Below are 57,671 nucleotides of genomic sequence, written 5' to 3' on the forward strand. Positions count from 1 at the left end.
CGATGCCGGGGATAAATAATTGGCATATGACAATCAAGTGCACACTATTGAGTTCTCAAAGACCAGACACCACCCGTACCAGCCAAAGCCTTCCGAACAGCAACCTGTCTAACTTACCACTTGAACTTGCTCTTCGCAAATTCAACTCGTTTTGATGAACGAGCATCAGAATCTCCTCCTGTTTCAGGATGGATCTCGGTGGTGAGATCGAGAGTCCCACTTTACACTCTCAGGCAGACTTTATTCAAGTCCTTCTCGGAGTGATCTTCGTGAGATCCGATTCGCAACCTGTCCGGGCCGCTCTCGCTGCCCGCCCTGTCGCGCTGACAAGGGAATACATTACGCAGATCTCGGAGCCGCTGCAATTGCCACCCAAATCCCGGGCGTGTCTCCGCATGATTCCGCGGTTTTTGCTCTCGACGCCTCTTTCGCTCACGAGGCCCGAAACCCCCGAAAACAGCCCCAAACTGCCCCAACTGCACGGTTGGGCCCTGTTTCCCGGGCGTGTCCCACCCTCACAAGCTCCATCAACGCCAGAAGCCGCCCGCCACCGTCCCACCGAGGTGGGACGACAGCGAGCGGCTTCTGCTCGTGTGATGTGCGGGCCAACGTTGCGCCGGGCCGCAGCGCTCAGCTCTCCAGACGCAGCGCGGCGGTCTCGTCGGCACCGTCGAGCAGGTGTCCGGCGGGATCGGCGTCGCGCCGATCCCGCAGACCGAACGCTCCCCCGCGACCGATGACCACCATAAGCCCGAGGTACAGCAGGAAGCTCACCGCGAAGGCGGGGATGTTCGCGCCGATGGGGCTGGGGGCCACATAGGCGAGCACGTATGAGAGCACGGCGCCGATCACCCACACGATCACGGCCACCCAGTTCACGCCGCCCGTGTACCAGTAGCGGCTCTCGGGGCGCTCGTGCAGAATCTGCCGCGAGTAGCCGCGGTGCTTCAGCAGGTAGTAGTCGGCGATCATGATCGCGAACACCGGCACGAAGGACGCACTGATCACGAAGAGGAAGTCGGTGAACTGGTTCAGCAGCCCGAGGAAGGTCGAGCCGATCACCGAGATCGCGCCGAGCACGAGCGCCGTCGGCAGGAACTTCAGGTGCCACTTCGACTGTGCGTTCACCACCGAGGTCACCATGCCGAACACCACCATCGTGTTCGTCGCCATCACCGACAGGAAGATCGCGATGCCGAGCGGCCAGCCGAACTCGGACACGATGGTCGCCGGGTCGAAGGGGATCGGCTCGCGGTCGCCGCGCAGCAAAACTGCGCTGAATGCGACGAGACCGAGGAACATCGAGATGGTGGTCGAGAGCGTGTAGCCGATGCCCGAGCCCACGATGCCCGCGGTGCTGCTCTTCGCGTGGCGGTTCATGTCGGCCGAGAGCACTGTCCACGAGATCGCGGTTGCGATGACCATGTCGAGTGTGATGAACGGGGTGCCGCCGAGTGAGGAGTCGACGGGGATCGCCGCGAACTCCTCGGGGCTGAACGCCCCGAAGGCGGCGGCGAACACGAAGCCCATGACCACCAGGATCGCCAGGGCGAGCCAGGGCTCCACGCGCGAAATGCCCGTGTGGCCGAAGATCGCCAGCACCACTACGACGGCTTGGCAGATCGCCGAGAAGAGCATCGGGTTCGAGAAACCCGTCGCCTGGTGCACGAGGTAGTTGACGGTGACGCCGGCGAGCATGGCCTGCACCCAACTCCACCCCATGAGGATGATGAGGTTCGCCGCGGCCGGCAGGATGCTGCCGCGAATGCCGAAGGATCCGCGGGTGAGCGCCATCGTGGGCAGGCCGGTGCGCGTGCCCATGTTGCCGATCAGCACGAGCACGACCACGCCGATGAGTGTGCCGACCACGATCATCGCCGACGCTGTGCCGAACGAGACCGCCGGGGTGAAGAGGGTGCCGGTGAGCAGCGTGGTGACCACGAGGTTGGCGGCGAGCCAGATCATCGCGATGCGCAGCAGCGACTGCGTACCTCGCACGGGGCCGGCCGAGTCGTCATGCCCGTCGAGGTTGACGGCCATCGTCTGCGGAGAGGTCACGACACGCTCCCCTCGCCCGGCACGGTCGACAGGTGCTCGTGGATCGCGACAAGGCCACCGGTCTCGGCGACTCGGAAGATGATGCTCTCGCGCTCGATGTAGGAGTCGGGCCCGTCTGCGGAGTCGATGCTCGTGGCGACGGTGTGGCTGAACACTGCGCCGCCGGGGAAGGTCTGCACGAGGCGGTCGGTGGAGCTGCAGGCGGTGACCCGCCAGCCGGAGGCGACCCAGCCGGCCCAGAGCGCTTCGTATGCGGCGCGCGAGTCGAGCCGCGCGGGCTCGGGGTGGAAAATGAAGCTCGCGTCTTCGGAGAAGCCCGAGAAGTAGGCTCCGGTGTCGGTCGCCGCGAACGCCTCGATGATGGCGTCGGCCGCGGCAAGCACCTCGGCCTCAGTGGGGGTGGTGGTCATGCTGGTGCTCCTATGAACCTCAGTGGGGTGCAGCTTCGGGTGGGCGGGCGAGCGGATCGGGGCCGAGCGATCCCGATCCGCCCCGCTCACCCACAGGGGGGTGGATCAGTCGCGACCGGCCATGGCGCTCACGAGCTCGTACACGACGTGGCTCGCGGAGACCGCGGTGATCTGGGCGTGGTCGTAGGCGGGGGCGACCTCGACGACATCGGCGCCGACGATGTGCAGGTCGGCGAGACCGCGGATGAGGCGGAGCATCTCACGGCTCGTGAGCCCACCGGCTTCGGGGGTGCCGGTGCCGGGGGCGTGCGCGGGGTCGAGCACGTCGATGTCAATGGAGATGTAGAGGGGCTTGTCGCCAACGCGCTCGCGGATCTTCTCGAGGGCGGCGGGGATGCCGTGTTCCTCGATGAACTCGCTCGTGACGATCTGGAAGCCGAGCTTCACATCGTCTTCAAGGTCGCTCTTGCCGTAGAGGGGGCCGCGAGTGCCGCCGTGCATGGAGGCGGTGAGGTCGATGAGGCCTTCTTCGGAGGCCCGGCGGAAGGGGGTGCCGTGCGTAGTGGGCGCACCGAAGTAGGTGTCCCAGGTGTCGAGGTGCGCATCGAAGTGCAGCACGGCGACGGGCCCGTGCTTCTTGTTGATGGCGCGCAGCAGCGGCAGGGCAATCGTGTGGTCGCCGCCGATAGTGACGATCTTGTCGACCTTTTCGCCGAGTTCGGTGGCGGCTTCTTCGACCTGGCGCACGGCTTCGTCAAGGCTGAAGGGGTTGGCAACGATGTCACCGGCGTCGACGACCTGCTTGCGGGCGAAGGGCGAGATGTCCTGCGCGGGGTTGTAGGGGCGCAGCAGGCGCGAGGCTTCGCGCACGTGGCTGGGGCCGAAGCGGGCACCGGGGCGGAAGCTCACGCCGGTGTCGAAGGGCACACCCACGACGGCGATGTCGGCGGCCGGCACGTCCTCGATGCGGGGCAGCTTGGCGAAGGTCGCGATCCCTGCGTAGCGCGGGGTGAGGCTGGCGTCGACAGGGCCCTGAGGCGTGTGTTCGGTCACGGTGCCACTTCCTTTCGAAGTTGTCTTATAGTAAACATGTGAGTTCTGTTGGTGAACTTGCATTCACTATAGGCCGGTTCTTCCCGCGCCGTCAACGAAGCCGCGCACCGCATCGGCACGCGCGGAGAAGGGCAGACACTATGCGCCCCGTGCACCCCACTGCCGACGATGCACCGGTGCGGATCGGAGCCCAGCTGCGATCCTCACGGCTCTCCCAGGCGATGACCCTTGAACACCTCGCCACGGCGACCGGGCTCACCAAAGGGTTTCTCAGCCGCATCGAACGCAACGAGACCATGCCGAGCGTGCCCACACTCGTGCAAATCTGCCAGGCGTTGTCACTGCCGGTGGGCAATCTGTTCGAGGCCCCCGACCTGCAGCGGGTTGCGCTCGCAGATGCCCCGCGCATCAATATGGGCGGATCCGGCGCCGACGAGCGCCTGGTCACGCCCCGCACCGAGGAGCGCGTGCAGCTGCTGCGCTCCCACTTGGAGCCGCACGCGAACGGCGGCGATCAGCTGTACACCGTCAACTGCGCCGTCGAGTCGCTGCATGTCATCTCAGGCTCGGTCACCGTGGAGTTCGCCGGCCGTGAAGAGGCCCTCGACCCGGGCGACACCCTCACCTTCCCAGGTCGCACGCCCCACACTTGGCGCACGGCCGAGGCCGGTGCCGAGGTGGTGTGGGTGCTGGTGCCCGCCGCGTGGAGCGGATCCGCGTAGCGGCTACGCGATCCGCCACCCGCTGGCCACCGGCCACCGGCCACCATCGAGTCGGCCCACAACGTTCGAGCCGGCCTGCAATTCACGTGAATTGCAGGCCGGCTCGAAAAGGTGGGCTGGGTCAGTGCAACCGCCGGGTCCGGGCGGGTCAGCCAGCGACGACGCCGGCGAGGGTCTTCTTGCCTCGGCGCAGCACGGCGAAGCGGCCGTGCAGCAGATCCGCCGCCTCGAGGGCGCGATCCTCGCTCTCGACAGCCACGTTGTTCACGTAGACGCCGCCCTGCGCGACCGCGCGACGCGCCTCGCCCAGGCTCTTCACGAGCCCGGCCTCGACCATCAACTGCGTCACCGGCGCGCCAACCGCACCGACCGCCTGCGACAGCTCCGACACCGCACCCCGCAGCGTCGCCTCGTCAAGCGCGGTCAGATCACCACGACCAAACAGCGCTTCCGACGCGTCGATCGCGCCCTGCGCGGCGGCGGCGCCGTGCACCAGCGTGGTGACCTCAAGCGCGAGACGCTTCTGCGCGGCGCGCTTGAAGGGTTCCTCGGCGACCTGGCGCTCGTACTCCTCGATCTCGGCGCGCGACATGAAGGTGAACACCTTGAGGCGATCGATCACGTCGGCGTCGGCCTGGTTGAGCCAGAACTGGTAGAAGGTGTAGGGCGAGCACATCTCCGGGTCGAGCCAGATGGCGTTGCCCTCGCTCTTTCCGAACTTCGTGCCGTCGGCGTTCGTGATGAGCGGGGTGCCCACGGCGTGCGCCGAACCACCTTCGACCTTGCGGATCAGATCGGTGCCGCTCGTGAGGTTGCCCCACTGATCGCTGCCGCCCGACTGCAGCACGCAGTCGTACTGACGGAACAGCTCGAGAAAGTCGAAGCCCTGCAGCACCTGGTAGCTGAACTCGGTGTAGCTGATGCCCTCATCCGAGTTGAGGCGTGCCGCAACGGCATCCTTCTTCAGCATGGTGCCCACGCGGAAGTGCTTACCCACCTCGCGCAGGAAATCGATCGCCGACAGCGGTGCCGTCCAGTCGAGGTTGTTGACCAGACGCACCGCGTTCTCACCATCGCTCGACAGGAAGCGCGACACCTGACCCTGCAGGCGCGTCACCCACTCCGCCACGGTCTCGCGACTGTTCAAGGTGCGCTCAGCAGTGGGGCGCGGATCGCCAATCAGGCCCGTGGATCCGCCCACCAAACCGAGCGGCTTGTGCCCCTTGAGCTGCAGACGACGCAGCAGTAGCAGCTGCACCAGATTGCCCAGGTGCAGGCTCGGTGCCGTCGGATCGAAGCCGCAGTAATACGTGAACGGCTCACCCTCGAACAGCGCGGAAAGCGCCTCGGGGTCGGTCGACACGTGCACCAGCCCGCGCCACTGCAGTTCGTCCCACAGGGTGGCGAAGCTGTCGTCGTTGCGCTGGGCGGCCAGGATCTCGGCTCGTTCTTCTGCTACTGACACGCCTGCCATCGTACCGCGACCCAGCCCGGGCGTGCGGCCCCGCAGCAGTAGAAAACACCCACCACAGTGGATCAACAGACAAAGGATAGCTACATTTATGAGGTTGAGCATTCATTCCAAGGAGGATCATGCCGAAGACCCATATCCGCCCGGCGCGCCGTTCGGCCGCTCTCGTCACCGCACTCGCAGCGGTGGCGGCGTCGTTCACCTGGGCCGGTGCCGCACCAGCGCTCGCTACCCCCGATCCGGGGTCCCAGGCCGGTTGGCAGTGGACCAGCACCTCAACCGCAGCGCACGCCGCACCGCGCGGCATCACAGTATCGCCAGACGGGGCAAGACTCTTCGTCAACTACGAGGCAGGCAACCTGCTCAGCGTTTTGAACTCCGACACCATGGGCGTCTCCGCCGAGGCACCCATCGAAGGCTGGGGCGAGCCCACGATCACCACTCCCGCCATCGACGGCTACCGCGTGCTCACCGCAGGCACGAACAACGTCTACTCGTTGACACCCGGTATCTGGTCTGGGATCGCTACGCACGGTCCCGGCATCGACGCTATGACCTACTCGAAGCACACGACGACCGTGTTCAGCACCGACGCTGGCCAACTCTCCGAGCGCGACCCGCACTCCGGTGAGCTCATCCGGTACGCCGGCCTGGAAGATTCGCCCACCGCCATCGCCGCGCACCCCGGCAAGCTCGTCGTCTACACGGCCGACGAGAACCAGCAGTCGATCACCGCGATCGACCTCACACAGGTCGATTGGAATACCGCGCACGGCACCGAGGACGCTTCGACGGTGCTCGCCCTGCCCGGCACGACACCCTCCGACCTGGCCATTTCGGCCGACGGGTCGACGCTCTACGTGCTCGATTACTTCGCCGCGATCCACGCGATCGACACCGCCACGTTTACCGTAAAGAAGTCGCGAAACATCAGCGGTGCCGACTTCGCCTCGGCGTCGCTCTCCGTGAACCCCGTGACCGGCGAGCTCGTCGCTTCCGACCTCAACGGCAACGTGTTCTTCATCGACCCCGCCAGCCTCAAGGTCACCCGCGCACTCCCCCTCGAAGAAGGCCTCTGGGACACCGCGATCTCCCCGGACGGCACGAAGGTCTACGTGACCAACACCTTTGAAAGCTCGATCTCGGTGCTCGAATACGTCACCCCCGCCCCAAACCCCGCCACCGACGTACAGGCAATCCCAGGCGCCCGCCAGGCCGCCGTGACCTGGACGGCATCCACCACCGGATCCGCCACTTACACCGTCAGCGCAGTCGGCAGCAGTGACGTGCTCTGCACCACCACGTCAACTTCCTGCGTCATCCCGAACCTGCCGCTCGGCTCAGTGCAGTTCGTGGTGACCACCACCACCGAGGCCGGCTCCACGCCGTCGCAGCCGTCAGCACCCGCAATCATCACCGCCCCCGAAGCGCCCAACTCGGTGCCCACACCCACCGGCGACGCCACCATCGGCTTCGCAGGCGCTCAGCCGACCACCGCGCTGTTCGGCCAGAAGGTCGACGTCGTCGCGACCGGCTTCGCTCCCTCCTCATTCGTCGACGTCTCGCTGCACTCCAGCCCTATGCTGCTCGGCTCGGGAGTGGTCGGCAATGACGGCACCGCTACCTTCCAGGTGACGATCCCCGCGAGCGGTGTCGAACCCGGCGCCCACCACCTCGTCGCCACAGGTTTCACCGCCCAGGGCGCCCCGGCGGCGGCCGTGCGCGAGATCACGCTCGCGGCACCCCCGGGGCCGAAGCCGCCGACGCCGCCCACGCCCACCCCGGGCGGCGGTTCGAAGACCCCAGGCGGCGACGCGCTCGCCCGCACCGGCGCCGAGACCGAGCCGCCCATCTGGGCAGCGGCGCTCCTGCTCACTGCCGGAGCAGCAGCCGTCACCGCAGCGCGCCTGCGCCGCCGCACGGTCTAATACCGACGGCACCCCGCACACGACGATGCCCCCGCAGGCCAGGCCTGCGGGGGCATCGTCGTACAGCGGGAGCAGCGCGTGTCAGCCGCGGAACTCCGCGATCCGCTCACCCAGGCGGGCCAGCTGCTCCTCGACGCGCACCTTGGCGGTGCCGCCGGCACCGGTGCGTGAGTTCACCGAACCCTCAATGGTGAGCACCTCGCGCACAGCCGGGCTGAGATGCTCCGACACGCTCAGCAGCTCTTCATCGCTCGGCTCGTGCAGCTCCAGGCCGCGCTCCTCGCAGTAGCGCACCAGCTCGCCCGAGATCTCGTGAGCATCGCGGAAAATCACGCCCTGCTTCACCAGCCACTCAGCAACATCGGTGGCGAGCGAGAAACCCTGCGGGGCGAGCTCGGCCATGCGGTCAGTGTCGAAGCTCATCGTCGCAACCATGCCTGTGAAGGCCGGCAGCAGCACCTCAAGCTGCTGCACCGAATCGAAGACGGGCTCCTTGTCTTCCTGCAGATCACGGTTGTACGCGAGCGGCAGCCCCTTGAGCGTGGCGAGCAGCCCCGTCAGGTTGCCGATCAGACGCCCCGACTTGCCGCGCGCGAGCTCAGCAATATCGGGGTTCTTCTTCTGCGGCATGATGCTGGAACCCGTGGAGTAGCCGTCGTGCAGGCGCACGAAGCCGAACTCCTTGGTGTTCCAGATGATGATCTCCTCGCTGAGACGCGACAGGTCGATGCCGATCTGAGCACAGATGAACGCGAACTCGGCAACAACATCGCGAGCCGCGGTGCCATCAATCGAGTTCTCGAGCGGATCGCCGAGACCGAGCTCGCTGGCCACCAGGCGCGGATCAAGGCCGAGTGAGCTGCCGGCCAGCGCCCCGCCGCCGTAGGGCGAGGCGCTGGCGCGCTGCGCCCAATCGCGCAGACGCTCCAGATCGCGCACGATCGGCCACGCATGAGCGGCAAGCTGATGCGCGAGCAGCACCGGCTGCGCGTGCTGCAGGTGGGTACGGCCAGGCAGGATCGCGTCGGGGTGCTTGGCAGCCTGCTCGGCGATCGCATCGAGCAGGTCGAGCAGGTGGCCCTTGATGATCGCCGCATGATCGAGCAGGTACAGCCGCACGAGCGTGGCGATCTGATCGTTGCGGCTGCGGCCGGCACGGAGCTTGCCGCCCAGCTGCACGCCGGTGATCTCGATCAGCAAACGCTCCAGCGCGGAGTGCACATCTTCATCGTCATCGGCGGGCAGTGCGCGGCCATCGGCGACGCGGGCAGAGAGCTCGTCGAGCGCGGCACGCATGTCGAGCAGCTCATCCTCGCTGAGATAACCGGCCGCAGCGAGCGCGGTGGCGTGCGCCTTCGAACCGCGAATGTCGTACTGCGCGAGCACCCAGTCGAACTGCGTCGACTTGCTCAGCGCCGCAAGCGACGGCGACGGGCCGCTCGCGAAACGGCCGCCCCACAGGGCGCCGGCCTCAGCGGCACGATTGCCGGTCTCCGCAGTGGTGTTCTCGATGCTCTCAGTCACCAGACCAGCCTACCGTTTGCGGGGCGGTGGGCTCCGCTCGCGAGCCTACCCCTGTTCGAGGAGCCAGGCCATGAGCGCCTTTTGCGCGTGCACGCGGTTCTCTGCCTCATCCCAGACCACGCTCTGCGGGCCGTCGATCACCTCGGGGGCGACCTCAAACTCACGGTAGGCGGGGAGGCAGTGCAGGAAGATCGCGTCGTCGGCGGCGTGCGCCATCAGCTCAGGGGTGACCCGGTATGCACCGAAGGTAGCGATACGCTCGGCCTTCTCTTCCTCCTGCCCCATCGACACCCAGGTATCGGTGATGACTGCGTCGGCCCCGCGCACCGCCTCAACAGGGTCGGTGAGAATCGTCACGCTGCCGCCGGTCTCGGCGGCGATCCGCTTCGCATCGGCCACGATGTCTTCACGCGGGTGGTAGCCGGCGGGGCCCGCAACCCGGATGTGCATTCCGGCTGTCGCGAAGCCGAGCAGGTAAGAGTGCCCCATATTGTTGGCAGCATCGCCGACGTACGTTGCGGTGAGACCCGTGAGCTCGCCGCCGTTGCTGGCCGCGCGATGCTCACGAATGGTCTGCAGATCGGCGAGGATCTGGCAGGGGTGGAAGTCGTCGGAGAGCGAGTTGATCACGGGCACCGTCGCGTGCGCGGCCATCTCTTCGAGGCCGGCGTGCGCGTAGGTGCGCCACACGATCAGCTCGACCATGCGCGACAGCACCTTGGCCGTGTCTGAGATCGACTCCTTGCCACCCATCTGGGAATTCTTCGAATCCATGATGAGCGGGTTGCCGCCGAGATCGGCGACGCCCACCGAGAAACTCACCTGGGTGCGGGTGGAGGTCTTGTCGAAGATGACCGCGGCGGTCTTCTGCCCGTCGAGCGGACGTCGCGCGAAGCGATCCTTCTTGAGCGCTGCGGCGAGGTCGAGCACCTCGCGCTGCTCGGCGGGGCTCAGATCGTCGTCTCGAAGGAAGTGTCTGGTCACACGACCAGCCTACCCGGAGCGCACACCCCGGGCAGGCCGCCTCTGCTCAGTAGGTCGTGGCGTATGAGTCGTACTTCTGCGCCGCGTCGAGACCGGCCACCCGCGCGATCTCGGCCCGCTTCACCGCGGTGAAGGTGTCAGCGAAGTCGCGCGAGAACCATCCCCGCACAGTCTCCGACTCGGTGAAGGCGTCGAGGGCCTCCTCAAGCGTCGTGGGGATGCTGCGAATCCCGAGGCTGTCGCGCTCCCCCTCGGACAGCTCCCCCGTCTCGCCGTGCACGATGTTCGGCGCCGGCAAGCCGCGGCGAATCCCATCGAGGCCAGCCCGAATCAGGCAGCCGAGCACGAGCCACGGGTTCGCAGTGGCATCGGCGGCCCGGTATTCGAGGTTGTACTGCTTCTGATGGTTGGCGCCCGGGGTATCGAAGAGCGGGCAGATCCGCAGCAGCGCCTCACGGTTGTTCTCCCCGAGGAAGACACCGCCGGCGCTCCAACGGTTGGGGGCCAGACGCTCATACGAGATCGGCGCGGAGGCGGCAATGGCCTGGATCGCTTCGGCGTGCTCCAGGATGCCCGCGGCGAAGGAGCCAGCGACCTCAGAGAGCTTGCCCGGTCGGCTCGAATCGTAGGTGACGAAACGCCCCTCGCCGTCTTGCAGGCTCAGATGCACGTGCACGCCGTTGCCGCCACCGTTCTCCTCGATGATCGGCGAGAAGGTGATGCGCTTGCCCAGCAAGCTGGCGACGTGCCTCGTGATCTCGCGCAGATAGATAGCGCGATCGGCGGCAACCAGGGCCGGTGCCGGCCGAATGGTCACCTCGAACTGGTTGCGGCCGAACTCGGGCAGCCACATCTCCGGTTCGAGGCCGGCATCCTGTAGCGCGGCGACGAGCAGACCGCCCAGCTCTTCCTCCTCGAGGAACGATTCGAGCGAGAACGGCGTGTTCACGGGGCTGCCGTCGTCGTCGCGCAGCATGAACTCGTGCTCGAACGACGACACCACGCTGAGCCCTGTCTCGCTTTCGAGATCATGCACCGCGTTCTTCAGGAAGGTGCGGGGGTCGTTCTCCCACGGCTCACCGGAGGGTGTGTGAATATCGGCGAGCACCATCGTCGTTTGTTCGCCAGCATCGTTCAACGTCACCGTGGCAATGCTCGACACATCGGGCATGAGGCGCAGATCGCCCACCGAGCCGAAGGGGTTGGGGGTGACGATCGAACCGAAGGCGTCGATCGCGAGATTCGCGGGCACCCAGCCGCAGCCGGAGCTCAGGTACTTCTGGAAGTCCTGCTGCGGGAAAGCTCGGCCTCGTGCCTTCGCTGCGAGGTCGGAGGTGAGGATGATGCCGAGGGGTTCTTTTCTCATGATGCGTCCTTACATATTGCAGAGTGAAATGAGTGGGGTGGGAGTGCGGCAGCGGATCGCGGCCAACTACTCCCAGGCGTCGAAGGCCTGGATTCGCCCGAGGGGTTCGTCACCAAGCTCGGCGACCACCCCGGCGATGACGCTCTCGACGAGCGCAAGCGCGGGCACGAATGAGTCGAACGGGCTGGGGGCGTCGACCACGCTCGATAGCAGGCAGTCGGCGTGCTTCGCAGCCGGCGACAACCAGGGGTCGGTGAACAGCACCGTGCTCACCCGGTTCGCCTTCGCCCGGGCCGTGAACGACACTGTTGCGTCCTGATAGCGGCGGTAGTCGAACGCCACCAGCACGTCTCGGGGCCCGAAATCGAGCAGCGCGAGCGACTTGTCTGACTCGCTGTGGCCGACGAAGCGCACCTCGGGTCTGAGCATGCGCAGGTGGATCGTGAGGTACTCGGCAAGCAGCCCGCTGTATCGGCCGCCCACCGTCCAGATGCGACGCTTCGGATCGGCGAGCAAGCGCACCACCCTGTCGAACTCCGAACCCGGCGCGGCGTCGAGACTGGCCGCAATGCCGTCACTGAAGACGCGCTTCGCCTCCCCCAGCAGACCGTGCACATCGCTGCGATCACTGCCGCGGGAGGCATACTGGTCGATCGGCGAGGTGGTGCGATGCGCGATCTCCTGACGCAGCAACTCCTGCATTCGCGGGTAGGAGGGGATGCCGATCTTCGCGAGCATGCGGAACACCGTCGGGGTGCTCACACTCGCCCGTTCGGCAAGCTTCGTCACCGATTCGAGCCCCGCGACAGGGTAGTCGGCGATCAGCACCCGTGCGACCTTTTTCTCGGACGGGCTCATCGCATCGAACGAGATCTTCAGCGCCTCGGCGAGTGTGCGTGACTCCTGCATGTCCTGCCCCTCCCCTACCAGCCCCGGAACGGGGCGATATCAGCGTCGGAGACAACCCCCGAACGCACATCGGCGATCGCCGCGTCAAGCAACTCCACGGCCCGCACCGCCTGCTCGGCCGTCAGCGTCAACGGCGGGGTCAATTCGATCACATTGTCGCGCACGAGATAGCAGATCGCGCCGAGCTGCCACATGCGGAAGATCACCCGCTTCGTAAAGTCGGCGTCGGCCCCCGCCCCAGCGCCCGGCTCGGCGCGTAGCTCGATGCCGAGGCTGAGACCGCGGCCACGCACCGCGTGCACCTCGGGCGCGCGTTCGGCGAGCTCCGCGAGAAGCGCGCGCAGCTGGAGGCCTCGCTCCTCGGCAGCTTCCACCAGGCCCTCCGAGGCTATGGTCTCCAGCACGGCCCGTCCGCTCGCGGCGGCGATCGCGTTGCCCGCTGTGGTGAGCAGGGCACTCGCGGGGGCAGCATCGAGCACCTGCGCCGGGCCGACTACGGCCGACAGGGGCAGTCCCCCGCCGAGCGCTTTCCCGAAGGTCACCAGGTCAGGCACCACCCCGTCATGCTCAAACCCGTGCATGCGCGCCGTGCGCGCAAGACCCACCTTCACCTCGTCGCAGATAAGCAGCGCCCCGGCAGCGCGTGCGCGATCCGCAAGCCCACGAAGAAAACCAGGTGGCGGCACGAGCAGCCCGCCATCTGACTGGTGCGACTCCACGATGATCGCCGCAACGTCACCTCCCGAGGGGCCGACGAGTTCGGCATCGAGCGCAGCGAACACCCGCGCGAGCGTCGCGGCGTCTGCTGCAGGATCGCCAGTCTCGACAGGATATTCGAGCAGCGTGCTCGACGGATCAGCAGCCACACCGCCGTCGACGAACACCCCGCTCACCCCCTGCGCCACACCAGAACCGCCGTGGTAGCCGCCGCGGAACGCAATGATTCGGGCTCGCCCCGTCGCCGCCCGGGCTGCGGCGAGCGCCGAATTGTTCGCGTCGGTGCCCGCATGGCCCAGCAGCACGCGCCGCTCCCCAATGCCAGGAGTGACCTCGAGCAACACTTCGCCCAGCGCGACCGCGAAAGGGTTGGTGGCAGAGAGCACACTCGCCCCTGCCCCCGTCTCGGCCGCAGCCGTGATCGCGGCAACCACGCGGGGATGAGCGTGACCTACGCTGTTCGCACCCCACGCCCCCGACAGGTCGAGCAGGCGACGGCCCGAGTGGTCAACCACTTCGCAGCCCCGCCCCGAGACCATACTCGCGGGAAAGAACCGCAGCTTCTGATTGCCTGCGATCACCCGCGCGTCACGGTCGAGCAGGGTGGGCGAGGCGGTCACGATCCGGCTCCGGCGACAGCGGGCGCGGCCGCAGCCTGCGCGGTGCGCGCATCGAGCAGATCGCAGGCGCCGAGATACCCCGAGACGAGCGCGAGCGTGACGCGGCGCACAGCATCCTCATCGGGCAGAAAGTTCGCACTGTGCAGACTCGGCTGCGTCGCAGCCCCCGAAGTCTCCACCCCCACGAACGCCATCAGCCCAGGCAGCTCCTCGGAGAAGAACGAGAAATCGTCAGCACCGCACGACCGCATCGGCTCGCTCGTCTCAAGGCCCAGGCTGCGCAGCCGCTCATCGACGAAATCGACAAGCTCGGCGTTGTTCTCCAGCACGGGCTCACCGAGTGTGATCGCAACCTCTGCGGTCACGCCGTGCGCGGCAGCAATCCCGGCAGCATAGCTGCGGATCGCGGCATGTGCGTTCTCACGGTCGGCCCGATCCATGGTGCGCAGTGTGCCGGCGAACGAACCGGAATGCGGGATCACATTCGCGATCCGCCCCGCCGAAAAACGACCAACAGTGAACACGGCCGGCCGCATCGGAGAAATGGTGCGACGCAGCACCTCTGTGATGCCCACCACCATCTGAGAGAGCACCGGGATCGGGTTCTGCGCCTCATGCGGGTACGCGCCGTGACCGCCGTGCCCGTGCACCGTCACCGTGATCTCGTCGGCCGCGGCGTTCGTGGGGCCCTTGCCCGTCGCAACTGCGCCGACAGGGATGCGCGGGTGCACATGCGCGGCCAGCACCGCCTCTACCCGGTGCCGGGAGAGCACCCCCGAACGCACAATGTCGAGCGCGCCCGAGGGGTACGCCTCCTCGCGCGGCTGCAAGAACGGCACCAGTGCGTAGGGCAGGCCCAGCTCGGCCTCCACCTCGGCGGCAGCCCCGGCAAGCGCGAGCAACGCCGCCTGGTGCACGTCGTGCCCGCAGGCATGCATCACGCCGGTTGTGGATGCGAACGGCGCGCCCGTCGCCTCTGCCACCGGCAGCGCGTCGAGTTCGGCGCGGACGGCGACGGACGGCCCGTCGTGCGGGCCGATCCGCCCGATACGGCCGGTTTCGGCTACGGTCTCCATCGCCGTGGGCATGCGTTCCGCGATCCACGCCGCCGTGCCGTGCTCGGCACCGGACAGCTCGGCCATGCCGTGCAGCACCTCGCGGTCGCGCACCGCCGCGGGGATGCGGGCCAGCGCGGCCTCCGTGAGCCGCGCCGCAAGCGCCTCGTGATTCACGCGGACACTCCCGTCGCCCCGCGCCAGGTGGGCTCTTCGGCAAGGCCATACGCCCGGATCGCGTTGTCACCAGTGATCTTGCGGATCAAACGCTCGCCATCGGCGGCACTCCACTCGTCATTGCGAATCCAGTCATTGATCGTCGCCAGCAGGCCACGGCGGAACAGATGCGCGCCGAGGTGGTAGAGCTCGGGGAGCCCCCACGCATCCGACGAGAACAGCGCCTTGTCGAAGGGAGTGAGTTCGAGCGACTCCGCGATCACCTGCGGCGAGCGCGCGCCCACATAGTTGATGGCGAGGCCGACGTCGCAGAACACGTGGGGGAAGACGTGAGCGAGGTAGCCAGCCTGCCGGTGGAAGGGGTAGCAGTGCAGCAGCAGCACCCGGGCACCGGACTCGCGGGTGCGCCGCAGCCACTCCGTCAGCAGCAGCGGATCGCAGCGGTGCAGGTCGACGTCCGGGTCGCCGAAGCCGATGTGGAACTGGATCGCCTGGCGCTCTTCGACCGCGCACCAAATCCCGAAGCGGATGAGCACGGGATCAGTGATCCGCACCGCCGCACCCGCCTCGATCTCAGCCAGCCAGCGCTCCGCAGCACGCACCACCTCGGCGTCATCGGGACGATCCGGGTCGAAGTCGAGGCCGATCCGGTATGCCGCGATCGACTTCACGCCGACCGCGAGACGGAGCTGATCGCGCAACTCGGCACGGAAACGATCGGGGTACGTCGCAGCCGCCGGGCCGGTCTCGATGACCTGCTCGGCCACCCGCTCCAAGCGCACCACAGCGTCGGAGGTCGCACCCGAGCGGATCGCCATACCGGCGGGGTCGAGAATGTCATCCCCGCGATGCCCAGTCTCGATGAGGTAGCGGTCGATGCCAGCGGCGCGCAGCAGCCGCTCGTTGACGAGCTCGGGCGCAAGCTCCGCGCGGCGCTCGATGTAGCGGTCGGCGCTCACACGCGGTTCGAGATCGAGCACGGGGGCGCACCAACGGCGGATCGCGACACCCAACTGCGAATCGAACACCGAAGTGCCGCTGGGCGCCGCCCAGTTGGACTCGGTGATCATGTCTTCGAACGCCGGCCGATCAAGCGTCTGCTCGACGACCCCGTGGCAGTGGTGGTCGATGAGTGGTGCGCTGTCGAATGCCGATGCATCGAGCAGGGTGTGCGTCATTCCAGTTCCTTCCGGCTACGGGGTTCGAATCAGTCGAGGTCTTCGGCCGAGAGCCTGCCACCAATGCGTTCGGCCAGCTTCGGCATGGTGACGATGATGATGAGACCGACCACGCACCAGGCACCCGCGATCCACGGGAAGTAGGTGTAGGGGGCCTGCTGACCGATCACCTGCACCGCATACACGAAGGCGAGGTAGATGAGGCCGAGCACCGGCATGATGACCTCCCACTTCGGAATGCGGCTGCGGCGGCGGAACACATAGACGATCACACCGATGGAGGTCATGCCGTAGGCGACCACCATGCAGAGTGTGGCGATCGTGGCATACCAGTAGTAGGCGTCGAAGGCGGTGCCGCCGAAGATCGAGATGCCGCCTGCCAGCAGCAATGCCAGCACAATCGTGGTGAGCACGGCGGCGGTAGGCACGCCCGTGCGGGGGTTCGCCACGCCCAGACGCTTCGGGCCGAAGCCGTCGCGGGCAAGCGCGTAGATGAGTCGTGCCGCGGCAGCGGTGGAGCTCAGCACCGAGGCGAATGCCACGACGAAGGCGATGAACGCGATGAGCAGGGCGTACTCGCGACCGATGTAGAGCGTGGAGAGCTCGGTGAGAGTGGAGTTCGATCCGGCGAACGCGGCGACGCCGGCCTCGCCGGTGCCGTAGCCAACGGTCTGGGCGAACATCATCACCAGGTAGAGGAGGCCGGCCACGACGATCGCACCGAGCAGGGCCCGCGGGATGACGCGCCGCGGGTTCTCGGTCTCCTCACCGAGCGAGGTGCCCGACTCGAACCCGGCCCACGACAGGAACGCGAACACCGACGCGGTGAGGATTGCGGTCCCGCTGGCCTCGCCGGGAAGGAATGCACTCCAGTCGATCGTGGCACCCTCGACCGGTGCGTCACCGGTGCCAACGCGCCAGAAGATTACGGCGGCGAGCACGAGCATTGCGAGCACGCCCAGTGAGCCGATCACGAACAGCACCCGAGTGACGATCCGCGATTCCCTGACGTTGAGCACCACGACCAGCACTGACACGACGAGCGCGATGATGATCCACGGCACACTGCGCAGGCCACCGCCGAACTGCTCGGCCCACGCTTCGAAGAAGACGCCAGTGGCGCCGAGGATGCAGGCTGCGAAGAAGAGGTAGGTGCCCAGCAGTGCGAAACCGCCGAAGAAGCCTGCGCGCGGCCCGATGGTGGCACCGGCCAGAGCGTAGACGGACCCTGCGTGGGTGAAGTACCCGGTGAGCCTGATGAAGCCGTAGCCGACGAGTAGCGTGCCGATAAAGGCGAGGGCGAAGGTGAACGGCACGGATTTGCCGACGAGCCCGGCCACGCCGATCCCGTTGAGCGCCATGGCCATCACCGGGCCCATGAAGCCGACCGAGAGGGCGGTGACCTCCCAGATGCGCAGTTTGCGCTTGCCTCCGCCTGCGGTCTCCCGTGCTACCGGGATAGTGGTCTCAGTCATCTGTGCGGACTCCTTCGTCTCTGATGAATGGCGGTGTTGCGTCGTTCGGGGCCGAGATCGTGAGAGATCGGTGCCGAAATGGGTGTTCTCCGCCGAACTGAAATGTACACGAGGATACGCAATTTGCAAAGTGTGACTACTTTGTACAATTTGAGACGGATCGTGTTGCGCACACCGCAGGCCCCATCGCCGAGGCGAATGCAGCGATCCCGACATCCGCCCAGCCCGCCATGCCAGAGTGGAGCCACGATCCGAGGAGGACACATGCGAGTGGCAGCGGCATTCCTGGCCGACGCGGCCAACGTGCGCGAAGGCACGCTGAGCGTACTGTCAGGATTCATCAACACCATCAACCGCGAAAGCTACCCCGCCCCGCTCGGCGCGGCACTCGTGGTGGTCGTCGAATACGACGAAAGCGAATCCCGCCGCGGCGACCCCGAGCGCTCCTTCCGCGCCCGCTGCGAACCCGCCATCGGAGGTGCCGAAATCTTCAGCCTCGAAGGCACCTTCAGCCTCGGCGGCGGCAACGACGCCTCCGGCTACATTCCCATGGTGTTCCCACTGCACGACGCGCAGGTGCCCATGCCCGGCAGCTACCGCATCGTCTTCGAAGGCACCGGCCTCGAACGCGTCGACGTGCGCTTCTACGCCAACGCAACCGAGATGCCGTCACTCGACGAGACAGAGGTGTGATCCACTGCAGCTAATGCCGGCACCATGCGACAGTTGCGGCCGCAAGCTTCGCAGGCGGGTGCGGATCGGCGTCACCCCCGCCGCATGGAAGGATTGAAGCATGACCGAGCTGCCCCGCCTCATCGCCTTCGACCTCGACGACACCCTGGCCCCCTCGAAGTCGCCCGTCGACCCGCGCATGCTCGCGGTATTCGCCCGGCTGCTCGACCGCACCACCGTCGCCGTGATCTCGGGCGGCAACTTCGAACAGTTCGAAGCCCAACTCGTCGACCGCCTCGACACCTTCGCCGGCGTCAACGAAGCAGCACTCGAACGGCTGCACCTGCTGCCCACCTGCGGCACCCGCTACGAGCGGCGCGAGGGCGGCCGCTGGCAGACCATCTACCGCGAAAACCTCTCGCCAGAAGAGCGCGACGCCGCACTCGCAGTGCTGCGCGAAGAAGCCGAACGCCTCGGGCTGTGGGAGGCCGAACCGTGGGGCGAGATCCTTGAGGATCGCGGATCCCAGGTCACCTTCTCGGCCCTCGGCCAGCGCGCCCCCGTCGAAGCGAAGCAGGCGTGGGATGCAGACGGCACGAAGAAGAACACCCTGCGCGCCGCCGTCGCCGACCGCCTGCCAGGCCTCGAAGTGCGCAGTGGCGGCTCCACCTCGGTCGACATCACCCGGCGCGGCATCGACAAGGCCTACGGTATGCGTAAGCTCGAAGCCCACACCGGCATCCCGCTCGACGCCATGCTGTTCGTGGGCGACAGGCTCGACCCTGACGGCAACGACTACCCCGTGAAGGCACTCGGTGTGGCGTGCCGGGAGGTCGAGAGCTGGGAGGACACCGCCGACTTCCTCGAAGCGCTGCTCGCTGACTGAGCGCCCGGCTTCTGCCCGAAATGCCAGAGGGCGCCCTCTCGGACGCCCTCTGGCATTTGCGGAGCTGAGCCGCGGGCCCGCGGCTCAGCTCTCGGAATCGGCGATCAGGCCTCGACGGCCGGCTGCGCAGCCGGAACGAGCCCGAGCACCTCGGCGGTCTCGGCAAGCGTCGCTGCGGCCACAGCCGCATCGCCGTTGACGCCCTCGCCGAGCGCGGGAATCTGCTGCTTGAACGTAGCCTTCCAGCCACCCTCGTACTGCTCGGGGAAGCAGCGCTGCAGCACGTCGATCATGGCGTGCACCGCGGTCGAGGCTCCGGGCGAGGCGCCCAACAGGCCGGCGATCGAACCCTCGGCGCCGGTGATGACCTCGGTGCCGAACTGCAGGATGCCGCCCTTCTGGGGATCCTTCTTCATCACCTGCACGCGCTGACCGGCGGTGATCATCTGCCAATCCTCGGTGCGGGCAGTGGGCATGTACTCGCGCAGCGTAGCCATCTGCTTCTCACGGCTGGCGAGCACCTCGCCGACGAGGTACTTCTCAAGCCCGAACTCGGTGAGGCCGACCTTGAGCATCGGGCCGAGGTTGTGGGCGCGCACCGAACCGGGCAGATCCCACCAGGAGCCCTTCTTCAGGAAGTTGGGGCTGAAGCCCGCGTAGGGGCCGAAGAGCAGGCTCTCCTTGCCGTCGACGATGCGGGTGTCGAGGTGCGGCACCGACATGGGCGGAGCGCCCACAGCGGCCTTACCGTACACCTTGGCACGGTGCTGCTTCACGATCTCGGGGTTGTCGCACTTGAGGAACTTGCCGCTAATGGGGAAGCCGCCGAAGCCCTTGATCTCGGGAATGCCAGAGGTCTGCAGCAGCGGCAACGCGCCACCGCCGGCACCGACGAACACGAACTTGGCGTTCACGATGGTGCGGGCGTGGCCCGAGAGGTTTTCAACGTGCACATTCCAGGTGCCGTCGGCCTGTCGCCGCAGCTTCGTGACGCGCTGCTCCAGGTGCAGCTTCGCGCCCTGAGATACGAGGTGATCGAGGAGCTGGTGCGTGACCGCACCGAAGTCAACGTCGGTGCCGCTCTCTGAGCGGGTCGCCGCGAAGACTTCGTCCTTGGCGCGGCGGTCAACGAGGAGGGGCGTCCACTCCGCGATCTTCTCGGGATCGTCGCTGAACTCCATATCGGCGAACAGGGGCTCATTCTTCAGCAGCTCGTAGCGGCGACGCAGGTAATCGACGTTCGCCTCGCCACGCACGAAGGTCATGTGCGGGGTCGCGTTGATGAACGAGGAGGGCTCGCCGAGCACGCCCTGCTTGACGAGCGACGACCACCACTGGCGGGAGAGCTGGAACTGCTCGTTGATGTCGATCGCCTTCGCAGCCGACAGGGAGCCGTCTTTGCCCTCAGGCATGTAGTTCAGCTCGCACAGGGCTGCGTGCCCCGTGCCCGCGTTATTCCAGGCGTTGCTGCTCTCAGTAGCTACCTGGGAGCGGGACTCGAAGATCTCGATCGACCAGTCAGGCTGCACCTGCTTGATGAGGGTGCCCAGGGTGGCGCTCATGACACCACCGCCGACGAGGACGACGTCTACCGTGTTCTTACTCACGATCGTTCATTCTACCCCTCACTTCAGTGGCTACAGCCCCGCCTGCGATCGGGCACCCTGCAGGGTCTCAGCGGCCGCGTCGACCACTCGGGTGTACCCCAGACGCGCTGCCTCGCCGGCCCGCTGCGCCCCGCCCACGACAGGGCGCACCTCTCCTGCGAGGCTGATCTCGCCGAAGGCTGCGAGATCGTGCGGCAGCGGGCGGTCGGTGATCGCCGACAGCACGGCGAGCGCGATGGCGAGATCGGCAGCGGGCTCGGCCAGCTTCACCCCGCCCACCGTTGAGACATAGACGTCTTGATCGTGCAGGCGCGCACCGATGCGCCGCTCAAGCACCGCAAGGATCATCGCCACCCGCGACGGGTCGACACCGCCGGTGACCCGACGCGGATTGGGGGTGGCACTCTTCGCAACAAGCGCCTGCACCTCGACAGGCAGGGCCCGGCGCCCCTCCAGGGCAACGGTCGCGCAGGTGCCACTGACGGGCGACGCCGACCGGCTGAGAAACAACCCACTGGGATCGGGAACTTCGACGATGCCGCGATCCTGCATTTCAAAGCACCCCACTTCATCGGTGGGACCGAAGCGGTTCTTGAGCGTGCGCAAGAACCGCAGTGACGTCTGCCGGTCTCCCTCGAAGTGGCAAACCACGTCGACGAGGTGTTCGAGCAGGCGCGGGCCGGCCACCGAGCCGTCTTTGGTGACGTGCCCCACCAGGATCACCGGCGTGCCCCGCCCCTTCGCGGCACGGATCAGCGCGCCGGCAACCTCGCGCACCTGCGCCGGGCCGCCCGCCGCGCCATCGACCTCGCCGCTCGCGAGCGTCTGCACAGAGTCGACGATCACCAGTGCCGGGTCGACCTGCTCGATGTGCCCGAGCACCGTGGCGAGATCAGTCTCGCTCGCGAGGAAGAGGGTGTCGTGCATCGCGCCTGTGCGTTCGGCGCGCATGCGGATCTGCCCGGCTGATTCTTCTCCGCTCGCGTAGAGCACGCGCGCCCCCGCCGAGGCCGCGCGCGCAGCGGCATCGAGCAGCAGCGTCGACTTGCCCACGCCGGGCTCGCCTGAAAACAGGATCGCCGCGCCGGGCACCACCCCGCCTCCGAGCACGCGATCCAACTCACCAATGCCGGTCTGCCGGTGCCGCACCGCCTCCCCCGTGAGCTGGGTGATGGGGCGGGCCTCGCGCCCCGCCCCCGGAGCCACCGCGCGCGTGGTGCGGGCGAGCGATGCGCCCGCCGCCGCACGCTCTTCGACGGTGCCCCACTGCTGGCACTCGCCGCAGCGACCGACCCACTTCGAGGTCTGCCACCCGCACTCGGTGCACACATACGCACTACTCGTTCTCGCCATGCGGCGAGCCTAACGCCAGCCTCCGACATTCACGGATCGACAGCGGTCCGGGTGCTCGAGAGTACGCCCCCCCCTACTTCTTGAAGAGGTTGCGCAGCACCTGGTTCACGACGGTGCGCACGCCAGAGGTGACAACCGAGCCGACCCTGTCGACGGTCTTCTTCGTCGCCGCGGCCCGCTCGCGTTCGCGGCGCGCCTCCTCCTGCTCGGCTTTCCGAGCTGCGGCTGCGGCCGCGCGCTCGGCTTCCCGCACTGCCGCACGCTCGGCCGCGGCCGCGGCCTTCTCCTCAGCTTTCGCCTGCGCGGCGGCCTCTTTCTCGGCTGCGGCCCTCGCTTCCGCCTCGGCGCGGGCGGCTGCGGTTTCCTCGGCGCGCTCGGCGAGCACCTCGGTCGCCGAGCGCTCGTTCACGGCTTCGCCGTACTTCGCCTGCAGCGGCGACACCAGCACCGCGGCCTGCACGGTCGCGGCGGGGGCCGGGTTCATCGCCCCCTGCGGCGCGCGCAGCCGCGTCCACGCGACCGGCGTGGGCGCCCCCTTCTCACCCATCACGGTGACGATCGCCTCGCCGGTGCCGAGCGACTGCAGCACCTCTGCGAGCTCGTACCCCGAGTTCGGGTAGGTCGCCACTGTGGCCTTGAGCGCTTTTGCATCGTCGGGGGTGTGGGCGCGGAGGGCGTGCTGCACGCGCGAGCCGAGCTGGGCGAGCACATCGCCGGGAACGTCTTTCGGGGTCTGCGTCACGAAGAACACGCCCACGCCTTTCGAGCGGATCAGCCGCACCGTCTGGGTGATCTGCTGCAGAAACGCCTTCGATGCGTCGGCGAAGAGCAGATGCGCCTCGTCGAAGAAGAACACCAGTTCCGGCTTATCGCGGTCGCCCACCTCGGGCAGCGTCTCGAAGAGCTCTGACAGCAGGAACATGAGGAACGTCGAAAAGAGCACGGGGCGGTCTTGCACGCCGGGCACCTCGAGCAGGTTCACGACACCGCGCTCGATGCCATCGGCGTCGGTGACGGTGCGCAGGAGGTCGGCGGCGTCGAAGGCCGGCTCTCCGAAGAACACGTCGGCCCCCTCGGCGGCGAACGCGATGACGTTGCGCTGGATCACGCCCACGGTCTGCCGCGAGAGCCCGCCGATCTGCGCGATCTGCGCTTTGCCGTCGTCGCTGGTGAGGTACGCGAGCAGCGATTGCAGGTCGTCGAGCCCGATGAGCGGCAGGCCCTGTTCGCGGGCGTAGTAGAAGATGAGGCCGAGGCTCGATTCCTGAGTCTGGTTGAGCCCCAGCACTTTCGCGAGCAGCACCGGGCCGAATGTTTCGATGGTGGTGCGGATCGGCACGCCGACCCCCAGCCCGCCGAGCGTGAAGAACTCCGTTGCAGAGGCCCGCGGCTGCCATTCCTGCCCGATGCCCGCGGTGCGGGCGAGCAGTTTCTCGTTCGCTTCGCCTGCGACGGCGATACCGGAGAGGTCACCTTTGATATCGGCAGCGAAGACGGGCACGCCGTGCGCGGCGATCTGCTCGGCAAGCACTTGCAGGGTGCGGGTCTTGCCGGTGCCGGTGGCCCCGGCGATGAGGCCGTGCCGGTTCAGCATGCCGAGCGGGATGGTGATCTGGGTGTCGGGTCGGGGCTCGCCGTTGACGAGCGCTCCGAGGTCGAGCATCGTGGGGCCGCCGCCGCCCGGGGCCGAGGCGGGGTATCCGCTCCGCACGGCTTCGACCTGTTCTTCGGTCAGTGGTTCGCTCATGCGTTCGCTCCCTCGCGGTGTGTCACTCCCGTCATTTCACAGGGTAGCCGAGGGGCTCGGTTCGCGGTTGGTCGATGCGGCGGATCGCGGCTCACGGGCGGCCCACGAGCGGAATCGCGGATCCCGCTGTCTCACCCAGGTGAGCGCGTGCCGCCAGGTGTCGTCTCTGATGAAGATCATGTCGCCAAGGATCATGACGAGGGAGAACCAGGGCAGGGCGAGCAGCACCGCGATGGATGCGTGCATGCCTGTGACGAGGATCAGCCCGATGATGCGGGTGGGCCTGGTAAGGAGCATCAGCGGGAAAAGGAGTTGGCCGTAAACGCTGACCCAGGTTGTGATGAACACGAGCGGGGTGATTTGCCAGGCGAGATGGCTGAGTGCTGGGAAGATCGTAAGTTCGTCGATCTGCAGCGGGTAGTAGGAGGCAACGCCTGAGGCCCAGGTGTGGCCCTGCAATTTCCAGAGCGCGCTGCTCACGTAGATCACGCACAGCTGGTAGCCGATGAGGATCACCGCGGCATTGTTCGCCAGCACGGGCACCCACCGTGGCAGGTGCCACGACCCCCATCCGAGGGGCGGATCCTCACCCTGCCTGCTGCGTCGTCGCGCATCGAGCGACCACCTGCGCGAGGTGTCGGCGAGCAGCAGGAACAGCAGGAAGACACGGAAGGTCTGGTAGTGCCCGGTGTTGAACACCACAGGGTTGAGGCCGGTGAAGCCGAGCCACATGGCCGTGAACACGGGTGCGGTGATCCGCATGCGCCAGCCGAGCAGGTAGACGACGGCAATGGCCATCAGCAGCAGCGTCTTGGCGAGGCGCACGCCGTCGGGTTCGTCACGCGAGAATAGCGCCGAGATCGGCCAGATGAAGTCGTTCACCGATGAGCTGCGGTAGAACGCCTCCCCCCATCGTGCGCCTTCGCCGAAGGTGTAGGAGAAGTTGGGCAGGTACATTGCGAGGATCACCACGGTCATGCCGCCCATGCCGATGCGCATCAGTGCGAGCCCGTAGCTCGATCGTCGTTCGTCGAGCAGCCAGTGCAAGAAGCCGTCGATCACGAGGGAGGCGAGCCCCCGCCTATGCGGGGTGTTCCGCAGCTGGGTGCTCATTGTGAGGCCTCCTTCGTGCCGGTCTGCGATGCGGCCTCGCCGGTGTCGGCGCTGCCGCCGGTCACGGAGAGCTCAGTTGCTGTTCCGGCTGCCGCGGCCCAAGAACGGAAGGTGCGCGCGAAGGCCTCGCGATCCTGCCCCTGCCATTCGAGAGTGGGGGTCCACCCGAGGTCCGTGTACGAGGAGGCTGGCTGCTCGGCATCGGGGTTGTGGCGGTCGTTCCAGCGAATCACGGGGTCGAACACTGCTCGGGTTTGCACGGCGATGATGGTGCCGGTTTCACCCCACAGCGCTTGCGCGACCTGGGTGGCGTACGAGGTGGTGAAGTTGTCTGCCCTGATGAAGTCTGTGGCTGCGGCTGATTTCGTGGGATCGGCGGCGAGTATGGCGTCGCGCAGCGGGTAGAGCCCTGTTCCATCGAGGTGATTCTCGGCTGCTGCGGCCCGTTGGGCCTCGCTGAGGCCGCGGTAGGCGGCCATCAAGCGTTCGGAGCCGACGATGGAGAGCTGCTTGCGCAGCAGTTTGCGGTAGGGGGCGGCGAGTTCGATTTCGGTGGCGTTGATCCACTGCGAGGTCACCCGCTCACCCTCCGAGGTTTCCACCCAAGCGCGCAGCCACAGCTGCCTGTCCGAGTCGATGGGTTCGGGCGCGAAAATCTTGTAGTCCTGCACGAGATAGGGCTGGATGTAGTTGTTGGCGAGCTGCCAGGCGCTGCTGCTGCGGATCTCGGGTGCCGGTGCGTTGAAGATGGCGGTCAGGGTCATGTGCACCGCGAGCAACAGCACGGTTGCGCCCGCGGCAAGCTTGGCTGCCGGGGATATGGCGGATCTGCGCCCTTCGAAGCGGGGGGTTCGCCCGCCGTCAGCGGTGCCGCGCTCCCCGGTGCTTGCCGCACCGACCTTCTCGATGTGCATGACCATGCTCTTCCCCTCATCGCTCTGCTGCTCTGCGACTGGAATGGTGGTGCGGTGGCCCCGGAGTCTGCTCCGGGACCACCGCGAACCGCCTCAGATCAGATCCGAGTGGTGTGCGGTCGTCGGCGCCGCGAGGCGAGGAAGACCCCGGCGCCTGCGAGCAGCAGCAGCGCACTCACCGGAGCGAGGGCTCCGAGTTCGGCGCCCGTGGTTGCGAGCTTCACGCCTGAGCCGCCGGTCCTTCCTGGCGTTCCCCCGCCTGGCACCCCCTTCGCCACGACGATGACGCTCGCGTTCGCGGTGCGGCCGCTCGTGTCGCCTCGTGCTCCGAAGGCAGCGTTGCCCGGGGCGAAACCCGTCGGCACAACCCAGGCCGTAGTGAAGGTGCCAGAACCGTTTGTCGCGACGGTGCGCTTGCTGCCGTCGGGCAGTGTCACGATCACGTTCTCGCCGGGCTGGAAACCCGTTCCAGTGAGGGTGACGGTGTCGCCGACTCGCACGGTGCCGGGATTCGCCGTCAATGTGGCGGTTCCGTCGGGGTCGGAGCCGGGATCGGCACCAGGGTCAGCGCCGGGATCCGCGCCCGGGTCAGCACCGGGGTCAGTGCCCGGGTCTGTCCTGGGGTCAGTACCCGGATCAGCACCAGGATCTGCACCGGGATCCGTACCCGGATCCGCACCGGGATCCGCCCCCGGATCAGCACCGGGATCCGCACCCGGGTCAGCCCCAGGATCAGCACCGGGATCAGCACCCGGATCCGTGCCAGGATCAGCACCGGGATCCGCACCCGGATCAGCACCGGGATCAGCACCAGGATCCGTGCCAGGATCCGTGCCAGGATCCGTGCCAGGATCAGCACCGGGATCCACACCCGGGTCAGCACCCGGATCCGCACCCGGATCCGCACCAGGATCGGCACCGGGGTCAGTGCCAGGATCAGCACCAGGATCAGCACCCGGGTCAGCACCCGGATCCGTGCCAGGCTCACTCATCGTGGCCACCGACACCGTGATCGCCACCGTGTCGGTGCTGCCACCGGCCTGCAGCGCCGTGATGGTGTGCGAACCGACAGGCACCGTCGGGAACGTCACCGTCCACGTGCCACCGGAGGAGACCGTCGTGGTCTGAGCGGTCTGACCTGGCAGCGACACCGTGATCCCCAAACCCGCCTGGCCTGTGCCCGACACCACCACCGGAGTGGTCGCTCCTGCAGTGGGCACCGGGTAGGAGGCCCCATTCGCCGGTGAGGTGATGTCGACATTGGCGACGGCGAGCGCGTTCGGCCCCACCGTCGCGTTAGCGAGATCCAGGGTCACCGCGGCCATGCCGGGCAACACCGTCAGTCGCAATGCCGTCTCTGAGAACACGCCCGCCGCCGGCGTTTCCTGCACATTGGCGTGCAGCGTGGAGACGAGCGGCAGCAGTTCGGTCAGCGCCGGGCTGAGCACCGCGTTGACGGGTGCGAGCACCGCGGCAGTCAGCCCCGTGATCTTCGTCACCGTGCTCTGCAACGGCGACGCCAGCGCACTGACCACCGCGGCGACACCGCCAGGCAGCCCGAGGCCAAGGCCGAGCAGGCTGACGCCGCTCGTGCTTCCGTCGAGAAGGTTGCCCACCGTCGTGTTGACCGTGAGCACCGGGATCGCCGGGGTCACCTCAGTGCCACCCACGACCACAGCTGGAACCTCTACATTGCCCGTCACTGCGAGGGAACGCAGCGCCGTCGTAGCGCTCTGGGTGACATCGGCGAGCAGGCCGTCGATCAGCGCCAGCGTCGCTGTCTGCACGTACTCGAGCGTGGTGCCCGAGAGCAGGTTCGTGCCAGGGGTGAGATTGTTGAGGTCGAGAATCCCCTCCAGATCAACAATGATCTGGCCGGTGCCGAGATTGATCGTCACTCCCGGATAGGCAGGGTCGGTGAGTTCACCCGTGACCAGACCCGCAGCCGCGTTGAACACGCCTGAGGTGTTGATCGTGAGATTCGCATTGAGCGCCCCGAGACCCGACACTGTGCCGAGCAGCCCCAGCACCCCGGAGTTCAACTGAGCCTGCACCCCGTTCAGCAGGGTCTGCGCACCCGACAGTTCACTCGCCACCGCAGCGGAGAGACCGCTTACGGTCTCACTGCCGATGACAAGCCGCGTTCCCGCGATCTCGTAGTCGCCCACCGCGGCTGCGGGAGCCGCCTGCGAGGCATTCGCACTCACCGCCCCGACGGTCAGATCGAGGGAAGCGATCTCATCGACGAGAGCGGCAGTGGTGTCGCCCGCGAGGGCGTTCACCGCGTTGCCAAGGTTCACGTGCAGCGGGCCGGGAGCCACACCGTCGGCCGGTTCGATGCCCGTGCCGATCGTGCCGGATTCGCTGATCAGCCCCGAGGCGCCCACAGAAGACCCGTTCGGCAGCGCGCTCGCATACTGACCGACAACGCCGGCGCTCGCGAAGTCCAAGGGCAGCTGCACGCCACCCGGAATGGTGACGTTCAACAGCGAAAGCGCCGTGAGGTCAAGGGTGTTCGCGTCCGTGTCGGCGGGAGTGACACTCCCGTTATTCACGGCCGCGGCCCCGGCGAGGGCCGCCACGACATCGGCGTCGAGGTAGCCCAGAATTGATCCGCTCAGAAAGGTGCCCGTCGCGCGAGAGGTGTCGCCCGGGGCCGCCAGAGCAGCCGGGGCCGCAAAGCCCGCGAACGCGAGACCCACAGCCGCAGTTGTTCCGATGGCCAGGGGGCGAAGGCGCGCTCTGCGACGCCTCTCCCTTCCTGCTGGTGCTGTTGTTTTCAAGAGAACTCCCCCATCATCTCGATGCGAATGTCACGTGCGCCTCCCAGCTCGCGCAACACTGCGCACATGCGGGAGACACCCGTGCTTGAGGTTTTCAGCAAACGAAGCGGCGGGTCCACGGAAGTCAGCGGTTCGCACAGCCGCAGCTCCAGCTACGCATCTGGAATCTCAGCACTACTGAGATCCGCACCCCCGCATCCCGAGAGAATCGCGCTGCGCTTCGTAACGGAACAGCTACGCCCTGTCATCGCGTTCCCACCCACGCAGAATCCGTCTATGGTGGTGCCAACAGTCCTGGGATGCTCCCATGAGGCACCCCCGGGGCAAGCAGAAGGGGGACGCTATGCAGCGGGGAACTGCATCGCACAGAGACGAGCTACCTCAGGCTCTCGCGAATCATCTCAGCGACACCGACGAACCTGTTCTTCTCACAGGACCGCATGGCAGCGGAAAAACCCACACCCTGCGGGCGCTCTCGGCACTGCTCACCAGCACCGGCACACCGCACCTCGTCGCAAGAGGTGCCTCGAACGACTCAGCGCCGCGGCTCGCACAGCTGCCCGCCGGCACCCTCGTACTCTTCGACGACTACGAACTCGCCTCTTACGAAACACTGCAGGCGATCGCCCGCCACATCACCGACGGTGGCAAAGTGGTCGCCACAGTCACCGAGGCCCACGTCGACACCGGATACGGCGAACGCATGCGGCGCCTCTACGAACTCTTTCCCGAGGCGCAACAGACACTCGAACGCACCCGCTCGATCCGCCTCGCCCCCTTCACCGATAGCGAAATCGCCAACATCGTGCACCGCGCGAACCCCGAGCCGCTCACCTCGGTGACCGTCGCAGCGATCCAGCAACTCTCGTGGGGGCTCCCCGGCGCCGCCCTCACCCTGCTGCAACTGCACCGCAGTGGCTCGCTCTCGAGCACCCCGCGGCCCCGCATCACCCGCACCCACACCGTCGACATGCACCTCGCCGCCCTGCACCAGCCCGTGCGCGTCGCAGAGGCGCAGCTCTCCTCTGAACAGGTCGCAGCGGCCGTGGTGCTGTCGGAAATCGGCCCGCGCAGCCGTAGCGGCATCGCCGACGTCTTCGGGGCGACGACCCAGGCGAACCTCTTCGATAGCGGCTTCCTGCTCCCCCACCCCGGCTCCGTCGAGGTGTTCGGCGTTCCCGAGCTCTACGCCGCAGCCGTGCGCAACCTCACCAGCGCCGAAGTGCTCAAAGGTATCAGGCAGTCCACCGCCATGCACCTGCTCTCGCAAGAAACCCTTGGCATCCCCATGCCCGACCGCGAGGCCATCTTCTGCGCGCGCGTGCTCAGCCGCCACGACTCCTCGCTCACCGCAGACCCGCTGCTCGACGAGCACCACGCGCGCTTCCTGCAGCGCATCATCGACGATCTCCTCTGCTTCGGCGAGGGCGAACGGGCGCGCGACCTGCTGCTGCGGCTCGGCAACCGCGGGCCGGCACTCTGCCCCGTCAGACGAGCCCGCCTTACCACGATGTTGCGAGACGCCCATACCGGCCTGCAAACGCTGCTCGTCTCCCGAACCCCGCAAGGCAACTGCGAGCTCCCACCCGTCGACCCAGAAGAGCGCATCTCCCAGCTCGCACTACGCGCCAGACTTTCGGCGGAGGCGGGGCTGCCCTTCGAAGCCGACCCCGACCTCGATGAGGGATGGGACGACGCACTGCTGGTGATCCGCCGCTGGAATGACTCGCAACCGCTCGCCTCAGACGCACCCGAGTTACTGCGCATCGCGCGCTCGCATCCACGCCCCGAAATCGCGCTGCTGGCCGAACAACTACTCACCAGCGAGGCCGCGATCAACGGGGTCAGCTACCGCTCACTCGGCCAAGACAATGTGGAGCAGCGGATCGGGCGCATCGCCATGCAATCATCCGAGCTGTTGCGCGACCTGCTCGTGACCTCGCTCGTCGCCGGCGCCCTCGTGCGGTTCTTCGCCCCCGGCAAGCGCGACGACGACGGCCGCATCCACGATCTCGTCGACCATCTCCCCGGCGCATCCCGCCACCGCATCTGGCTGACCCACCTGACCGCCGCCCGCACCGCGCTGCTGTGCAGCGATCTCGCACGAGCCGCCTCGGAGTGGGAGGGCTTCGCCACTCACGCGCCCCGCTTCATCGCGTACCGACTGCAAACGCTCATTGCGCAAACCACTGCAACGCTGTCGGAAGAGCTTGCCACTCAGGCGCCGAACCGCTCGTACAGCGCGCAGCTGTTCCGATACTTCTCGGGATCGTTCGATGCGCTGCGGCCCGAAACCTTCGCAGAGCTGTCGCCGCTCAGCGGCAGAACCCGGCCAAGCGCCGCAATCGATCGCAGCGAAGCAGCACAGATCGAAGAGCTGCCGTATCGCAGGATAATTCGCGCGCACCTCGAAGCGCTACGCACCCAGAACCCCGCCGCCCTCATGCGAGCGGCCGAGGCACTCGACACGGGAGGTATGCCGGGCCCCGCGGCCCACGCGCTGCGGGAGGCCCGCCGCATTTTTCTGCGTCGACGCGCGAGCGGCAGCGTCGCAGCAGCCGACGCACGCCTCGCAGCACTCGCCGCAGCCATCGAGCAGCAGGTGCCCTGGTACGACGCAGGCACCGTCGAGGATGCGCCACGCGAACGCCTCACCCCACGCGAGGCCGTCACCGCCCAGCTCGCAGCGGAGGGCCTGAGCAACCGTCAGATCGCCGAGCGCATGCGGTGCAGCGTGCGCACCGTCGAATCCCACCTCGCGCAGGCGCGCGCCAAACTCGGTGTCGCGAATCGGGACGCGATGCGTGCGAAGCTTCACGGCATTGACGGCGGGGTTGGAGGCGCTGGGAGTGCTGGGGGCGGAAGCGGGGCCGGTGGTGCCGGCGGTGCCGTCGGTGCCGAATTGCGCGCTGTGCAGCGAGGGCCGAAGCGGCCACCGAAACCACAGCAATCGCCGTACATGCGCATCGCATAAGGGCGTCGCGGCCCCAACACGCCCGATGATTCGCCCTCGATTCGCGTTGCGCAAGCGGATGCCGTATTCTTTTTCGCGGTGACGTGTCCGAGCGGCCGAAGGTGCGACTCTCGAAAAGTCGTGTGCGGTAACCCCGCACCGTGGGTTCAAATCCCACCGTCACCGCCAGCGCGAAGGCCCCGAGATTCCTGAGAAATCAGCGGATCCGGGGCCTTTGTCATATCCGGGCCGGCTGGCCGCGCGGGCGGTGCGGGATGGCCTCACGCACCGCCCGCGCGCGCCAGCTCAGCCGAGGCGGTTCCAGAACTCGCGCAGCTGCTCACTCTTGCGGAACACGATCGTGTCCCACTCCTCATCGGTGGTCGAGCTGTCGGCGAAGTCAGAGGGCACCTTGAACATCTGCAGCGGCACCCCGAAGCGCTCGCAGACGCTCGCGAAAGCATAGGCCTCCATATCGACGAGCGAGGCTCCAAGGCTCGCGATGTGACCGCGCTGCGCGTCATCCTTTACGAAAACGTCGCCGGTGGCAATCACCGCGGTTCGCTCGGGCGGCAGCATCGTGTCCCCTGCAGGGCGAAGCTCAGGTGAGGGCAGCGAGAAATCGTGCTGCACCACGCCAGTGATCTGATACACCTCTTCGAGGCTCGGGCGCTCGGGCCCGTCGCTCACCACTCCCGCCGTGCCGAGCACAACAACACGCTCCACGCCTCCCTCTGCGAGGGCACTCGCCAACGACACAGCCGCGTTCACCTTGCCCACCCCTGTCACCAGGTGAGGCACGTCGGCGAAGGCGGAGGCCTCATCGCGGTGCGCGAATACGAGCAGCGTGGCGGGCTGGGGCATGGCTGATCTCCTCATGGCGACGGGCGCCTGTCGATGCGAACGCACCCCACACTAGCGTTTTTCGAAGACTTGTTCTAAACTTGTGAGTTGAGCTTCCGAGAGGCACGCGTTTCCGCCCGAGGAATCGGAGAGATTCACGGCGTCGAGAGATCAACTCCGCGGGTCCCGCGAAGCTCAGCAGCACGGCCCGGCCTGCATGGCCGCCTTGGCATGCGTCGTGCGCATTTCAGAGAACAACCGCACCACGGTGGTGCGGTTCGAAAGGACTCATCATGGAAACACAGAACATCATCGACCTGCAGCAGCGTCGTCGGCGCCCGCTGCGCACCCCCTACCATTCCCTCGGCGACGACACCGAGATGCGCGTGCCCGAGTGGGCGCAGCACCGCTCCGTGTACCGCACCGGCGGCCACACCATGTACCTCGTCGAAACCGACAATCTCGACGAAGCCCGCGGCGATCTGAACCGGCTCGACCACGCAGGGTGGGAGGTGCGGGTATCCGAAGACCCCGAAGCACCCGGATCCCGCGCCCGCATCGCGCTCACCCGTCGCGACCTCGCCCGCGCCGCGTAGGCGCGCTCCGGTGACCCGGCGCTCCGGTGCTCCGGTGCTCCGGGGCCGCAGCGGGCACGTCGGTTCAGGTCTCACCGAAGGCGGATCCGCACCCCCAATACCCCGCGCCGCAAGCCGCTGTCACACTCGCACCGCCCCCGGCAGCCGTCGCTACACTGGCGGCATGAGCGATGTCGAACTTGCCGAGGTTGAAAGCTTCTCCCTGGACCACACGAAGGTGTTGGCCCCCTATGTGCGCCTGATCGGGGTGGAGCACGGGCCCAAGGGCGACGCGATCTCCAACTACGACATCAGGCTCGTGCAGCCAAACCAGGGCGAGATTCCCACGGCAGGCCTGCACACCATCGAGCACACCATCGCCGCTCTGCTGCGCACCCGCTTCGACGGACTGATCGACATCTCGCCGTTCGGCTGCCGCACCGGCTTCCACATGATCGCCTGGGGCGAGCCCACTCCCGAACAGGTGGGCGCGGCGATCAAGAGCTCTCTCGAAGACCTCGTTGAGCGGGTCACCTGGGACGACGTGCCCGGCACGGAGGCAGTGAGCTGCGGCAACTACCGCGACCACAGCCTGCACTCGGCGAAGGAGTGGGCGAAGCAGGTGCTGGATCAGGGCATCAGCCTCGACGCCTTTGACCGCTCGCGCCTCGCCTGAGCAACCGGTCGCACCGCGAACGGGAGCCTCGCTCTGCAGCATTCCCATCGGACTGCTGCAGAGCGAGGCTCCCGTTATGTGCGAAGCGTGTAGCCGCTACGCCACGAGCACGTCGAGCGCGGCGTCGAGCGCACCATCGACAGCGCGGGTGACGATCTCCCGGTAAGGGTCGTAGCCGTCCATCGACTCGTCCTGCGCGGCAAGTGGGTTGCCATCGATTGCGAATACCGCACCCGACTCGATGCCGTGCAGCGCGGCGATCACGAACAGCGCCGCGGCCTCCATCTCAACGGCGACGGCACCGGCGCGCTGCCACATGCGCAGGTCGACGCCGGTAATCACGTTGCTCGGGTAGAACATGTCACCGGTGACGACGACACCGCTGTGCACGTCGAGGCCCGTCTGCGCCGCGGCAGCCTTGAGCGCGATTGTCAGCTCGGGAGTCGCGAGCGCGGGAAACTCGGTGGGCACCAACTGGTGGCTCACCCCGTCGGCGCGCACGGCGCCGGTGGCGACCACGATGGCGCCGTCGACAACGTTGGGCTGCATGCCGCCGGCGGTGCCTAAGCGGATGATGCGGGTCACTCCCCCGCGCGCGAGCTCTTCGAAGCAGACGGCTGCGCCGGCCGCGCCAACTCCGTGGGAGGCGACGGTGACGGGCACGCCGCGGTGGGTGCCCGCATAGACGTGGTATTCGCGGTTGTCGGCGAGCTGGCGGGCATCGTCAAGGCGCTCGGCTACACGCGCCGCGCGGGCGGGGTCGCCGACCACGAGCGCGCGGTCGGCGAGGTCGGAGACCCTGGCGCGCAGCAGCGGAAGTTCGGCGTCGGCAGGAAGTCGGACGGGTGCCATGTCGGAGGCCTTTCAGTCGGGGAGTCGGGAATCTTGGGGGTTCTGAGTGAGTTCGGGTGCAGCTCGCCGTCGGCCGTAGATACGGGATCTGCCAACTATCTGGCCTGCGACCGAAGATCCACCATATATTCGGCAGATTCCATATCTACGGAACGGCTCCGGGTTTAGCCCGCAAGCAGGCGGGATCGTGCTTGAGCGGCCCGCTCTCGGATTGCCGGGGCATCGAGGGTGAGGTGCTCACCATCTGCATAGACGTGACGGCCACCGATGAACACGTGGCGCACATCGGCTCCGGTCGCCGCAAAGCCGAGGTGCGAGACGAGAGCGGCCGGCTGAGCTGCCAGGTCAAGCGGTGTCGCGGCGGCTCCTGAGATATCGAGCGCGATGACATCGGCGAAGCCGCCAACTTCGAGCGCGCCTGAGTCGGGGAAGCCGATCGCCTCGGCGCCGCCCCTGGTGGCGATGTCGAGCAGGTCGGCGGCCCGCACGATCGCGGCGTCCTGGTGCACGCCGCGATGCAGAATGGTGCCGGTCTTGATCTCCTCGAACAAGTCGAGCGTGTTGTTGCTCGCGACGGAGTCGGTGCCGAGAGAGATGCGCAACCCCGCACGCTGCCAGGCGGGGAGCGGCGCGATGCCGTTGCCGAGCTTAAGGTTGGATACCGGGTTGTGGCTCACTGCCGTGCCCGTGCGGGCGAATAGTTCGATCTCGCCCTCGGTGAGGTGCACGCAGTGTGCCGCAAGCACCTCGGCGTCGAAGAGACCGAGTGAGGCGAGGTGGTCGCCCGGGGTCGCACCGTACTGTTCGAGGATCTGCGCGACCTCGGCCGCCGATTCGGAGATGTGGGTGTGGATCGGGATGCCACGTTCGAGTGCGCGGGCGGTGATGTCGCGCAGGAAGTCAGGCGGGCAGGTGTAGGGCGCGTGAGGGCCGTAGGCGATGCGGATCTGCGGATCGCCTGCGTACTGGGCGGCGAGCGCCTCTGTGCGCGCGGTCACCTCGGCCCCGTTCCAGGGCGACACCCCGGGGAATCCAACGGCATCGGGAGCGAACGAGGCCAGTGCGACCATGGCCCGCATACCGGCCGACCGCACCAGCTCGACGAGGGATTCGTCCCAGTGGTACATATCGGCGAAGGCGACCGTGCCGGTCTCGATCATCTCGACCATCGCGAGCTGCAGGCCGAGTGCGACATCTTCGTGCGTGAGGTGCTGCTCGAGCGCCTGCACGGCGGCGAGCCAGGGCATGAAGCCCTCGTCGTCTGAGACGCCGCGCAGCAGGGTCATGGCCGAGTGGGTGTGGCCGTTCACGAGCCCCGGCATGAGCACGTGGCCCGTGAGATCGTGTGTCACCCGACCCGAGTGGGCGGGCACGCCGGTCTCATGAACTGCGGGGCTGACGCCCGCGCTGCCCTGCGGCTCGCCGAGATCGAGATTGGCGATGCTCTCGGAGCGCACCGCTCCCGCGTAGGTGATGCGCCCATCGGCGTCGAATGCGAGCTCGGCGTCGACCACAACCCCGCCAGGGGTGAGCATCGCGTCGGCCCTCAGAATCGTCTCGCTCATGCGTGGCTCCTCTCGTCCACGCCCACTGTATCGTCAGCCACTGACACTCTCGTGCCTTCGGCGACGCAGCCGCGCGGCGACTGCCGCAGCTACCAGCCGGGGGTGGCGAGCATGCCGCCGTCGACGGCGAGATCCTGCCCGGTAATAAACGCCGCAGCAGGCGACGCCAGCAGCACGCAGGCGTTGCCAATGTCGTCGGCGGTCGCAAGACGGCCGAGCGGGGCGCGCGCGATCCAGCTCTCCACACCCTCCGGCCAAGCTTCGGCAAGCCCGGGGCGATCCACAAGTCCGGGCGACACCGTGTTCACGCGGATCCCCGCGGGACCCAGTTCGAGCGCCGCCGCACGGGCGTGCATCACAAGCCCCGCTTTCGCCACTGCGTAGTGCGCATGCGCCGGAGCAGGGCGACTCGCCTCGATCGACGCGATATGCGTGATCCACCGGTTGCCATCGGCGTCGCCCATGGCCGCCGCAGCAGCCTGCGACAGCTCGAATACGGCCCCCAGGTTCGTGGCAAGCACCTCGTCCCATTCTTCGCGCGAGGTCTCGGCGAGGGTGGCGAGCGGCTGAATACCGGCGTTGTTGACGAGCCCGTCAAGACCGCCGAGTGCCCGCACCGCCTCGTCGACCAGGCGTGCCGCCGAGCCTGGCTCTCCGAGATCCGCTCGCACCGCCACAGCGACTCCACCGCGTTCCCGCAGCTCCTCGACCAGCGTGAATGCCGTATCGATCGACGCCGCCGACGCACCCCGGTAGTGCACGGCGACGTGCGCACCGGCAGCAACGAAACGCCTGGCGATCCCGCTGCCGACACCGCCGGAGGCACCCGTCACCAGCACTCGCTGTGCGCTCAGATCAGGCAGTTGCACATCACGCACCGCGTTCACTTTCCCATCCTTCGTTGCCGTGAAGAGTAGTCGCGCAGCGCCCGCAAGAAGTCGACCTCGCGTAGATCAGGGTAGAGCGCCTCGACGAAGTAGAACTCGGAGTGCGCCGACTGCCAGATCATGAAGTCGCTGAGCCGCTGCTCGCCGGAAGTGCGGATCACGAGGTCGGGGTCTGCCTGGCCCCGCGTCCACAGGTGCTCGCCGATGTTCTCCGGGGTGAGGTGCTCGGCGAGGGTGTCGATCGTGCCACCGGCGGCCTGGTGCTCGGCGATGATGTCGCGCACCGCCGAGGTGATCTCGCTGCGCCCGCCATACCCGACCGCGAGGTTGATGTGCAGCCCCTCGTGATCGGCGGTGCGCTGCTCGGCATCGCGCAGGGCGGCGACGAGCTCTGGGGAAAGCCCTTCGCAGGAGCCCACGTGTTTGACCCGCCAGCGCGGATTCTCGGCGAGTTGCGCAGCGAGCGCCGCGATGATGCCAAAGAGGTCTTCAAGTTCTTGGCGGTCGCGCGCCCCAAGGTTGTCTGCCGAAAGCAGGTAGAGAGTGGCAGTGTGCACGCCGGCCTCTTCGCACCACCCCAGAAACTCGGGTACCTTCTGCGCGCCGGCACGGTGCCCGAAGGAGGCGCGTTCTTGCAGGCGCTGCTTGGCCCAGCGACGATTGCCGTCGACGATCACAGCGATGTGCTGGGGCACCCGACGCGGGTCGATCTCCCGGCGCAGGCGCCGCTGGTAGAGCCGGTAGAGCAGTCCGGCGCGCGGCGTCGTGGGCGGGGCATTCACCCTCAGAGTGTATCGCCTGCCCCGGCCGCGCCCCCGACCACCCCAGCTGGGGATCTCCACATATATGCCCCCTCAGAACTGTGCCGACCCTACACTCGAAGCATGAGCACGAACGGCTCCACCGACGATCTTCGCCCGCACTCCGAGCAGACCGAGAGGCACCGGTTCCCCGAGCCTGACACGTTCTCGCTTCCGCTACTCGCAGACGCGCTCGACCACGCCCACGACCAGCCAGGCGGCGAGCCTGCCTCGGCAGCGGGGTCAGAGGCGAAGCCCCGTTGGCGGGGCTGGATCCACGCCGGCATGTTCCCCGTGGCCGTCGCCGCCGGCATCGTGCTCATCTCGCTCGCGCACGGCCCCGTCGCGAAGTGGGCCTCGCTCGTCTACATGCTGTCGAGCATGCTGCTTTTTGGCATTTCGGCGCTGTACCACCGTTTCAACTGGAGGCCCAGCACGAAGCAGGTGTTCCGCCGCCTCGACCACGCCAATATCTTCCTGCTGATCGCTGGCACGTACACCCCCATCGCACTGCTCGCACTGCCACTCGACAAGGGCGTGCTGCCGCTGGTGCTCGTGTGGGCAGGCGCGCTGCTGGGCATCGGATTCAGAGTGTTCTGGATCGGCGCTCCGCGCTGGCTCTATGTGCCGCTGTACGTGCTCCTCGGCTGGGCCGCCGTGATGTTCCTCGTCGACATCTATCATGCGAGCCCGGCCGCGATGGTGCTCGTGATCGTGGGCGGCCTGCTCTACACACTCGGCTCGGTAGTCTACGGCCTCAAGCGGCCAAATCCAGTGCCCGGGGTGTTCGGGTTCCACGAAATCTTCCACGCACTGACGGTGCTCGCGTTCCTGTGCCACTGGACCGCGGCGCTGCTCGTCGCGCTCGACCCTGTCTACCTGCGGTAGGGCGTGTCTCGCAGATCCTCGCCTACTGCGCGCGCCTGTTCGGGGCGGATCAGAACCTCCTGCGCCGTTCACGAGTGTTTCATGTGAAACACCTCGCGTCTCGGCAGCGAGCGCAGCAGCGCACCCGCCTTTGCCCCGTCACGCGGCGGCGAGCACTTCGAGCACCGCGGCCCCGTATCGCTCGAGCTTGACCTGACCGATGCCCGAGATCGCGAGCATTTCGTCGTCGCTTGCCGGCCGGTGCACCGCGAGCGCTGCGAGGGTCGCATCGCCGAAGACCACGTAGCCCGGCACACCCTGCTTGCGTGCTTCGCCTGCCCGCCACTCGCGCAACCGTTCGAAGCATTCGGCCTGCTCGGGGCTGAGATCAGCGGCAGCAGCGGATCGCTTCGAGCCTGCCGCCGATCCGCTCGCACGCACACCGCGCGCGCCCCGGGCCGCGCCGGCCTTCACCACCACCTCCTCGCGCATCATGACCTGCTCCTCGCCACGCAGCACAGGCTTCGCCGCCTCCGTGGGAGCGAGCACACCCCACTCGCCGCGGGCTTCGAGCATCCCTACCGCCAGCAGATGCCGCACCAGCCCGCGCCACTGCGCCACCGACCACTCCGAGCCGATGTTCCAGGTCGACAACTCATCGAGACGCATCTGCGAGACCCGCTCAGATGCGACCCCGCGCAACACATCGATGTGCTGGCCCGCCGCATAGCTGCGGCCGCGCTCGCGCTGCGTACGGATAATCGTCGACAGCAGCATCTGCGCGGGAATCGTCGCATCCCACAACTTCGGCGGGTCGAGACACACATCGCAGTTGCCACACGTCTCGGCAGCCTCCTGCCCGAAATAGCGGATCAGGAAGCGGCGCCTACACGCCACGCCCTCGCACAAGGCGAGCATCTGATTGAGATGCCTGGTCTGGCTGGCCTTCGTCACCGCATCGCCATCACCCGACTCGATCATCTGGCGCTGCTGCACCACATCTTGCAGCCCATACGCGAGCCAGCCCTCGGAGGGCAGCCCGTCACGGCCCGCGCGCCCTGTCTCCTGGTAATACCCCTCGATCGACTTCGGCAGATCGATGTGCGCCACGAACCGCACATCGGGCTTGTCGATGCCCATACCGAAGGCGATCGTGGCAACCACCACCACACTATCCTCACGCAAGAAACGCTTCTGCGCTTCAAGACGCTCGTGCGCGGGCAGACCGGCGTGATAGGCCACGGCATCGACACCGGCGTCGCGCAGCGCGGCAGCGGTCTGCTCGACGCGCTTACGACTCAGCGCATAGACGATGCCGGCCTCACCCGCGTGCTCGCCGCGAATGAAGGAGATGAGCTGCGCACGCACGTTCTGCTTCGACACGATGCGGTAGCGAATATTCGGGCGGTCAAAGCTCGACACGAAGTGCTTCGCCTGCTCCAGGTGCAGGCGCTCGGTGATCTCGCGATGCGTTTCGGGCGTTGCCGTCGCCGTGAGTGCGATGCGCGGCACATCGGGCCAGCGCTCTGCGAGCGCTCCCAGGCGCAGATAGTCGGGGCGAAAATCATGGCCCCACTGCGACACGCAGTGCGCCTCGTCAATCGCGAACAGCGCGATACGCCCCTGCTCCAGCAACTGCACCGTGCCGGGGGCCGAAAGTCGCTCGGGAGCGAGATAGAGCACATCGAGCTCGCCCGCACGGAAGGCGCGCTCGACCTCACGGCGATCCTCGATCGACATCGCCGAGTTGAGTGCCGCGGCCCGCACCCCCACCAGCTGCAGCGCCGCCACCTGATCGTGCATCAGCGCTACGAGCGGCGACAGCACCACCCCCGTGCCCTCACGCACCAGCGCGGGAATCTGGTAGCAGATCGACTTGCCGCCACCCGTGGGCATCAGCACCACCGCGTCACCGCCGCCGATCACCTGGCGAACAATCTCCTCTTGGTCGCCGCGGAACGCGTCATAGCCGAAGACCTCGGCGAGCACCGCCAGCGGATCCTGCCCCACATGCGGGCCACCAGCCGGCACAGCGGGTGGAGACGACGGCGACGCCAGGCCAGGCGACGCAGCGCCAGGCACCGATGCGGCGCGAGAACTCACGACGGGCGGCGCCCCGCGATCCGCCCAGCCCACCGGAGCCGGCGCGCCCCAGGCCTCCCCCGGCCACCGCTCCTCGGAATCGAAATCAGGGCCATCGAAATCAGCTCCGGCGAAATCACCGAACGCCCCCGGCTCGACACCGAACACGGAATCGCCGCCGTCAATCACCCGCCCTCAGCCCCGCTGATCGGACTCAGGATCGCGATCCGGCTCCCCGCCGTTCTCCTCTGCACCGAGCTCGCGCTCGATATCCTCACGCACCTGATGCCGGTACGCATTGCGACGCAAACGCCCCACCAGCAAGAAGCCCAGCACAATAATGCCCGCCGCCATCAGACCCGTGAACACGAAGCCCTCGAAGCCCGGTGTCACCTTATTCGGGTCGAACTCCGTGCTCTCCTCGGCGACTCGCGCCACCACACTCCACACGCTCACGCGCCCTCCTCGATTCCTTGAAACAGATCGGCCTCGAACTCGCTCGTCGCCACACGCGACGCCGCAAGCCGGTAATCCTCGAACGGCCACGCCTCGCGCTGCAACTCATTCGGCCAGAAGAAGAACGGGCTATCTGGCGGCACCTGACTCGCGTGCGCGCGCAACGCCTCATCGCGACGCTCGAAGAAGCGCCCCACCTCGATCTTCGCCGTGCCCCGGTACGCGCGGCGCGACATCCACTCCCGCAGCTCAGCGAACTGCCCGATCAGCGGCGACTCCGGCTCATGATCGAGCAACCACTGGTAGACCGTGGTGACACGCTCGGCATTGAAAATCTCTTCGTAGTACAGCTTCTTGATGCTCCACGGTGCGCCCGCATCGGGATACGCGCTCGCATCACCCGAACGCTCCCACGCGATACGGCTCACCTCGTGGCAACGGATGTGATCAGGGTGAGGATAGCCGCCCTGCTCGTTGTAGGTGATCATCACATGCGGCCGGAACTCGCGCACCACCCGCACCAGCGCTTCAGCCGAAACCTCGGCCGGAATATGCGCGAACGAGCCCGCAGGCACCGGATCGCCCTCTGCGGGCAAGCCCGAATCCTGATACCCCAGCCAGCGATGCTCGAACCCGATAATGCGCTGCGCACTCGCCATCTCATCGCGCCGCAACCCCGCAAGATCACGGCGACTCTTCGGATCGCGCGCCACCAGCTCATTGAGCACATCGCCGCGCTCACCGCCGGTGCAGCTGACGATCAGCACTTCGACGCCCTGATCGAGATAGTGCGCGTACGTCGCCGCGCCCTTGCTCGACTCGTCGTCGGGGTGGGCGTGCACCGCGATCAGTCGAAGGGTCATGCGGTCCTCTCACGTGCTTCCCGGGCGAACCCCGGTACGCTGGCAACGACTACACAGTTTACCCAGTGCGCATCGGAGGATCCCGTGCCGGAGACCGCATCCGCACAGCCGTCGACCCCGGGGGCTGCAAGCGCGTCGCCCACCACGGCCGCAAGTGCCGCCGACGCCCCGCCCGCGCAGTCGCTCGAAGACCGCTACGGCACGGGTCGCCGCCGCAGCATCGACAGACGATTCGCCTGGATCGCCGCGGCGCTGCTCGTGCTCGCAGGCATCGGCTTTCTGCTCTTCAGCGGCTGGCAGAGCACGAACCGCGTGTCCTGGCAGGACATCGGCTTCACCCGCGACAGCGACTTCGCCCTCGACGTCAAATTCGAGGTGACGGCACCGCCGAGCACCCCTGTCGCCTGCGCCGTCGAAGCCCTCAACACCTCGAAGGCCACCGTTGGCTGGAAGGTGGTAGAACTGCCCGTCACCGCAGAGCCCACCCACACCATCGTCACGCGCCTCATCACCACCAACCCCGCGACGGCCGCGTCCGTGCGCGACTGCTGGGTGATCGAGAAGTAGCAGCCCGGCTACCGCCCCTCGCGGCGGAGTCGCTGATATCCTGAAGGTTGCGCCCTGATCTCGTCGGGGCGTTGCGTATATCCCTGCGCATTCCCGCGCACGGCCCCGGCGGTACTTCGCCGGCAACAACCAAGGAAACGAGGATCGACATGGCCGAGCCCACCCAGACCTGGCTGACTCAAGACGCCTACGATCGGCTCAAGGCCGAACTCGACGAGCTCTCGGGCCCTGGTCGCAAAGACATCGCAGCGCGCATCGAAGCCGCACGCGAAGAAGGCGACCTCAAGGAGAACGGCGGCTACCACGCCGCAAAAGACGAGCAGGGCAAAATGGAAGCCCGCATCCGCGACCTGGAAGAGCTGCTGAAGCACGCCGTCGTGGGCGAGGCACCCCAGGCGAGCGGTGTTGTCGAGGTCGGCACCGTCGTCACCGCCGAGATCTTCGGTGACGAAGAGCGCTTCCTGCTCGGCAGCCGCGAACTCGCCGACGGCTCAGACCTCGACGTCTACAGCGCAGACAGCCCGCTCGGCGTCGCCATCACCGGTCTGAGTATCGGCGAAGAGACCAGCTACTCGGCACCCAACGGCAACCAGATCCCCGTGAAGATCCTCGCCGTCGACACCTACACCGGCTGAGCAGCGGCCGCCCCTGGCCGCTGGCGCGGCGCACGGGCGGCCCTCAGCTGAGGGTGTCGTGCCACACGTCGAAGCCGAGTTTCACCACCAGCACGCTTACCACCACGAGGAACAGCACGCGCACGAATCGCACGCCCCGTGCGATAGCCATGCGTGAGCCGATGAAGCTGCCTGCGACGTTCGCGATCCCCATCACCAGCCCTAGCGGCCACAGCACCGCACCGAGCGGAATGAAGAAGAGCAGCGCGCCGAGATTCGTGGCGAAGTTGACGATCTTGGCCTGAGCGCTCGCTCTGAGAAAGTCGTAGCCCAGCAGGCCGACGAGCGCGATGACGAGGAACGTGCCGGTGCCCGGCCCCAGCACCCCGTCGTAGAAGCCGATGGCCGCGCCCGTCGCGCCGGCGATTACGACGTGACGCCGGCCCCGATGCTTGAGGCGCGTGACCGCACCAAGCGCGGGCTTGAACAGGGTGATGAGCGCCACCGCGATCAGGGCGACCACGATGATCGGTTTGAAGAGTGCCGCAGGGAGGAACGCCGCCACTGTCGCCCCGCCGAACGAGCCGAGCAGCGCGATCCCCGCCATCGGCAGTACCGTGCGCAGACCGGGCCGCACGCGCCGGGCGTAGGTGACGCTGCTCGTTGCTGTGCCGAAGACCGATGCCAGCTTGTTCGTGGCGAGCGCCTGCACGGGGGTGATGCCGGGCACGAGCAGCAGCGCCGGCAATTGGATCAGCCCTCCCCCGCCGACCACGGCGTCGATCCACCCCGCGGCGAACGCCGCCGCGAACAGCAGCGCAAGGGTGGTCCAATCGCCACCCTCGGGCACGAACACGAACTCGCTCACCAGCACACCCTTTCACATCGAACCCGCGCGGCCGCAGTTCACCCCGTGCATCGCGGTTCAGGCGGAGGTTCTCGTCGAAAACCTCCGCCTGAACTGCGATCCACTCCCGCGGCTACGGGAGCTCACCGCCGCCTACCTCCCCTGCGTCGCGATCACCTCTGTGGTCGTGCCCGCCTCATGCAACCGCGGGTCGCCCGGCTGCACCGGGACGGTCTCCGTCGGGGTGCCGGCCGCGCCGCCTCGGGCCCTTGGGTTCTTGCGCGTGCGAATCTCGAACCACTTCGCCAGACCGGAGAGCATCAGGCACATGATGATGTAGATGCCGCCGATGACGAATGCAGACTGCAGCAGCGGGCGGCCGAACTGCACATTGCTGCTGAGCTGCTTTGCGAGGTACAGCAGTTCGGGGTAGGTGATGATGAAGCCGAGCGCCGTATCCTTCATCGTCACCACGAGCTGCGCAACAATCACGGGCAGCATCGATCGCACCGCCTGCGGCAGCAGGATGAGCCTCATCACACCGCTCTTGCGCAGACCAATCGAATACCCGGCTTCCTTCTGCCCGCGGGGAAGCGCCTCGATGCCGGCGCGCAGCGCCTCGGCGAGCACTGAGCCGTTGTAGACCACGAGCGCGATCACCACCGCCCAGTACGGCTCCATGCGCACCCCCACCGACGGCAAGCCGTAGTAGAGCAGCATCATCATGACCAGCACCGGCACCGCGCGGAAGATCTCGGTGACCCCCATGAAGGGGCCGCGCACCCAGCGATGGTCAGACAGCCGGCCGATGGCGAGCACGAAGCCGAGCACGATGCTCAGCACTGCCGCGAGGCCGAAGGCCGCGAGCGTCTTGCCGAGCGCCGCGAAGATCTGCTCCCAGATCGCGGTGTAGGTGAACAGCCCCCACTTCGTTGCGGAGAACTGGCCGGAGAGCGCCAACCGGTAGATCAGGAACGCCGCCAGGGCACCGATCACCACTACCGTCGCCACCGCGATCAGCCGATTGCGCAGGATCGCCCTCGGCCCTGGCACGTCGTACAGCACGGAAGTCATCGAATGATCCTCCACTTCTTCTCAAGGCGGTTCTGCACGAAGCTCAGGATGAACACGAGCACCACGAACACCAGCGCCACCCAGAGCAGCACCTCCATCGGGCTGCCGGGGCGTCCGGCGGAATCATTGATTGTGGCGCGCAGTGCGGCGAGCTCGGCAACCGAGAAGCCAGCCGCCACGGTGGTGTTCTTCAGCAGGGCGATGAACACGCTCATCATCGGCGGCACCACCGAGCGGAATGCCTGCGGCAGCACCACAAGACCCATGACCTGCCCGAACGGCAGGCCGATGGCCCGCGCGGCCTCGGCTTGCCCCACAGGCACGGTGTTGATCCCCGCTCGCAGCACCTCGGCAACATAGGTGGCCGTGTAGATGCCAATGGCGAGGATACCGAGCAGCAGCGTGCTCATCTTCGGGAGCCCGAGCGCGGGGTACCCAAGGACGAAGAAGAAGAACACCAGCGTCAGCGGCGTATTGCGGATGATGTTGACATAGACGGTGCCCACCCCACGCGCGATCGGCACTGGTGAGACCCGCATAGCGCCAACGATGACGCCGAGCACCAGGGCGAGCACCCCGCCTCCGAAGAACACCAGCAGGGTGTTCTTAATCGCGGTCCCCCAGAGATCGAGGTTCCCGAAGATGACGTCCATGCGCCTTCCCCTCCTGAGCGAGGGCCGCCGGGGCGGGAGGGTTCACCCCCGCCCCGGCGGCCTGCAGCGATTAGTATGCGTCGACCTTGGGCTGCTCGACCTTGATCCCCGAATCGCCGAGGTTCTGGTCGAAGATTGCCTGCCAGATGGTGCCGCCGTCGGTGAAGAGGTCATTGATGTGCGTGCGCAGCACGTCGTCGCCCTTCGGGAGGCCCACCCCGTAGAGCTCCTCGGTGAGGAGCGGCCCGGTAGTCACCTTGAGGTTGTCGGGATCCTGCGCGGCATACCCGATGAGGATCGCCTGGTCGGTGGTCACCGCATCGACCTGGCCGTTGACGAGACTCTCGACGCAAGCCGAGTAGAGGTCGAACTCCTGCGTCTTGATCTCGGGGAAGTTTTCCTTGATGTTCTGGATCGGCGTCGAGCCGGTCGCCGAGCACACGGTCTTGCCCGCGAGCTCTTCAAGCGACTGGTAATCCTCGCCGTCGCTCTTCACGAGCAGCCCCTGGCCGGTCACGAAGTAGGGCCCGGCGAAGTCGATGTCCTGCTTGCGCTTGTCGTTGATCGAGTAGGTGCCAACGTAGTAGTCGATGTCACCGTTCACGATCGCCTGCTCACGGTTCGCCGAGGCGATCGCCTTGTACTCGATCTGTTCCTCATCGAAGCCGAGCGAGGCGGCGATCCAGCGTGCGATGTCGACATCGAAGCCGCTGCGCTCCTGGGTGACGTTGTCGAGGTAACCGAGGCCCGGCTGGTCCTCTTTGACACCCACCACGACCTTGCCGCGCTCCTCCATCTTGTCGAATGTGGGGCTGCCCTCGAGGGTGAAGCCTTCCGCGACCTCCCAGGGGGTCTTGCTGGCTGCCGCGGGGGCGTCGTTGCCGCCCTCGGTCGCACCAGGGGAGCCGCTGTTGCAGCCGGTGAGCGTCAGCGCCGCTGCGGCAAAAAGGCCGAGCGCCGCGAGTGATTTCTTGAAACGCATGGAGTGTTCCTTTCGATCGGTGGTTCGGGTGTTCGGGTCGTCGGTGCCGCCTGGCGGCGCAGACGCCTCAGCTGGTGATGAGCTTGGAGAGGAAATCCTTGGCACGGTCGCTCTTCGGGTGGGTGAAGAACTCATCGGGTGTGGCCTCCTCCACGATCCGGCCGTCGGCCATGAAGACGACCCGATCCGCCGCCTTCCGCGCGAATCCCATCTCGTGGGTGACGACGATCATCGTCATGCCCTCCTTGGCGAGTTCGACCATCACGTCGAGCACCTCGTTGATCATCTCGGGGTCGAGGGCGCTTGTGGGCTCATCGAAGAGCATCACCTTGGGGTGCATCGCGAGAGAGCGGGCAATGGCGACGCGCTGCTGCTGCCCGCCGGAGAGCTGCGCAGGCAGCTTCGAGGCCTGCTTCTCAACGCCGACCCTGGCGAGGAGCTCCATCGCTTCCCGCTCGGCGTCAGCCTTGCTGAGGCCGCGAACCTTGATGGGGCCGAGGGTGACGTTCTCGAGGATCGTCAGGTGGGCGAAGAGGTTGAACGATTGGAACACCATGCCGACCTCGGCGCGCAGCTTCGCGAGCGCCTTCCCCTCGGCGGGCAACTCCCTGCCGTCGACGCGGATCGAACCGCTGGTGATGGTCTCCAGGCGGTTGATCGAACGGCAGAGCGTCGACTTTCCCGAGCCGGAGGGCCCGATGATCACGACCACCTCGCCCGCGTCGATCGTGAGATCGATATCGGTCAGGGCTTGAAACTCTCCGTAGTGCTTCTGCACGTTCTCCACGACGACAAGCGGTTCGCTCGCACTCATCATGTCTCCACCTCTGGGTCGTGACCTGCAATGCGGCGAGCGCATCGCAGGCGGCTGGCCTGGCTGCGACGGTTCGGCGGGCGCTGCCGACCCGTGCGGGTGGGCGGTACGTCGTCGAACCGATCGGCCCCAACGCTAGAGAGCGGATCGCGTGCGCGTCAGCCGCCTTGAGGCTTTCTTGAGCGTGCCCTTGAGCGTTTCTTGAGGTTCGCGACGCGGAGCGTCGATTCCAGGGGTTACCGTCGGGCGTCGACGTAGAAGCGGGCGGCACCCGGATGCAGCTCCACCGGGGCTGTGAAAATGGCCTGCCGTCGATCGAGGAATTCGCCCGCGGCGACCCGGCGACCGATCTCCTGGCGCGAGTCGAAGAGCACCCGCACCACGTCGTAGACGAGTTCGTCGGGTGCGTCTTCCGAGACGATCAGATAGTTCGGCACCGTCATGGTGACCGTCGGTGTTTCGATGCCGTACACGCCCACCGGGAAGTCTGCGAGACGGTACACCCCGGCGTGCCCGGAGTTGACGCGATCCACAGTGTCGGCCTCGATGGAGAGCAGACGGATCGGCATCGCCCTCGCCAGCCGCTCGATCCCCGGCGTGGGCAGCCCACCCACCCAGAAAAAGGCGTCGATCTCGCCTCGCTGCATCGCCTCGATCGAGGCATCTGGGCCAAGCTCGGGGTTCTCGATCCGGTCAAGCGCGACGCCGGAGGAGGCGAGCACGCGGGTTGCGATGACCTGCACGCCGGAGTTCGGTGCCCCGAGCGACACCCTGCGACCCTCAAGGTCGGCGATCCGGCGCACTTCCGACTCGGCGGGCACCACCAGGTGAACGTATTCGTCGTAGACGCGGGCGGCTGCGCGCACCGGGAGCGGATCAGCGAAGTCGCCGGTGCCGCGCACCGCATCGGCCGCCGTGTCACCCTGCGCGAAGCCGAGCAACGCCTCCCCTGCTGCGACCCGCAACAGGTTGTCGACCGAGCCGTGAGTCTCGGCGACGGTGATGTCGAGCCCGAGCTCCCGGTGCAGGGCGCCCGCGAGCTCCTCGCCGTAGGCGTAGTAGACCCCGGTGGTGCCGCCACCGGCGATCTCGAAGTGCTCGTCGCTCGCGTAGTCGGGGCCCACGCAGCCGGTGAGCCCGAGCAGCGCGGTCGCCAGCGCGGCTACCGCAGCGACGACCCGCGCCCGTGCTCTGCGCCGCATCATCGTTCGCTCCCCGGCAGTCGCAGTGCGACACGGAGGCCGCCGCCGTCAGGTGCGGAGACCTCGACGCTCCCCTGCAGCGCCGCGAGCAGATCCGTTGCGATCGCGAGGCCGAGCCCCGAACCCGGCACGTTCTGGTCGCGCGGGCTGCGCCAGAACCGGCTCTTCACCCGTTCGAGCTCTTCGGCTTCGAGTCCGGGGCCGCGGTCGCGCACGGCGATCTCGCAGGAGTCGCCATCTCGTCGCACCGTCACATCGATGGTCGAGCCCGCGGGTGCGAACTTGAGGGCGTTGTCGATCACGGCGTCGAGGGCGCTCTCCACTGAGGTGCGATCGGTCGAACTCATCACGCCAGGGGCACCGTCGACCCTGATGCGGAGGCCCCGCTCGCGGGCCACGTCGCGCCACGCTGCCACGCGGCTCTCCACAAGCTCAACGAGATCAACTGCGACAAACGAGGAATCCTGCTGCCCGGCTCGCGCCATGTTCAGCAGCGTGTCGAGGATTCGCGACATGCGACGCCCCTCCTCACGGGTCTTCTCGATGTCGTCTTCCCAGCGAGGCTCGAGCCCGGTCGCAAGATATTCGACCCGCATCAGCAGCGCCCCGAGCGGGTTACGCAGCTCATGGGAGGCGTTCATCGCGAACTCCCGCTGACGCGACACCACCCGCTCGATCTCCTCCGCCATCTGATTGAACAGCCTGATCATGCGGCGCATCTCCGGTGGGCCGGTGTCATCTGCGATGCGGGCATCCATCTCGCCGTGCTCAATGGCGGCCATCGCGTTATCAACGCGCAACAACGGCTGCAGCACCCAGCGGGCGAGACGAAACACCGCGAGGACCAACAGGCCGATGACGAGGGCGCACACCAGCACCATCAGCGTCCAATGGGTCAGGATCTCACCGCGTGGTGCGTCGGCGCTCGCCGCGATCAGCACCGCGCCGATCACATTGCCGTCATCGAACACGGGCTCGACCATCACGGTCTCACCGAGCGACCAGGGCAGCACCGTCAGATTCGGGTCGCTGCGACGCCCCGAAAGTGCGAGACCGATCTGAGCGGTCATCTCTTCGTCGATCTCCTCGGGTTGCAGACCGCCAGCGGCCCAGAGCGTTCCCGATCGGTCGAAGACCGCGATCCGCGTGCCATACAGCTCGCTGTACCGCTCCAGCTCGCCCGCCACCACCGCCGGATTCGCGGCCCGCAGCGACTGGCGGGCACCGGTGAGAAAGTAGCCGAGGTCGCCGAGCTGCTGACTCGAAGCTTCCTGCTGGATACTGCGCGCCACGCTCCAGGCGTAGGCACCGCTCAACGCCAGCAGAATAACCGTCACCGGCACCAGAAACACGATGATGAGGCGGGTGCGCACGGCTCAGGCCCCGGTCAGCCGGTATCCGACGCCCCGCAGTGTCGCGATGAGCGAGGGGCGCGCGAGTTTGCGGCGGATCGAGCCGACGTGCACTTCGAGTGAGCGGTTGAAGCCGCTCCAGTCAGTGCCCCACACCTCACGGATGATGCGGTCGCGAGGCACCACCACTCCCGGGTAGCGGGCCAGCACGGCGACGATGTCGAACTCCTTGGGGGTGAGTTCGACCGGGGCTCCGTCGGCCAGCACCAGCCGGTTGCGGAAATCGATGTATACGCCGTCGACGGTGATCCCCGAGGCCTCGTCCGAGTCGACCGGCAGTGGTCGCGTGCGCCGGGTGACGGCCTCGATACGCGCGACCAGCTCGCGCACGTCGTAGGGCTTCACCACGAAATCATCGGCGCCGGCGTGGAGACCCTTGATGCGCTCCTCGACGTGGCTGCGCGCGGTCGCGACAATGATGGGGACGCCCGAGATGCCGCGGATCCGCCTGCACACATCGATCCCGTCCATATCGGGCAAGCCGAGATCGAGCAGCACAGCCTCGGTGTCAGCGCCGAGCGCTTCCAGGGCTGCCGCACCGCTCGCAGCGCAGACAGTGGTGTACCCCGCTTGACGCAGATAGGCGCTCAGGGCATCGGAGACGCGCGCGTCATCTTCAACGATCAGGATCTTCATGTCGGGATATCCGCCTAGTCCGAGGGCACCTCCAGACTAGGCTATCCCGCACGCCTGCGGTTCGAGGCCCCTCTACTCGTACATGCCGATGTTGATGGGGCCGGTGAGGTCTGGCGCGGCGGCGCGGAAGCCGCGCGTCTTCACAACGAGGTAGACGAGGCCCAGGGCGAGCCAGATGCCGCCGATCACCATCGACACCGCGTCAAGACTGAGCCACAACCAGACGTTGATGACCACGCCCACCGCCGGCACCAGCACGAAGCCGAGCCAGGCGCCCACAGACCGCCGCTGCAAGAATCGGAAGAACATGAAGATCACCGAGAGGTTCACGAAGGTGAAGGCGATGAAGGCACCGAAGTTGATCATCGAGGCCGCCTGGTCGAGATCCACGAAGAGGGCGGTGAGTGCAATTGCTGCAACGATGAGCACGTTCACCACGGGCACGCCCGTGCGCTCGTTCACGCCGCCGAAGAGACGCTTCGGCAGCGCACCGTCGCGGCCCATCGCATAGAGCAGGCGCGCGGCGCTCATCTGCTGCGTGATCCCGCAGCCGAGCACGGCCATCATGTAGCCGCCCACGAAGATCGCCTGGAATGCGGCACCACCGATGTACTTCGCGATCTCGGGCGAGGCCCCCACGATGTCGCCGAGCTGGGTGACATCGGGGAAGAGCACCTGCATCACGTAGGTGACGGTGATGAAGAAGGCTCCGGCCACAGCGATGATGATGAAAATCGCGCGCGGGATGTCCCGCTCGGGCTTCTCCGCCTCCTCCGCGAGGGTCGAAACCGCGTCGAAGCCGAGGAAGGAGAGGGCGAGGATCGCCGCACCAGCGGCGATCGCCGCCACCTGGATGTCGCTCGAAATGAAGGGCCGCGCCGTGAACTCAGCACCGTTCGCACCGTTGACGATGTTGACGATCGTGAGCACCACGAACACGACGGCCACAACGAGCTGGATCGAGACGAGCAGCACGTTCATGCTCGCCGCAAGCTTCACCCCCACCAGATTGAGGGCCGTGCAGATCCCCACCGTCAGCAGCACCCACACCCAGAACGGCACCTCGGGGAACACCGCCCCCATGTAGATGCCCGAGAGGATCGCGTTGATCATCGGCAGCAGCAGATAGTCGAGCGTGGCCGCCCACCCCACGAGGAAGCCGAGGTGCGCGTTGATCGCTTCTTTTGCGTAGGTGTAGGCGGATCCCGCGATCGGGAAGAAGCGCACCATGCGCGAGTAGCTGAATGCGGTGAACAGCACCGCGACCATCACCACGAGGTAGGCGAGCGGCACGTGGCCGCCGGTCTCGTCGGCAACAATGCCGAACATGTCGAACACCGCGAGCGGCGCCATGTAGGCGAGGCCGATGAACACGAGGTGGCGCAGCTTGAGGGTGCGCTTCAGGGCGCCCGGCTCCTGGGTAATAGCGTGCGCGATCTGGTCATCGCCGGCGGCGACGCCGGTGCGGGTGGGGAGGCTGGTCATGAGGGTCCTTCTTACACATCGTTGTGGTGAGCACTGCGGTGCTCCCCGGGGGCGTGCCCCGGGGAGGGGCGGATCAGTGGCTGTGGCAGTGGTGGCTGTCGTCGGGCTCGGTGCAGCTCTGACCGGCTCCGGCGGGATCCTGCACGGTGGCCGCGGCCGCGTTGCCGCCGAGCTCGCCGTGGACATCGTGGATCGCGGATCCGCCCACCACTGTCAGATCGGCGCGCTGCTCGAGGATTTCGGAAGCTTCCATGCCATAGAGGTCGCCCGACCAGACGACGAGGTCGGCGAGGTACCCCACGCGCAGCATGCCGAGCGCACCCTCGTGGTGGAACGCCTCGGCACCGCCCCGCGTGTACGCCTCGAGCGTCGCGTCGAGGCCGACGCGCTCGCCCTGGGTCCACGCCTGCGAGCCGTCGAGACCGGCGCGGGTCATGGCGCTGTAGACGCCCACAAGCGGATCCATTTCGCCGACCTGCCAGTCGCTTGAGAAGGTGACGCGGGCGCCCGAGTCGATCATCGACCGGAAGCGCCACGCGCGATCCCAGCGAGTCTCGCCGACGTTCTCCATCCAGGTGCCGGCCACGAGATCCGGTGAGGCGTGGCGGGGCTGCATCGCCGCGACCACGCCGAGTTCGCGGAAGCGAGGCAGGTCTTCGGGGGCGAGGCACTCGACGTGCACAATGCCGTGGCGGGTGTCGGTGCGGCCGTTGGCGCGTTGGGCGGCCTCGATGGAGTCGAGGGTGAGGCGGATGCCCCAGTCGCCCGTGGCGTGGGTATGCACCTGGTAGCCGAGCCTGTCGAGTTCGGTGAAGAGCCTGGTGAACTCGGTGGGTTCGAGGCTGGTGTGCCCGCGGTGGCCGGGGCGGTTGGCGTAGTCCTGCAGCATCGCGGCGGTGTGCGGTTCGATAACGTCGTCGGCGTAGAGCTTGACGGGACCGAGCTTGAAGCGTTCGTGCTGGGGTGTCTCGCGGATCGCCTCGGTGATGCGGGCGCGGAAGTCGCCGTCGGCGCCGACAGGGTGGTAGATCGCGGCAATGGTGCGGCTGGTGAGGCGGCCCTCCCGCTCGGCGCGGGCGAAGAGGTCGAGTTCGGCGAGCGGCACCTGCGGTTCGACCACGGTGGTGATGCCGAAGCGGGCGGCCATGTCGAGGCTGTTGGCGATCTTCGCGTAGCGGCGGTCGGGCGAGTACATGGGGATGTCGCGCTGCAGCTCGGCGAGGCCGTTGATGGTCATGGCGCTCGTGTAGAAGTCGGTGACCCAGCCGGTGGGCTCGCCGGTGGTGCTGTCGATCTCGGGGTTGCCCCAGGCGATGTCGCCACCGTTCAGGATGCCGAGCTTCGCGAGCGCGGGGCGGTTGAGCCATACGGAGTGCTGGTCATAGGTGGTGATGAAGACGGGCTTGTCGGTGACGCCCACCAGGTCGTCGGCGTTGGGGCGGCGGCCCTCGACGACGGAGTAGAGGGCGTTCTCGGCGCAGATCCACTCGAGCTCGGGGTGGGTTTCGGCGAACTCTGCGATGCGGGCACGCACGACGTCGAGGCTGGTGACCTGGTCGAGACTGACGGCGAGGTCGTCGAAGCCGAGCAGCAGGTGATTGTGGGTGTCGGCGATGCCGGGGGTGAGCAGGCGCCCTTCGAGCTGCACGGTGCGGCGGGCGGCGGGGGCATCGGCGGCGGATCCCACGTAGGTGATGCGATCGCCGGTGACGCCGAGGGCTTCTACCCAGGGCTGGTCGGGGTCGAAGGTGCGAATCCTGCCACCGGTGTAGAGGGTATCGACGGCCATGTCATCTCCTGAGGCTCAGTGGGACCGCCGCTGCGGTCGAGTTCTTTCACTCCAGAGTAAATTAATTTACTCATTTGTCAAGAAACCTGCGCCCCGCCCGCGAAAAGCCGTCATTGCGAGGCTTGCTCGGCTGCGACGCCTGGCATACTGGCAGGCATGGCACGCCCGAGCACCCAGAAGCAGCGCCGCCGCGAGGTGGTCGACGCGGCCCTCACCGCCGCCGCCGAGCACGGCCTGCGCAACCTCTCGCTCACCGACGTCGCCAACCAGGCCGGGGTGACGCGCGGTGCGCTGCTCTACTACTACGACGATCTCGAAGCGATCCTCGTCGAGGCCCATGCCGCCGGCATGGAGCGCGTGGGCTCAGAACGCGCCGCGCTCGTCGCACAGCAACAGGGCGCAGCCGCGAAGCTCGCAACCGCCGTCGAGGCCGGCCTGCCCGAAGGCCCCGACGATGCACTCATGCGGCTGCTCTACGAATTCGACGTGCTGGCCGGCAAGTCGCCCCTGCACGACGAACTCGTGCAGCGGCTCTACCGCGAACAGCTCGAGCTCTACCGCGGCATCCTCACCGAGGGTGTCGCCAGCGGCGCATTCGCGCTGACTGGCCCGCTCGACGATATCGCCATGAACTTCGTCGCCCTCGAAGACGCCTACGGCCTGCACATCGTCGCCGGCGGCAGCATCACTCTCGACGACGCGCGGCGCGCGATCCGCCTCTTCGCAGCACAGTCCGGCGCCCCACTCCCCCACTAACCCCCGGAGTTCAAGGCGTAGGAGCTTAGTACCGCTCGCCCACTCGCACCGTGTAACCGGCATCACGCAGGGCCTGCGCAACGGCGTCGCCGTGCTCGTGCCCGCGCGTCTCGATGTGCAGCTCCAGCTCGACCTGACTGACGGGCAGCTCGGTCGCGTGACGCGTGTGGATCACCTCGACCACATTGGCGTTCTGAGATGCCACGATCGACGCCGTGCGCACCAGCTGACCCGGCACGTCGGGCAGCAGGATGCGCAGCTTGAGGTAGCGCGCAGACGCGGCGAGGCCGTGACCGATGACGCGCTGCAGCAGCAGCGGATCGATGTTGCCACCCGACAGGACCGTCGCCGTCACGCCCGAGGCGCGCACCTTCCCCGCGAGAATCGCCGCAACACCTGCGGCACCGGCCGGCTCGACCACGAGCTTCGCCCGTTCGAGCAGCATCACGATAGCGCGCGCAATATCGTCGTCGCTGACGGTGACGACCTCGTCGACGAACTCACGCACCATCTCGAAGTTCAGCTCGCCGGGGCGGGCGACCGCGATGCCATCGGCGATCGTGGGTCGCGTCTCGATCGTCACCGGGTGTCCGGCCTCAAGCGACGGCTTGTAGGGAGCCGCGTTTTCCGACTGCACGCCGATCACTCGCATTGGGCGACCCTCGCGCGCGGCCCACTGCTTCGCCGCAGCCGCGACACCCGAGATGAGGCCGCCGCCACCGATCGGCACGATCAGCGTCTCAATGTCGGGCTGCACCTGCAGCATCTCAAGCGCAACAGTACCCTGCCCCTCGATCACCGCGGGGTGGTCGAACGGTGGAATGAAAATCGCTCCGCTCTGTTCGACGAACTGCTGCGCTGCCCGGTTCGTCTCGTCGAAGGTAGCTCCCTCGAGCACTACCTCGGCCCCGTAGTGCTTGGTGGCCTGCAGCTTCGGCAATGCCACACCGAGAGGCATGAAGATCGTCGCCTTGATACCGAGCTCGCGTGCCGCGAACGCCACACCCTGCGCATGGTTGCCGGCCGAGGCAGCAACCACGCCGCGCGCCCGCTCCTCCGGGGTGAGCTGCGTCAGACGGTTGTAGGCGCCGCGCAGCTTGTAGGCGCCGGTACGCTGCAGGTTTTCGCACTTCAGGTAGACCGCGGGCACATCGAGCACCTCGGCAAGATAGCGCGACGATTCGAACGGGGTGCGCTGCGTGACCCGGTGCACCGTTTCGAGTGCACGCTCGAAATCTTCGAGGGCGGGGGCGGTGCGAGCTGCTTCGCTCATCAGTGTCCTTCCTTGCGCAGCAGTCGCGCGACATTGCGAGCGCGGTGACGCGCCCGCTGCGAGGTTTTCTCGCGGCGGTGATACTCGGCGACAGGATCCGATCCCGGATCCCACTGCCTGTGCACGAGCGTGTTGACGATGGAGTTGGCCGAGGCCGCGATGGGCACCGCGAACAAGGCGCCTGGGATACCCGCGAGCAGCGCGCCGGTCGACACCGCGAGCACGACGCCCAGCGGGTGCACCTTCACCGCACTGCCCATGACCAGCGGCTGCAGCACGTGACCCTCGATCTGGTTGACGAGAATCACCACGCCGAGCATGAGAAGCGCGTTGACAGGCCCGTTGTAGACGAGCGCGATGAACGCGGCGAGGGCGCCTGTGGTGATAGCGCCGAGGAACGGAATGAACGAGCCCAAGAACACGAGCACCGCGACCGGTATCGCCAGTGGCACGCCGAGCAGCGCCGCGCCGGCACCGATGCCGACGGCGTCGACAAACGCCACGAAGATCTGCACGCGCACGTACTGCCCTACCGAGACCCAGCCGGCCCGACCGGCGGCGTCAACCGGAGCGTGCGCCCGCGCAGGCAGGAACCCCAGCACCCAGAACCAGATGCGACGCCCGTCAATCAGCAAGAAAATCAGGGAGAACAGGGTGAGTAGCGTGCCCGTCACGAACTGGCCGGCGGAGGTGGCCACGCCGAGGGCACCGTTCCAGATCTCCGACTGGTGCCCGTCAATCGTCTTCATGAGCTGGCCGGTGAAGCCGTCGATTTCCTCAGCCGAGAACCCGAAGGTCGCCTCACCCCAGTGCAGCAACTCCACCCAGGCCTCCTGGGAGCGCTGCGCCACATCATCGAAGCCGCTTCGAAGCTGCGTCGCGATGAGGGTGACGAGGATCCACACCGCTGCGACGAACATCGCGAGGGCGAAGATCACCCCCAACCAGCGCGGCGCACCGCGCTTCTGGAACCACTGCACCACGGGTGCCAGCAGCGCCGTCAGCAGAATCGCGACCAGCAACGGGATCACGATGATCCGCACCTGCACGATGAGCCACAGGAACCCGGCGCAGGCGAGGCCGATGAGAATCAGCCGCCACGACCAGGCGGCTGCCACGCGCACACCGAGGGGCAGCTCATGCGCGGCATCGTCGTGCACGGCTTCTCCGGCTTCGCTTCTGGGCTGTTCCACGGCACAATCCTACCGATCGCCCGCTGCGATCAGGCATATGTTGGGGCAGCGCCGCGAGCTAGAGCAGTTTACGCAGCCAGCGACGCACGAGCGCGTCTTTCTGAGGGGTGAACGGGGGCATGATGGTGGCCCCGAGAGTGTCGGGCGTGAGCGGCTTCGACAGCACGGCTTTCTCATGGCTGAATACCTGGAACGAACGCTCCCCGTGATACGCGCCGGTGCCGCTCTCGCCG

General features: G+C 67.1%; 50 protein-coding genes and 1 tRNA gene (1 of these 51 running past the window's edge). 12 read left to right on the forward strand and 39 right to left on the reverse strand.

All coding sequences use genetic code 11. The annotated features are described in order from the left end of the window. Positions 1–630 precede the first annotated feature (630 nt). The 3 genes from WFI54_RS12295 to speB all read right to left on the reverse strand — a co-directional run bounded on the left by WFI54_RS12295 (position 631) and on the right by speB (position 3,521). Positions 631–2,058, reverse strand: a complete 1,428-nt coding sequence (locus WFI54_RS12295) for a purine-cytosine permease family protein (protein WP_336653099.1) — start codon at positions 2,056–2,058, stop codon at positions 631–633. Continuing rightward, positions 2,055–2,468: a YybH family protein gene (locus WFI54_RS12300; RefSeq protein ID WP_336653100.1), complete on the reverse strand. Its 414-nt coding sequence runs from the start codon at positions 2,466–2,468 to the stop codon at positions 2,055–2,057. The genes WFI54_RS12295 and WFI54_RS12300 overlap by 4 nt, the downstream gene beginning before the upstream one ends. 105 nt (positions 2,469–2,573) lie before the next feature. Next, a complete protein-coding gene (gene speB / locus WFI54_RS12305; RefSeq protein ID WP_336653101.1) occupies positions 2,574–3,521 on the reverse strand; it encodes an agmatinase in 948 nt (315 codons plus the stop codon). A 140-nt stretch (positions 3,522–3,661) separates the two neighbouring features. On the opposite strand from speB, the gene WFI54_RS12310 reads away from it, so the two are divergent. Continuing rightward, entirely contained in the window at positions 3,662–4,243 is a 582-nt protein-coding gene (locus tag WFI54_RS12310; RefSeq protein WP_336653102.1) for a helix-turn-helix domain-containing protein, read from the forward strand. Between the two features lie 148 nt (positions 4,244–4,391). Here WFI54_RS12310 and tyrS read toward each other — a convergent pair whose 3' ends face one another. After that, positions 4,392–5,708, reverse strand: coding sequence for a tyrosine--tRNA ligase (tyrS, locus tag WFI54_RS12315; protein ID WP_336653103.1), 1,317 nt, complete (start codon positions 5,706–5,708; stop codon positions 4,392–4,394). A 128-nt stretch (positions 5,709–5,836) separates the two neighbouring features. On the opposite strand from tyrS, the gene WFI54_RS12320 reads away from it, so the two are divergent. Beyond that, positions 5,837–7,642, forward strand: a complete 1,806-nt coding sequence (locus WFI54_RS12320; RefSeq protein ID WP_336653104.1) for a YncE family protein — start codon at positions 5,837–5,839, stop codon at positions 7,640–7,642. An 81-nt stretch (positions 7,643–7,723) separates the two neighbouring features. Here the strand turns inward: WFI54_RS12320 and argH are convergent, their stop codons facing one another. The 8 genes from argH to WFI54_RS12360 form a co-directional block, all read right to left on the reverse strand. After that, the gene (argH, locus tag WFI54_RS12325; protein WP_336653105.1) at positions 7,724–9,166 is read right to left on the reverse strand and encodes an argininosuccinate lyase; all 1,443 of its coding nucleotides are present in this window, start codon (positions 9,164–9,166) and stop codon (positions 7,724–7,726) included. 45 nt (positions 9,167–9,211) lie between these two features. Next, the gene (gene argF, locus WFI54_RS12330) at positions 9,212–10,150 is read right to left on the reverse strand and encodes an ornithine carbamoyltransferase (RefSeq protein WP_336653106.1); all 939 of its coding nucleotides are present in this window, start codon (positions 10,148–10,150) and stop codon (positions 9,212–9,214) included. A 46-nt stretch (positions 10,151–10,196) separates the two neighbouring features. Further along, entirely contained in the window at positions 10,197–11,516 is a 1,320-nt protein-coding gene (locus WFI54_RS12335; RefSeq protein WP_336653107.1) for a glutamine synthetase family protein, read from the reverse strand. A 66-nt stretch (positions 11,517–11,582) separates the two neighbouring features. Further along, positions 11,583–12,425, reverse strand: coding sequence for a MurR/RpiR family transcriptional regulator (locus tag WFI54_RS12340; RefSeq protein WP_336653108.1), 843 nt, complete (start codon positions 12,423–12,425; stop codon positions 11,583–11,585). A gap of 14 nt (positions 12,426–12,439) precedes the next feature. Then, positions 12,440–13,762 carry an aspartate aminotransferase family protein gene (locus tag WFI54_RS12345; RefSeq protein WP_336653109.1) on the reverse strand — a complete coding sequence of 441 codons (1,323 nt, stop codon included), beginning with the start codon at positions 13,760–13,762 and terminating at the stop codon, positions 12,440–12,442. Continuing rightward, positions 13,759–14,994, reverse strand: coding sequence for a M20 metallopeptidase family protein (locus WFI54_RS12350; RefSeq protein WP_336653110.1), 1,236 nt, complete (start codon positions 14,992–14,994; stop codon positions 13,759–13,761). Before WFI54_RS12350 ends, WFI54_RS12345 begins: the two co-directional genes overlap by 4 nt. After that, complete coding sequence (locus WFI54_RS12355; RefSeq protein ID WP_336653111.1) at positions 14,991–16,172, reverse strand: amidohydrolase family protein; 1,182 nt, start codon at positions 16,170–16,172, stop codon at positions 14,991–14,993. Before WFI54_RS12355 ends, WFI54_RS12350 begins: the two co-directional genes overlap by 4 nt. A gap of 29 nt (positions 16,173–16,201) precedes the next feature. Next, complete coding sequence (locus tag WFI54_RS12360; protein ID WP_336653112.1) at positions 16,202–17,647, reverse strand: APC family permease; 1,446 nt, start codon at positions 17,645–17,647, stop codon at positions 16,202–16,204. 264 nt (positions 17,648–17,911) lie between these two features. Between WFI54_RS12360 and WFI54_RS12365 the strand changes: the two genes are divergently transcribed. After that, positions 17,912–18,340: a DUF6941 family protein gene (locus WFI54_RS12365; RefSeq protein ID WP_336653113.1), complete on the forward strand. Its 429-nt coding sequence runs from the start codon at positions 17,912–17,914 to the stop codon at positions 18,338–18,340. Between the two features lie 100 nt (positions 18,341–18,440). Continuing rightward, the gene (locus tag WFI54_RS12370) at positions 18,441–19,205 is read left to right on the forward strand and encodes an HAD-IIB family hydrolase (protein WP_336653114.1); all 765 of its coding nucleotides are present in this window, start codon (positions 18,441–18,443) and stop codon (positions 19,203–19,205) included. 104 nt (positions 19,206–19,309) lie between these two features. Here the strand turns inward: WFI54_RS12370 and WFI54_RS12375 are convergent, their stop codons facing one another. The 6 genes from WFI54_RS12375 to WFI54_RS12400 all read right to left on the reverse strand — a co-directional run bounded on the left by WFI54_RS12375 (position 19,310) and on the right by WFI54_RS12400 (position 28,641). Then, the gene (locus WFI54_RS12375; RefSeq protein ID WP_336653115.1) at positions 19,310–20,812 is read right to left on the reverse strand and encodes a malate:quinone oxidoreductase; all 1,503 of its coding nucleotides are present in this window, start codon (positions 20,810–20,812) and stop codon (positions 19,310–19,312) included. Between the two features lie 30 nt (positions 20,813–20,842). After that, positions 20,843–22,165 (reverse strand): DNA repair protein RadA, encoded by a 1,323-nt coding sequence (radA, locus tag WFI54_RS12380; RefSeq protein ID WP_336653116.1) that lies wholly within the window; start codon positions 22,163–22,165, stop codon positions 20,843–20,845. A gap of 73 nt (positions 22,166–22,238) precedes the next feature. After that, positions 22,239–23,912 carry a helicase HerA-like domain-containing protein gene (locus WFI54_RS12385; RefSeq protein WP_336653117.1) on the reverse strand — a complete coding sequence of 558 codons (1,674 nt, stop codon included), beginning with the start codon at positions 23,910–23,912 and terminating at the stop codon, positions 22,239–22,241. Positions 23,913–23,948: 36 nt separating this feature from the next. Beyond that, positions 23,949–25,025 (reverse strand): HTTM domain-containing protein, encoded by a 1,077-nt coding sequence (locus WFI54_RS12390; protein ID WP_336653118.1) that lies wholly within the window; start codon positions 25,023–25,025, stop codon positions 23,949–23,951. Then, complete coding sequence (locus WFI54_RS12395; protein ID WP_336653119.1) at positions 25,022–25,945, reverse strand: DUF5819 family protein; 924 nt, start codon at positions 25,943–25,945, stop codon at positions 25,022–25,024. The genes WFI54_RS12390 and WFI54_RS12395 overlap by 4 nt, the downstream gene beginning before the upstream one ends. Before the next feature lie 92 nt (positions 25,946–26,037). Next, the gene (locus WFI54_RS12400; RefSeq protein ID WP_336653120.1) at positions 26,038–28,641 is read right to left on the reverse strand and encodes a choice-of-anchor G family protein; all 2,604 of its coding nucleotides are present in this window, start codon (positions 28,639–28,641) and stop codon (positions 26,038–26,040) included. A gap of 424 nt (positions 28,642–29,065) precedes the next feature. Between WFI54_RS12400 and WFI54_RS12405 the strand changes: the two genes are divergently transcribed. Both WFI54_RS12405 and WFI54_RS12410 read left to right on the forward strand, forming a co-directional pair. Then, positions 29,066–31,696 carry a helix-turn-helix transcriptional regulator gene (locus WFI54_RS12405; RefSeq protein WP_336653121.1) on the forward strand — a complete coding sequence of 877 codons (2,631 nt, stop codon included), beginning with the start codon at positions 29,066–29,068 and terminating at the stop codon, positions 31,694–31,696. Positions 31,697–31,773: 77 nt separating this feature from the next. Continuing rightward, positions 31,774–31,864, forward strand: a tRNA-Ser gene (locus WFI54_RS12410). A 117-nt stretch (positions 31,865–31,981) separates the two neighbouring features. Here the strand turns inward: WFI54_RS12410 and WFI54_RS12415 are convergent. Further along, positions 31,982–32,539 carry a phosphorylase family protein gene (locus WFI54_RS12415; RefSeq protein WP_336653122.1) on the reverse strand — a complete coding sequence of 186 codons (558 nt, stop codon included), beginning with the start codon at positions 32,537–32,539 and terminating at the stop codon, positions 31,982–31,984. A 272-nt stretch (positions 32,540–32,811) separates the two neighbouring features. On the opposite strand from WFI54_RS12415, the gene WFI54_RS12420 reads away from it, so the two are divergent. Both WFI54_RS12420 and WFI54_RS12425 read left to right on the forward strand, forming a co-directional pair. Next, positions 32,812–33,114, forward strand: a complete 303-nt coding sequence (locus WFI54_RS12420) for a hypothetical protein (protein WP_336653123.1) — start codon at positions 32,812–32,814, stop codon at positions 33,112–33,114. Positions 33,115–33,277: 163 nt separating this feature from the next. Continuing rightward, the gene (locus tag WFI54_RS12425) at positions 33,278–33,769 is read left to right on the forward strand and encodes an S-ribosylhomocysteine lyase (RefSeq protein WP_336653124.1); all 492 of its coding nucleotides are present in this window, start codon (positions 33,278–33,280) and stop codon (positions 33,767–33,769) included. Between the two features lie 96 nt (positions 33,770–33,865). Here WFI54_RS12425 and WFI54_RS12430 read toward each other — a convergent pair whose 3' ends face one another. The 4 genes from WFI54_RS12430 to WFI54_RS12445 form a co-directional block, all read right to left on the reverse strand. Continuing rightward, a complete protein-coding gene (locus WFI54_RS12430; RefSeq protein WP_336653125.1) occupies positions 33,866–34,621 on the reverse strand; it encodes a nucleoside phosphorylase in 756 nt (251 codons plus the stop codon). A 164-nt stretch (positions 34,622–34,785) separates the two neighbouring features. Continuing rightward, on the reverse strand, positions 34,786–36,186 hold the full coding sequence (locus WFI54_RS12435) for an amidohydrolase (RefSeq protein ID WP_336653126.1): 1,401 nt from the start codon (positions 36,184–36,186) through the stop codon (positions 34,786–34,788). 89 nt (positions 36,187–36,275) lie between these two features. Continuing rightward, a complete protein-coding gene (locus WFI54_RS12440; RefSeq protein WP_336653127.1) occupies positions 36,276–37,073 on the reverse strand; it encodes an SDR family NAD(P)-dependent oxidoreductase in 798 nt (265 codons plus the stop codon). Then, positions 37,070–37,855, reverse strand: coding sequence for an isoprenyl transferase (locus WFI54_RS12445; protein ID WP_336653128.1), 786 nt, complete (start codon positions 37,853–37,855; stop codon positions 37,070–37,072). Before WFI54_RS12445 ends, WFI54_RS12440 begins: the two co-directional genes overlap by 4 nt. Before the next feature lie 102 nt (positions 37,856–37,957). Between WFI54_RS12445 and trhA the strand changes: the two genes are divergently transcribed. Further along, positions 37,958–38,761 (forward strand): PAQR family membrane homeostasis protein TrhA, encoded by an 804-nt coding sequence (gene trhA / locus WFI54_RS12450; RefSeq protein WP_336653129.1) that lies wholly within the window; start codon positions 37,958–37,960, stop codon positions 38,759–38,761. Between the two features lie 138 nt (positions 38,762–38,899). On the opposite strand, the gene recQ is transcribed toward trhA, so the two are convergent. From recQ to mca, 3 genes are read right to left on the reverse strand one after another with little or no spacing between them, the layout of a single operon-like run. Then, a complete protein-coding gene (gene recQ / locus WFI54_RS12455; protein ID WP_442918655.1) occupies positions 38,900–41,011 on the reverse strand; it encodes a DNA helicase RecQ in 2,112 nt (703 codons plus the stop codon). 6 nt (positions 41,012–41,017) lie between these two features. After that, the gene (locus WFI54_RS12460) at positions 41,018–41,278 is read right to left on the reverse strand and encodes a hypothetical protein (protein ID WP_336653130.1); all 261 of its coding nucleotides are present in this window, start codon (positions 41,276–41,278) and stop codon (positions 41,018–41,020) included. After that, on the reverse strand, positions 41,275–42,141 hold the full coding sequence (gene mca / locus WFI54_RS12465; RefSeq protein ID WP_336653131.1) for a mycothiol conjugate amidase Mca: 867 nt from the start codon (positions 42,139–42,141) through the stop codon (positions 41,275–41,277). The genes WFI54_RS12460 and mca overlap by 4 nt, the downstream gene beginning before the upstream one ends. Before the next feature lie 84 nt (positions 42,142–42,225). Between mca and WFI54_RS12470 the strand changes: the two genes are divergently transcribed. Both WFI54_RS12470 and greA read left to right on the forward strand, forming a co-directional pair. Further along, positions 42,226–42,708, forward strand: coding sequence for a DUF4307 domain-containing protein (locus WFI54_RS12470; protein ID WP_336653132.1), 483 nt, complete (start codon positions 42,226–42,228; stop codon positions 42,706–42,708). Positions 42,709–42,857: 149 nt separating this feature from the next. After that, positions 42,858–43,343 carry a transcription elongation factor GreA gene (gene greA / locus WFI54_RS12475; RefSeq protein WP_336653133.1) on the forward strand — a complete coding sequence of 162 codons (486 nt, stop codon included), beginning with the start codon at positions 42,858–42,860 and terminating at the stop codon, positions 43,341–43,343. Positions 43,344–43,386: 43 nt separating this feature from the next. Here the strand turns inward: greA and WFI54_RS12480 are convergent, their stop codons facing one another. The 10 genes from WFI54_RS12480 to WFI54_RS12525 all read right to left on the reverse strand — a co-directional run bounded on the left by WFI54_RS12480 (position 43,387) and on the right by WFI54_RS12525 (position 54,216). Further along, complete coding sequence (locus WFI54_RS12480) at positions 43,387–44,190, reverse strand: TSUP family transporter (RefSeq protein WP_442918654.1); 804 nt, start codon at positions 44,188–44,190, stop codon at positions 43,387–43,389. 132 nt (positions 44,191–44,322) lie between these two features. Further along, the gene (locus tag WFI54_RS12485; RefSeq protein ID WP_336653134.1) at positions 44,323–45,243 is read right to left on the reverse strand and encodes an amino acid ABC transporter permease; all 921 of its coding nucleotides are present in this window, start codon (positions 45,241–45,243) and stop codon (positions 44,323–44,325) included. Then, the gene (locus WFI54_RS12490) at positions 45,240–45,896 is read right to left on the reverse strand and encodes an amino acid ABC transporter permease (protein ID WP_336653135.1); all 657 of its coding nucleotides are present in this window, start codon (positions 45,894–45,896) and stop codon (positions 45,240–45,242) included. Before WFI54_RS12490 ends, WFI54_RS12485 begins: the two co-directional genes overlap by 4 nt. A 70-nt stretch (positions 45,897–45,966) precedes the next feature. Beyond that, positions 45,967–46,878, reverse strand: a complete 912-nt coding sequence (locus WFI54_RS12495) for a glutamate ABC transporter substrate-binding protein (protein WP_336653136.1) — start codon at positions 46,876–46,878, stop codon at positions 45,967–45,969. A gap of 67 nt (positions 46,879–46,945) precedes the next feature. Continuing rightward, complete coding sequence (locus WFI54_RS12500) at positions 46,946–47,692, reverse strand: amino acid ABC transporter ATP-binding protein (protein WP_336653174.1); 747 nt, start codon at positions 47,690–47,692, stop codon at positions 46,946–46,948. A gap of 236 nt (positions 47,693–47,928) precedes the next feature. Next, entirely contained in the window at positions 47,929–48,897 is a 969-nt protein-coding gene (locus tag WFI54_RS12505; RefSeq protein WP_336653137.1) for a TAXI family TRAP transporter solute-binding subunit, read from the reverse strand. Then, on the reverse strand, positions 48,894–50,267 hold the full coding sequence (locus WFI54_RS12510) for a sensor histidine kinase (protein WP_336653138.1): 1,374 nt from the start codon (positions 50,265–50,267) through the stop codon (positions 48,894–48,896). The genes WFI54_RS12505 and WFI54_RS12510 overlap by 4 nt, the downstream gene beginning before the upstream one ends. Positions 50,268–50,270: 3 nt before the next feature. Continuing rightward, positions 50,271–50,942, reverse strand: a complete 672-nt coding sequence (locus WFI54_RS12515; protein WP_336653139.1) for a response regulator transcription factor — start codon at positions 50,940–50,942, stop codon at positions 50,271–50,273. 72 nt (positions 50,943–51,014) lie between these two features. Continuing rightward, complete coding sequence (locus WFI54_RS12520) at positions 51,015–52,427, reverse strand: APC family permease (protein WP_336653140.1); 1,413 nt, start codon at positions 52,425–52,427, stop codon at positions 51,015–51,017. 73 nt (positions 52,428–52,500) lie between these two features. After that, positions 52,501–54,216, reverse strand: coding sequence for an amidohydrolase (locus WFI54_RS12525; RefSeq protein ID WP_336653141.1), 1,716 nt, complete (start codon positions 54,214–54,216; stop codon positions 52,501–52,503). Between the two features lie 156 nt (positions 54,217–54,372). On the opposite strand from WFI54_RS12525, the gene WFI54_RS12530 reads away from it, so the two are divergent. Continuing rightward, a complete protein-coding gene (locus WFI54_RS12530; RefSeq protein WP_336653142.1) occupies positions 54,373–54,972 on the forward strand; it encodes a TetR/AcrR family transcriptional regulator in 600 nt (199 codons plus the stop codon). A gap of 25 nt (positions 54,973–54,997) precedes the next feature. On the opposite strand, the gene ilvA is transcribed toward WFI54_RS12530, so the two are convergent. The 3 genes in view from ilvA to WFI54_RS12545 are tightly spaced (at most 58 nt apart) and all read right to left on the reverse strand, a layout consistent with a single transcriptional unit that may run on beyond the window. Continuing rightward, positions 54,998–56,245 (reverse strand): threonine ammonia-lyase, encoded by a 1,248-nt coding sequence (gene ilvA, locus WFI54_RS12535; protein WP_336653143.1) that lies wholly within the window; start codon positions 56,243–56,245, stop codon positions 54,998–55,000. Continuing rightward, positions 56,245–57,438: an AI-2E family transporter gene (locus tag WFI54_RS12540; protein ID WP_336653144.1), complete on the reverse strand. Its 1,194-nt coding sequence runs from the start codon at positions 57,436–57,438 to the stop codon at positions 56,245–56,247. Before WFI54_RS12540 ends, ilvA begins: the two co-directional genes overlap by 1 nt. Before the next feature lie 58 nt (positions 57,439–57,496). Next, on the reverse strand, positions 57,497–57,671 hold the 3' end of the coding sequence (locus tag WFI54_RS12545) for an aldehyde dehydrogenase family protein (RefSeq protein ID WP_336653145.1). Its footprint extends 1,229 nt past the window's final position; the window shows 175 of its 1,404 coding nt (coding positions 1,230–1,404); its start codon lies off the right edge, out of view; its stop codon occupies positions 57,497–57,499.

This window comes from Leucobacter sp. MMO-125 (assembly GCF_037148395.1).
GTDB lineage: Bacteria > Actinomycetota > Actinomycetes > Actinomycetales > Microbacteriaceae > Leucobacter.

Excerpts from the sequence above, each read along its gene's own strand:
- WFI54_RS12300 (WP_336653100.1), bottom strand. The coding sequence starts at position 2,468 with ATGACCACCACCCCCACTGAGGCCGAGGTGCTTGCCGCGGCCGACGCC.
- WFI54_RS12310 (WP_336653102.1), top strand. The coding sequence starts at position 3,662 with ATGCGCCCCGTGCACCCCACTGCCGACGATGCACCGGTGCGGATCGGA.
- WFI54_RS12320 (WP_336653104.1), top strand. The coding sequence starts at position 5,837 with ATGCCGAAGACCCATATCCGCCCGGCGCGCCGTTCGGCCGCTCTCGTC.
- WFI54_RS12335 (WP_336653107.1), bottom strand. The coding sequence starts at position 11,516 with ATGAGAAAAGAACCCCTCGGCATCATCCTCACCTCCGACCTCGCAGCG.
- WFI54_RS12340 (WP_336653108.1), bottom strand. The coding sequence starts at position 12,425 with ATGCAGGAGTCACGCACACTCGCCGAGGCGCTGAAGATCTCGTTCGAT.
- WFI54_RS12355 (WP_336653111.1), bottom strand. The coding sequence starts at position 16,172 with ATGACGCACACCCTGCTCGATGCATCGGCATTCGACAGCGCACCACTC.
- WFI54_RS12360 (WP_336653112.1), bottom strand. The coding sequence starts at position 17,647 with ATGACTGAGACCACTATCCCGGTAGCACGGGAGACCGCAGGCGGAGGC.
- WFI54_RS12365 (WP_336653113.1), top strand. The coding sequence starts at position 17,912 with ATGCGAGTGGCAGCGGCATTCCTGGCCGACGCGGCCAACGTGCGCGAA.
- WFI54_RS12370 (WP_336653114.1), top strand. The coding sequence starts at position 18,441 with ATGACCGAGCTGCCCCGCCTCATCGCCTTCGACCTCGACGACACCCTG.
- radA (WP_336653116.1), bottom strand. The coding sequence starts at position 22,165 with ATGGCGAGAACGAGTAGTGCGTATGTGTGCACCGAGTGCGGGTGGCAG.
- WFI54_RS12385 (WP_336653117.1), bottom strand. The coding sequence starts at position 23,912 with ATGAGCGAACCACTGACCGAAGAACAGGTCGAAGCCGTGCGGAGCGGA.
- WFI54_RS12390 (WP_336653118.1), bottom strand. The coding sequence starts at position 25,025 with ATGAGCACCCAGCTGCGGAACACCCCGCATAGGCGGGGGCTCGCCTCC.
- WFI54_RS12395 (WP_336653119.1), bottom strand. The coding sequence starts at position 25,945 with ATGGTCATGCACATCGAGAAGGTCGGTGCGGCAAGCACCGGGGAGCGC.
- WFI54_RS12405 (WP_336653121.1), top strand. The coding sequence starts at position 29,066 with ATGCAGCGGGGAACTGCATCGCACAGAGACGAGCTACCTCAGGCTCTC.
- WFI54_RS12415 (WP_336653122.1), bottom strand. The coding sequence starts at position 32,539 with ATGCCCCAGCCCGCCACGCTGCTCGTATTCGCGCACCGCGATGAGGCC.
- WFI54_RS12420 (WP_336653123.1), top strand. The coding sequence starts at position 32,812 with ATGGAAACACAGAACATCATCGACCTGCAGCAGCGTCGTCGGCGCCCG.
- WFI54_RS12425 (WP_336653124.1), top strand. The coding sequence starts at position 33,278 with ATGAGCGATGTCGAACTTGCCGAGGTTGAAAGCTTCTCCCTGGACCAC.
- WFI54_RS12430 (WP_336653125.1), bottom strand. The coding sequence starts at position 34,621 with ATGGCACCCGTCCGACTTCCTGCCGACGCCGAACTTCCGCTGCTGCGC.
- WFI54_RS12435 (WP_336653126.1), bottom strand. The coding sequence starts at position 36,186 with ATGAGCGAGACGATTCTGAGGGCCGACGCGATGCTCACCCCTGGCGGG.
- trhA (WP_336653129.1), top strand. The coding sequence starts at position 37,958 with ATGAGCACGAACGGCTCCACCGACGATCTTCGCCCGCACTCCGAGCAG.
- mca (WP_336653131.1), bottom strand. The coding sequence starts at position 42,141 with ATGACCCTTCGACTGATCGCGGTGCACGCCCACCCCGACGACGAGTCG.
- greA (WP_336653133.1), top strand. The coding sequence starts at position 42,858 with ATGGCCGAGCCCACCCAGACCTGGCTGACTCAAGACGCCTACGATCGG.
- WFI54_RS12485 (WP_336653134.1), bottom strand. The coding sequence starts at position 45,243 with ATGACTTCCGTGCTGTACGACGTGCCAGGGCCGAGGGCGATCCTGCGC.
- WFI54_RS12490 (WP_336653135.1), bottom strand. The coding sequence starts at position 45,896 with ATGGACGTCATCTTCGGGAACCTCGATCTCTGGGGGACCGCGATTAAG.
- WFI54_RS12495 (WP_336653136.1), bottom strand. The coding sequence starts at position 46,878 with ATGCGTTTCAAGAAATCACTCGCGGCGCTCGGCCTTTTTGCCGCAGCG.
- WFI54_RS12500 (WP_336653174.1), bottom strand. The coding sequence starts at position 47,692 with ATGAGTGCGAGCGAACCGCTTGTCGTCGTGGAGAACGTGCAGAAGCAC.
- WFI54_RS12505 (WP_336653137.1), bottom strand. The coding sequence starts at position 48,897 with ATGATGCGGCGCAGAGCACGGGCGCGGGTCGTCGCTGCGGTAGCCGCG.
- WFI54_RS12515 (WP_336653139.1), bottom strand. The coding sequence starts at position 50,942 with ATGAAGATCCTGATCGTTGAAGATGACGCGCGCGTCTCCGATGCCCTG.
- WFI54_RS12520 (WP_336653140.1), bottom strand. The coding sequence starts at position 52,427 with ATGACCAGCCTCCCCACCCGCACCGGCGTCGCCGCCGGCGATGACCAG.
- WFI54_RS12525 (WP_336653141.1), bottom strand. The coding sequence starts at position 54,216 with ATGGCCGTCGATACCCTCTACACCGGTGGCAGGATTCGCACCTTCGAC.
- WFI54_RS12530 (WP_336653142.1), top strand. The coding sequence starts at position 54,373 with ATGGCACGCCCGAGCACCCAGAAGCAGCGCCGCCGCGAGGTGGTCGAC.
- ilvA (WP_336653143.1), bottom strand. The coding sequence starts at position 56,245 with ATGAGCGAAGCAGCTCGCACCGCCCCCGCCCTCGAAGATTTCGAGCGT.